Origin of the sequence: Actinosynnema sp. NPDC002837 (genome assembly GCF_040295345.1) — a bacterium.
Classification (GTDB): domain Bacteria; phylum Actinomycetota; class Actinomycetes; order Mycobacteriales; family Pseudonocardiaceae; genus Actinosynnema.
On sequence record NZ_JBEOVG010000060.1, the window covers coordinates 1 to 56,324 of the forward strand.

General features: G+C 73.2%; 46 protein-coding genes. 23 read left to right on the plus strand and 23 right to left on the minus strand.

From position 1 onward, the window contains the following. Positions 1-132 precede the first annotated feature (132 nt). The 3 genes from ABTZ99_RS30870 (at position 133) to ABTZ99_RS30880 (ending at position 2,340) form a co-directional block, all read left to right on the plus strand. Positions 133-279, plus strand: coding sequence for a PfkB family carbohydrate kinase (locus ABTZ99_RS30870; protein WP_499616228.1), 147 nt, complete (start codon positions 133-135; stop codon positions 277-279). A 76-nt stretch (positions 280-355) separates the two neighbouring features. After that, on the plus strand, positions 356-1,381 hold the full coding sequence (locus tag ABTZ99_RS30875) for a LacI family DNA-binding transcriptional regulator (protein ID WP_498781519.1): 1,026 nt from the start codon (positions 356-358) through the stop codon (positions 1,379-1,381). Beyond that, positions 1,378-2,340 carry a winged helix DNA-binding domain-containing protein gene (locus ABTZ99_RS30880; RefSeq protein ID WP_499616231.1) on the plus strand — a complete coding sequence of 321 codons (963 nt, stop codon included), beginning with the start codon at positions 1,378-1,380 and terminating at the stop codon, positions 2,338-2,340. Before ABTZ99_RS30875 ends, ABTZ99_RS30880 begins: the two co-directional genes overlap by 4 nt. Before the next feature lie 15 nt (positions 2,341-2,355). Here the strand turns inward: ABTZ99_RS30880 and ABTZ99_RS30885 are convergent, their stop codons facing one another. Further along, positions 2,356-3,414, minus strand: coding sequence for a hypothetical protein (locus ABTZ99_RS30885; RefSeq protein WP_499616234.1), 1,059 nt, complete (start codon positions 3,412-3,414; stop codon positions 2,356-2,358). Positions 3,415-3,574: 160 nt separating this feature from the next. Beyond that, complete coding sequence (locus ABTZ99_RS30890; protein ID WP_498781521.1) at positions 3,575-6,568, minus strand: carbohydrate binding domain-containing protein; 2,994 nt, start codon at positions 6,566-6,568, stop codon at positions 3,575-3,577. Positions 6,569-6,762: 194 nt separating this feature from the next. Between ABTZ99_RS30890 and ABTZ99_RS30895 the strand changes: the two genes are divergently transcribed. Beyond that, positions 6,763-9,063, plus strand: coding sequence for a helix-turn-helix transcriptional regulator (locus ABTZ99_RS30895; protein WP_498781522.1), 2,301 nt, complete (start codon positions 6,763-6,765; stop codon positions 9,061-9,063). A 59-nt stretch (positions 9,064-9,122) separates the two neighbouring features. On the opposite strand, the gene ABTZ99_RS30900 is transcribed toward ABTZ99_RS30895, so the two are convergent. Beyond that, entirely contained in the window at positions 9,123-9,908 is a 786-nt protein-coding gene (locus ABTZ99_RS30900; protein WP_499616237.1) for a MerR family transcriptional regulator, read from the minus strand. Between the two features lie 4 nt (positions 9,909-9,912). After that, the gene (locus tag ABTZ99_RS30905; RefSeq protein WP_499616241.1) at positions 9,913-11,067 is read right to left on the minus strand and encodes a serine hydrolase domain-containing protein; all 1,155 of its coding nucleotides are present in this window, start codon (positions 11,065-11,067) and stop codon (positions 9,913-9,915) included. Positions 11,068-11,302: 235 nt separating this feature from the next. On the opposite strand from ABTZ99_RS30905, the gene ABTZ99_RS30910 reads away from it, so the two are divergent. The 3 genes from ABTZ99_RS30910 to ABTZ99_RS30920 are packed head-to-tail and all read left to right on the plus strand — an operon-like array spanning position 11,303 to position 13,940. Continuing rightward, on the plus strand, positions 11,303-12,139 hold the full coding sequence (locus ABTZ99_RS30910) for a CPBP family intramembrane glutamic endopeptidase (RefSeq protein ID WP_499616243.1): 837 nt from the start codon (positions 11,303-11,305) through the stop codon (positions 12,137-12,139). Then, a complete protein-coding gene (locus ABTZ99_RS30915; RefSeq protein ID WP_498781528.1) occupies positions 12,136-13,284 on the plus strand; it encodes a sensor histidine kinase in 1,149 nt (382 codons plus the stop codon). Before ABTZ99_RS30910 ends, ABTZ99_RS30915 begins: the two co-directional genes overlap by 4 nt. After that, on the plus strand, positions 13,281-13,940 hold the full coding sequence (locus ABTZ99_RS30920; RefSeq protein ID WP_499616246.1) for a response regulator: 660 nt from the start codon (positions 13,281-13,283) through the stop codon (positions 13,938-13,940). The genes ABTZ99_RS30915 and ABTZ99_RS30920 overlap by 4 nt, the downstream gene beginning before the upstream one ends. 4 nt (positions 13,941-13,944) lie before the next feature. Here the strand turns inward: ABTZ99_RS30920 and ABTZ99_RS30925 are convergent, their stop codons facing one another. Continuing rightward, positions 13,945-15,186, minus strand: coding sequence for a cytochrome P450 (locus tag ABTZ99_RS30925; protein WP_499616248.1), 1,242 nt, complete (start codon positions 15,184-15,186; stop codon positions 13,945-13,947). 431 nt (positions 15,187-15,617) lie between these two features. Then, the gene (locus ABTZ99_RS30930) at positions 15,618-16,079 is read right to left on the minus strand and encodes a MarR family winged helix-turn-helix transcriptional regulator (RefSeq protein WP_498781533.1); all 462 of its coding nucleotides are present in this window, start codon (positions 16,077-16,079) and stop codon (positions 15,618-15,620) included. Between the two features lie 74 nt (positions 16,080-16,153). On the opposite strand from ABTZ99_RS30930, the gene ABTZ99_RS30935 reads away from it, so the two are divergent. From ABTZ99_RS30935 to surE, 5 genes are all read left to right on the plus strand, one after another. Next, positions 16,154-17,200, plus strand: a complete 1,047-nt coding sequence (locus tag ABTZ99_RS30935; protein WP_498781582.1) for an LLM class flavin-dependent oxidoreductase — start codon at positions 16,154-16,156, stop codon at positions 17,198-17,200. Positions 17,201-17,349: 149 nt separating this feature from the next. Further along, positions 17,350-21,153 (plus strand): Pls/PosA family non-ribosomal peptide synthetase, encoded by a 3,804-nt coding sequence (locus tag ABTZ99_RS30940; RefSeq protein WP_499616252.1) that lies wholly within the window; start codon positions 17,350-17,352, stop codon positions 21,151-21,153. After that, complete coding sequence (locus tag ABTZ99_RS30945) at positions 21,150-22,421, plus strand: M1 family metallopeptidase (protein ID WP_498781536.1); 1,272 nt, start codon at positions 21,150-21,152, stop codon at positions 22,419-22,421. Before ABTZ99_RS30940 ends, ABTZ99_RS30945 begins: the two co-directional genes overlap by 4 nt. 128 nt (positions 22,422-22,549) lie before the next feature. Next, entirely contained in the window at positions 22,550-23,470 is a 921-nt protein-coding gene (locus ABTZ99_RS30950) for a PfkB family carbohydrate kinase (RefSeq protein WP_498781537.1), read from the plus strand. Continuing rightward, on the plus strand, positions 23,467-24,213 hold the full coding sequence (gene surE, locus ABTZ99_RS30955; RefSeq protein WP_499616255.1) for a 5'/3'-nucleotidase SurE: 747 nt from the start codon (positions 23,467-23,469) through the stop codon (positions 24,211-24,213). The genes ABTZ99_RS30950 and surE overlap by 4 nt, the downstream gene beginning before the upstream one ends. Here the strand turns inward: surE and ABTZ99_RS30960 are convergent. The 9 genes from ABTZ99_RS30960 to ABTZ99_RS31000 all read right to left on the minus strand — a co-directional run bounded on the left by ABTZ99_RS30960 (position 24,210) and on the right by ABTZ99_RS31000 (position 34,032). After that, positions 24,210-24,350 (minus strand): hypothetical protein, encoded by a 141-nt coding sequence (locus ABTZ99_RS30960; RefSeq protein WP_498781541.1) that lies wholly within the window; start codon positions 24,348-24,350, stop codon positions 24,210-24,212. The two genes, surE and ABTZ99_RS30960, sit on opposite strands and share 4 nt — an antisense overlap. A gap of 123 nt (positions 24,351-24,473) precedes the next feature. After that, positions 24,474-26,717, minus strand: a complete 2,244-nt coding sequence (locus ABTZ99_RS30965) for a rhamnogalacturonan lyase family protein (protein WP_498781542.1) — start codon at positions 26,715-26,717, stop codon at positions 24,474-24,476. Positions 26,718-26,973: 256 nt separating this feature from the next. Further along, complete coding sequence (rhaI, locus tag ABTZ99_RS30970; RefSeq protein ID WP_499616258.1) at positions 26,974-28,158, minus strand: L-rhamnose isomerase; 1,185 nt, start codon at positions 28,156-28,158, stop codon at positions 26,974-26,976. An 18-nt stretch (positions 28,159-28,176) separates the two neighbouring features. Beyond that, positions 28,177-28,497 (minus strand): L-rhamnose mutarotase, encoded by a 321-nt coding sequence (locus ABTZ99_RS30975; RefSeq protein WP_498781544.1) that lies wholly within the window; start codon positions 28,495-28,497, stop codon positions 28,177-28,179. A gap of 76 nt (positions 28,498-28,573) precedes the next feature. Next, positions 28,574-30,412 carry a DUF6807 family protein gene (locus tag ABTZ99_RS30980; protein ID WP_499616261.1) on the minus strand — a complete coding sequence of 613 codons (1,839 nt, stop codon included), beginning with the start codon at positions 30,410-30,412 and terminating at the stop codon, positions 28,574-28,576. Further along, entirely contained in the window at positions 30,409-30,945 is a 537-nt protein-coding gene (locus tag ABTZ99_RS30985) for a hypothetical protein (protein WP_498781546.1), read from the minus strand. Before ABTZ99_RS30985 ends, ABTZ99_RS30980 begins: the two co-directional genes overlap by 4 nt. Beyond that, entirely contained in the window at positions 30,942-31,775 is an 834-nt protein-coding gene (locus tag ABTZ99_RS30990) for a carbohydrate ABC transporter permease (RefSeq protein WP_498781547.1), read from the minus strand. Before ABTZ99_RS30990 ends, ABTZ99_RS30985 begins: the two co-directional genes overlap by 4 nt. After that, the gene (locus ABTZ99_RS30995) at positions 31,772-32,743 is read right to left on the minus strand and encodes a carbohydrate ABC transporter permease (RefSeq protein ID WP_499616264.1); all 972 of its coding nucleotides are present in this window, start codon (positions 32,741-32,743) and stop codon (positions 31,772-31,774) included. Before ABTZ99_RS30995 ends, ABTZ99_RS30990 begins: the two co-directional genes overlap by 4 nt. A 2-nt stretch (positions 32,744-32,745) precedes the next feature. Further along, the gene (locus ABTZ99_RS31000) at positions 32,746-34,032 is read right to left on the minus strand and encodes an ABC transporter substrate-binding protein (protein ID WP_499616267.1); all 1,287 of its coding nucleotides are present in this window, start codon (positions 34,030-34,032) and stop codon (positions 32,746-32,748) included. A 180-nt stretch (positions 34,033-34,212) separates the two neighbouring features. Here ABTZ99_RS31000 and ABTZ99_RS31005 point away from each other — a divergent pair, with 180 nt between their 5' ends. Genes ABTZ99_RS31005 through ABTZ99_RS31015 form a run of 3 tightly spaced genes read left to right on the plus strand, consistent with a single transcriptional unit; the run spans position 34,213 to position 38,120 of the window. Further along, positions 34,213-36,489 carry a rhamnogalacturonan lyase gene (locus ABTZ99_RS31005; protein WP_499616270.1) on the plus strand — a complete coding sequence of 759 codons (2,277 nt, stop codon included), beginning with the start codon at positions 34,213-34,215 and terminating at the stop codon, positions 36,487-36,489. An 18-nt stretch (positions 36,490-36,507) separates the two neighbouring features. After that, positions 36,508-37,257 carry a carbon-nitrogen hydrolase family protein gene (locus tag ABTZ99_RS31010; RefSeq protein ID WP_498781553.1) on the plus strand — a complete coding sequence of 250 codons (750 nt, stop codon included), beginning with the start codon at positions 36,508-36,510 and terminating at the stop codon, positions 37,255-37,257. Then, positions 37,254-38,120, plus strand: coding sequence for a DUF4231 domain-containing protein (locus tag ABTZ99_RS31015; RefSeq protein WP_498781554.1), 867 nt, complete (start codon positions 37,254-37,256; stop codon positions 38,118-38,120). Before ABTZ99_RS31010 ends, ABTZ99_RS31015 begins: the two co-directional genes overlap by 4 nt. A 43-nt stretch (positions 38,121-38,163) precedes the next feature. On the opposite strand, the gene ABTZ99_RS31020 is transcribed toward ABTZ99_RS31015, so the two are convergent. The 5 genes from ABTZ99_RS31020 to ABTZ99_RS31040 all read right to left on the minus strand — a co-directional run bounded on the left by ABTZ99_RS31020 (position 38,164) and on the right by ABTZ99_RS31040 (position 42,860). After that, positions 38,164-39,915 carry a pectate lyase gene (locus ABTZ99_RS31020; protein WP_499616274.1) on the minus strand — a complete coding sequence of 584 codons (1,752 nt, stop codon included), beginning with the start codon at positions 39,913-39,915 and terminating at the stop codon, positions 38,164-38,166. 118 nt (positions 39,916-40,033) lie between these two features. Next, complete coding sequence (locus ABTZ99_RS31025; protein ID WP_498781557.1) at positions 40,034-40,744, minus strand: response regulator; 711 nt, start codon at positions 40,742-40,744, stop codon at positions 40,034-40,036. Then, the gene (locus ABTZ99_RS31030; protein ID WP_499616278.1) at positions 40,737-41,927 is read right to left on the minus strand and encodes a sensor histidine kinase; all 1,191 of its coding nucleotides are present in this window, start codon (positions 41,925-41,927) and stop codon (positions 40,737-40,739) included. Before ABTZ99_RS31030 ends, ABTZ99_RS31025 begins: the two co-directional genes overlap by 8 nt. Continuing rightward, positions 41,927-42,499 carry a hypothetical protein gene (locus ABTZ99_RS31035; protein WP_499616281.1) on the minus strand — a complete coding sequence of 191 codons (573 nt, stop codon included), beginning with the start codon at positions 42,497-42,499 and terminating at the stop codon, positions 41,927-41,929. The genes ABTZ99_RS31030 and ABTZ99_RS31035 overlap by 1 nt, the downstream gene beginning before the upstream one ends. Positions 42,500-42,623: 124 nt before the next feature. Then, positions 42,624-42,860 carry a hypothetical protein gene (locus ABTZ99_RS31040; RefSeq protein WP_499616284.1) on the minus strand — a complete coding sequence of 79 codons (237 nt, stop codon included), beginning with the start codon at positions 42,858-42,860 and terminating at the stop codon, positions 42,624-42,626. Between the two features lie 288 nt (positions 42,861-43,148). Here ABTZ99_RS31040 and ABTZ99_RS31045 point away from each other — a divergent pair, with 288 nt between their 5' ends. The 3 genes from ABTZ99_RS31045 to ligD are packed head-to-tail and all read left to right on the plus strand — an operon-like array spanning position 43,149 to position 45,846. After that, on the plus strand, positions 43,149-43,763 hold the full coding sequence (locus ABTZ99_RS31045) for a hypothetical protein (protein WP_498781563.1): 615 nt from the start codon (positions 43,149-43,151) through the stop codon (positions 43,761-43,763). Then, positions 43,763-44,875: an MFS transporter gene (locus ABTZ99_RS31050; RefSeq protein WP_499616287.1), complete on the plus strand. Its 1,113-nt coding sequence runs from the start codon at positions 43,763-43,765 to the stop codon at positions 44,873-44,875. The genes ABTZ99_RS31045 and ABTZ99_RS31050 overlap by 1 nt, the downstream gene beginning before the upstream one ends. A 29-nt stretch (positions 44,876-44,904) precedes the next feature. After that, complete coding sequence (gene ligD, locus ABTZ99_RS31055; protein ID WP_499616289.1) at positions 44,905-45,846, plus strand: non-homologous end-joining DNA ligase; 942 nt, start codon at positions 44,905-44,907, stop codon at positions 45,844-45,846. A gap of 27 nt (positions 45,847-45,873) precedes the next feature. On the opposite strand, the gene ABTZ99_RS31060 is transcribed toward ligD, so the two are convergent. After that, the gene (locus ABTZ99_RS31060) at positions 45,874-46,695 is read right to left on the minus strand and encodes a bifunctional DNA primase/polymerase (protein WP_499616290.1); all 822 of its coding nucleotides are present in this window, start codon (positions 46,693-46,695) and stop codon (positions 45,874-45,876) included. 326 nt (positions 46,696-47,021) lie between these two features. Here ABTZ99_RS31060 and ABTZ99_RS31065 point away from each other — a divergent pair, with 326 nt between their 5' ends. From ABTZ99_RS31065 to ABTZ99_RS31075, 3 genes are read left to right on the plus strand one after another with little or no spacing between them, the layout of a single operon-like run. Beyond that, positions 47,022-47,570, plus strand: a complete 549-nt coding sequence (locus tag ABTZ99_RS31065; RefSeq protein ID WP_499616292.1) for a hypothetical protein — start codon at positions 47,022-47,024, stop codon at positions 47,568-47,570. A 10-nt stretch (positions 47,571-47,580) separates the two neighbouring features. Continuing rightward, entirely contained in the window at positions 47,581-48,312 is a 732-nt protein-coding gene (locus ABTZ99_RS31070) for a class I SAM-dependent methyltransferase (RefSeq protein ID WP_499616294.1), read from the plus strand. A 40-nt stretch (positions 48,313-48,352) separates the two neighbouring features. Further along, positions 48,353-51,181 (plus strand): DEAD/DEAH box helicase, encoded by a 2,829-nt coding sequence (locus ABTZ99_RS31075; RefSeq protein ID WP_499616297.1) that lies wholly within the window; start codon positions 48,353-48,355, stop codon positions 51,179-51,181. Here the strand turns inward: ABTZ99_RS31075 and ABTZ99_RS31080 are convergent. Next, on the minus strand, positions 51,135-51,968 hold the full coding sequence (locus tag ABTZ99_RS31080; RefSeq protein ID WP_499616300.1) for an alpha/beta fold hydrolase: 834 nt from the start codon (positions 51,966-51,968) through the stop codon (positions 51,135-51,137). The genes ABTZ99_RS31075 and ABTZ99_RS31080 overlap by 47 nt on opposite strands. A gap of 34 nt (positions 51,969-52,002) precedes the next feature. On the opposite strand from ABTZ99_RS31080, the gene ABTZ99_RS31085 reads away from it, so the two are divergent. Next, on the plus strand, positions 52,003-53,646 hold the full coding sequence (locus tag ABTZ99_RS31085; protein WP_499616303.1) for a hypothetical protein: 1,644 nt from the start codon (positions 52,003-52,005) through the stop codon (positions 53,644-53,646). Here the strand turns inward: ABTZ99_RS31085 and ABTZ99_RS31090 are convergent. Then, positions 53,622-55,712 carry a tetratricopeptide repeat protein gene (locus tag ABTZ99_RS31090; RefSeq protein WP_499616306.1) on the minus strand — a complete coding sequence of 697 codons (2,091 nt, stop codon included), beginning with the start codon at positions 55,710-55,712 and terminating at the stop codon, positions 53,622-53,624. The genes ABTZ99_RS31085 and ABTZ99_RS31090 overlap by 25 nt on opposite strands. Before the next feature lie 181 nt (positions 55,713-55,893). On the opposite strand from ABTZ99_RS31090, the gene ABTZ99_RS31095 reads away from it, so the two are divergent. Further along, on the plus strand, positions 55,894-56,286 hold the full coding sequence (locus ABTZ99_RS31095; protein WP_498781577.1) for an ATP-binding protein: 393 nt from the start codon (positions 55,894-55,896) through the stop codon (positions 56,284-56,286). Positions 56,287-56,324: the final 38 nt, after the last annotated feature.

Consider the following 56,324-nt stretch of genomic DNA (forward strand, 5'->3'; position numbering starts at 1 on the left):
GAGCGCAGCGGCGGCACGAGCGGCGCGGCCTCGGCGTAGAGCCGGGTGCCCGCCACGAACTGCAGCGACGCGATCGGCAGCAGCACGAACACCGACGTCCACCACGTGCCCGCCGTGCCGGTCGAGGAGATCGTGGACACCAACGGCGCCGGTGACGCCTTCTTCTCCGGCTTCCTGGTCGCCCACCTCGCGGGGGCCGACGTCGCCGAGGCGATGGCCGCCGGAACCCGGCAGGCCGCCCTCTGCCTCGGTTCAGCGGGGTTGGCGCCCGAACTGTGACTGTCAAGGGCTTGCTGAAAGCCTTTGCAAGGACTTTCCTTCGGGTGCGCGTGTCGCCGCGACGGAAAGGACCCACATGGACGGCGTGACCGCCCGGTTGAGCGACATCGCCGCGCAGGCCGGGGTCAGCGAGGCGACCGTCAGCCGGGTCTTCAACGGCAAGTCCGGCGTGTCGTCGGCCACCCGCCAGGCGGTGGTGGCCGCGATGGACCTGCTCGGCTACGAACGACCACCCCGGTTGCGGCAGCGCAGCGCCGGGCTCATCGGGCTGATCACGCCCGAGCTGGGCAACCCGATCTTCCCCGCCCTCGCGCAGGTCGTGGAACAGGTGCTGACCAGCGCGGGCTACACGCCGCTGCTGTGCACGCAGACACCGGGCGGGTCGACCGAGGACCAGCTCACCGAGATGCTGGTGGACCGGGGCGTGGCCGGGATCGTGTTCGTCTCCGGCCTGCACGCCGACTCCACCGCCGACACGGGCCGCTACACCAAGCTGGCCGGCCGCGGCATCCCGTTCGTCATGATCAACGGCTACACGGAGAAGATCTCCGCGCCGTTCATGTCGACCGACGACCGCGCGGCCATGCGGCTGGCGGTGTCGCACCTGGTGGAGCTGGGGCACGAGCGCATCGGCCTGGCCGTCGGGCCGCGGCGGTTCGTGCCCGTGCTGCGCAAGATCGAGGGATTCGTGCAGCACATGCGCACCGCGCTCCCCTACACCGCCGAGCAGGCCGAGGCGCTGGTGCAGCACTCGCTGTTCACCGTCGAGGGCGGCCAGTCCGCAGCGACGGCGCTGCTGGACAAGGGGTGCACGGCGATCATCTGCGGCAGCGACCTGATGGCGTTCGGCGCGATCCGGGCCGCCCGGCAGCGCGGGCTGGGCGTGCCGCAGGACGTGTCCGTGGTGGGGTTCGACGACTCCCCGCTGATCGTGTTCGCCGACCCGCCGCTGACCACGTTGCGCCAGCCCGTCGAGGCGATGGGCCAGGCCGCGGTCAACGCGCTGCTGGAGGAGATCGGCGGCACGCCGGCGCCGCACGCCGAGTTCGTGTTCCTGCCGGAACTCGTGGTGCGCGGCTCGACGGGCGCGGGGCCGAAGTGACCGCCGGTCGGGCGAGGGCGCTGCGCATGCGGGCGCAACGCCTGACGACCCCCGCCCGTTCGCTGCCCGAGCTGCTGCACGACGTGCTCGCGGTGCAGGCGCAGGACACCACGGCGGCGGGTCTCGCCGTGCGGGCCCGCACCACCGGCGTCTCCCCCGCCGACCTGCGCGCCGCGCTGGAGGCCGGTGACGTGGTGCGGACGTGCGCGATGCGTGGCGCGGTGCACCTGCTGCGCCGGGAGGACGTCGGCTGGCTGGTGGGGTTGCTGGGCCCGGTGAACGTGGCCCGGTCGAGGCGTCGGCGGCTGGAACTCGGCCTGACCGACGAGGTGTGCGCGCGGGCGTCGGACGCCCTGCGGGAGGTGCTGACCGAACCGCTGACCAGGCCGCAGGTCGTGGCCCGGCTCGCGGACGTGGGCGTGGCGCTCGACCCGGCCACCCCCGCGCCCGCCTACCTGCTGGCCTACGCCGCCAACAAGGGCGTGGTCGTCGCGGGCGAGTCGACCTACCGGCTGCTCCCCCGCGTCGACGCCGAGCCGCGCGGCGTCGCCGAGCTGGTCCGCCGCTACCTGCGCGCCTACGGCCCCGCGACGGTCGAGGACTTCACCGCGTGGAGCGGCTTGCCGGAGGTCGAGGTGCGCGCCGCGTTCCCGTTCGACGAGCTGGTGGAAGGCAAGCACGGCTGGCAGCTGCCGACGACCGACGCCGCCGACCTCGACGGCACGGTCCGGCTCCTCGGCCCCTTCGACACGTTCCTGCTCGGCTACGCCGACCGCACCCTGCTGCTGGATCCCCTGCACGCACCCTTGGTGCAGACCGTGGGTCCGCACGTCGTCGTGGACGGTCAGGTGCGCGGCACGTGGCGGCGGCGTGACGGCCGGGTCGTGGTGGAGCAGTTCGGCCACGTCCCGGTGTCCGAGCTCGACGTCGAGGTGGAGTCGGTGCTGGCCTGGGTCTGAGGGCGGTGGGCACCGTCAGTAGCAGGTCAACACGGTCTCCAACACCGAACAAGCGCGGGCGTTCTTGTCACTGCTGGTCCGGAACGGGCGGCCGTTGTCGGTGATGGGCAGGACCCCGGTCTGGCCCTGCGAGGCCCAGTGCAAGCCGATCACCCAGTCGCAGTCGCAGCCCTCGGTGCTCGCCCTGACGACGAACGTCTCGGCGTCCGCGAGCGAAACGGTGTAGGGGAACTTGATCGGCTTGCGCTCCCAGTCGGGGGTGAAGGGGTGCATCTCGTCGAACCTGTCCGCCGTCGGTGCGACGGGGTCGCGGTCGAGGTCCACCGAGAGCCAGCGCACGGCTCCCGGGTCACCGCACGGCCGCGACAGCGCGGTACCACGGATCGGCTCCCGCCGGGCGACCACCCTCACCTCCAGGTCCAGCAGCACGACCTCGGCGTCCGTGCGGCCTTGGACGGTGATCACCACCTGGCCGGGGCTCGCCGCCGCGCCGCCCTCCGTCACCTCGTCCCACTCCGACCAGCCGCCCGACATCGTGACCTCGTCCGGAACCGGCAGCCTGATCTGCTCCGGCGCCTTCGGCGTGATCCAGGGACCGCCGCAGGTCGGCGTGAGCTTCCGCACCGCGTGTGTGAAGGGGAGAGGGCTGGACGGAGGCGCGGTCGCCTGGGCGCCTTCCGGCACCGCACCACCCGCCATGGAGCCGACCAGGTGATGCGCGACGAGACCGCCGGCCGCGGCCACCACCACGACAGCGGCGACCACGAGGACGAGCCCGACCGCCGGGGGATTGTGGTGCACGACCTGCCTCAGGGTGTGCGCGGTGACGTTGCCCGTTCCGTGCGCGGACACGCTCGAACCCCGCACCGCGTCGGGCTCCGGGCCGCGGGCGGACTCGGTGGCGATGAGCGTCACGACGCCGGAGGCGACGGTCAGGACCACGACCGCCGACCACGCGACGAGGCTGGTCTTCCAGTCGGTGGCGAGGTTGACCACGATGCCCAGGCCTGCCGTGACGCCCGACGTCGCGAACGCCTGCACCCGCTGGCGGCGTTCCACCCTCGTCGTCCGCATCGTCGGCCTTCCCCGCGCGTCGACACCGCCTTCAGTGCTCATGCCGTTGCCCTGGACATCGCAACACCAGGGGAGGCCGTGTCACACGGTCACCCGAAAGCGTGACAGCGGTGGGACCGGCGGGCGGGCGGTGGGAGAGGGCACGCCCGCCCGCCGGAGGTCACTTCAGGTACGGGCCGTCGGCGCCGACCTTGCCCGGCGCCGGGTTGCCCGGCAGGTCCAGCACGTAGACCCGCGCGTTGCCCTGGCCGCCGGGGTTCGCGGTGAGGCTGCCGCCGGTGACGGTCTTCGTGTCACCCGTGACGGCGTCGCGGTAGGTGCCGTCGGGCACGCCGGTGAACGTCGCCGAACCCGAGATCGCGACCAGCGCGAAGCTGTCCACCGAGCCGGAGGTGTAGCGGCGCTTGAACGCCATCCCGCCGGACACGCCCTCCGTCGAGTACTGGCCCTTCTGCAGCGCGGGCACCGCACGGCGGATCTGGTTGAGCCGCTGCACGTGCTTGACCAGCGGTTTCTGCAACGTGGTCGCGACCTGACCGGACGCGGACGACACGACGCCGTAGTCCGACGCCGTCACCTGGCCCGCGAGGTGGTCGCCGTAGTACGCCCGACCCGTCGTCGCCAGCGGGCACGTGGGGCCGCAGTCGATCGGCTTGCCCGCCTGGAACTCGATCTCCGAGCCGTAGTAGAGCGTCGGGATGCCCCGGAACGTCCACATCAGGCTCATGTTCTCCGCCCACGCGCCCGTCCCGCCCGCGTACCGCACGCTGGACTTGTTCGGCCCGAAGTCGTGCGAGTCCACGTACGTCACGTTGTAGGTGGCGTCGTTGGTGGAGTCGTCGGAGTCCTTCGCGTTCCAGAACGCGTTGTTCGCGTCGCCGAAGTTCATGTGCATGCGCATGTCGATGATGTTCATGCCCGAGAACTTCGAGTGGTCCGGCGCGTGGTAGGCGTTGCCGTCGAGGAACGCGTTGCGGCTCGTCGGCTGCCCGCCCGTGCCCATCCCCTGCTCGTAGGAGTACTGCTCCAGCGACGCGGTGGCGTCGTCGGCGCTGTACTCGCGGCGCTCCTTCCAGGTGAAGAACTGCGCCGAGTGGTTGACCGAGCCGCGGTTCCACTTGTCGTTGACGAACGCCGCGACCTCGCCGAAGACGAAGAAGTCCCGGCCCTTCTCGCCGAACTTCGCGGTGGCGTGCTGCTGGATGGCGGGCAGGAACCGGCGGTTCCACGTCACGCGGGGGATGTGCACGGCGGTGTCCACCCGGAAGCCGTCCACGCCCATGTCGATGAACCGGTTGTAGGCGTCGATCAGGTACTTCTGCACGATCGGGTTCTCGGTGTTGAAGTCGGCCAGGTCCTCGTGCAGCCAGCACGACCGGGAGTCCTCGCCCTCCCAGTTGCCGATCCAGCACCGGTGGTAGAGCTGGGCGGGGAACATGCCCGAGGTGGGGCTCGGCCACTGGCAGCTGTAGATCCGGTAGCCCTCGGGGCTGGAGTGCTGCGTCGGCTTGCCCCAGTCGACGCACGTGTTGCCGGCGGGCTCGGTGGTCGACCACAGGTCGCCGTTGTAGTACGACTTGCCGGTGTTCGGGTCGATGGTCAGGCCGTCGTACTCGAAGCCCTGCACCGGCTGGTCGTAGTACCAGGACCACTGGTTGTCGCGGACGCCGAAGACCTTCGCCTGGAACAGGCCCTTGGCGCCCCAGCGGGAGCTGTGGTTGTAGACGACGTCCTGGTAGATCTTCAGGCCCTTGGCGTGCGCGGAGTTGATCAGATCCTGGTACGTCGCGCCGGGCGTCTCCAGGCGCGGGTCGACGCGGTGGAAGTCCCAGCCGTGGTAGCCGTGGAAGTCGTAGTCCGAGCGGTTGAGCACGACCGGCGTGATCCAGACCGCGGAGAAGCCCAGGCCCTTGATGTAGTCGAGCTTGTCGACCAGGCCCTGGAAGTCGCCGCGGAACATCGGGTCGTTGTTCGCCGCGTTGCCGGAGCGCACGTGCTGGCTGCCGCCCCGGTTGTTGGCCGCGACGCCGTCGTTGAAGCGGGCGGTCATCACGAAGTAGATGGAGTCCTCGCGCGGGTCGCCGCCCAGCGGTGTGCCGCCCGGTGGCGCGGGCGGCGCGTCGCCCGTGGTCACCGCGACCGACGCGGTGGAGCCGGACTTGTTGCCCGCCGCGTCGTAGGCCTTGAGCGCGTAGGTGTAGGTCGTGTTCGCGGTGAGCGGGCCGTCGGCGAAGCCCACCGCGCCGCTGTTGCGCACGACGGTGCCCAGCGCGCCGCCCGTGCGGGTGATCTCGTAGCCCGCGACCGCGACGTTGTCGGTGGACGCCGTCCACGTCAGCGAGACGGTGAGCGCGGACGCGGTGGCCCGCAGGCCGGTGGGCACGCTCGGCGCGACGGTGTCCTGCGGGGCAGGGGGTCCGCAGGGATCGGTCGCGTCCGGCGTGACCACGCCGTCCTTCACGGTGCTGCGCCCGGTCCGCAGCGCGTAGTCGGCGCCGTTGTTGTTGTCCCACTGGCCGGAGCCGTTGTTGAACGCGGCCTTGAGGCCGGTGGCCTGGCCGAGGTCGACCGAGGCGCGCGCCCAGTCCGGGCACACCTGCTCCATCGGCACGCCCGGCACGGCCGTCCACGTGCCGCCGGTGGGCTGGTAGTGGATCCGGGTCGCGGTCCAGTTCCGGGCCTTGGTGGAGTAGTAGACCTCCGCGTGGTTCGTCGGACCGGGGTCCGGGCCGGGGTCGGTCCCGCACGGGTTCCCGACGCCCACCACGCCGCCGGCCACGGTCACGTCGCCCGTGCCCAGGCTGTAGTTCCGCCCGTTGTTGTTGTCCCAGGTGCCCGAGCCGTTGTTGAACACCGCGACCAGGCCGGTGGCCTCGCCCAGCGACACCGTCCGGCGCACCCAGCCCGCGCACGCCGCCGGTTCCATGCGCTCGCCCGGCACCGCGGTCCACGGGCCGTTGCGCGGTTGGTAGTGCACGTTGGCGACCGGCCACCCCGAAGGCAGGCGGTAGAAGACCGTAGTGCTGTTCACCGCCGCGGCGGCGGCCGGTGTCGTCGTCCCGGTCTGGGCGGAACTGCCCGGCGCGGTCCACGCCGCCCCGGTCAGGCCGAGGGCCACCAGTAAAGCGGTCAGTCGTCGCGATCTCGCTCGCATCACTGCTCCCGTCACGCTTCGTTGCGCAAGCTAGTGCAATTGTTTGCAGGCTAGACCTGGCCTCACACGGGTGTAAACGGCTTGACGAGCCTGAACGAGGAGCGATCTTTGCAAGGGTTTGCAAGGTGGTTCGCCCACGCGTCGCTTTGTCGATCTCACCGCACGCGCACGGCCCGATGTCGTACGGTGTCCGGATGACCGAGCGGGCAGCGGGAGGCGGTGTGGTGCCGCGGGCGCTGAGTTCGTTCGTCGGCCGCAAGGATCTGCTGGCCGAGCTGCGCCGGCGGATGGGTGTCGCGCCGCTCATCACGCTCACCGGCGTGGGCGGCGGCGGCAAGACCCGGCTGGCGCTGGAACTCGCCGCGCAGGTGCACCGCGCCTACGACGACGGCGTGCGGGTGGTCGAGCTGGCGTCCGCGCGCGGCGGCGACCCGGAGTTGTTGGCACAGGTCGTGTTGAGCGCCGTCGGCGTGCCCGACCAGGCGACCACGACGCCGTTGGAGACGCTCGTCGACTACCTGCGGCCGCGGCAGGTGCTGCTGGTCCTGGACAACTGCGAGCACCTCGTGGAACCGGTGGCGCGGCTGGTGCGCGCGGTGCTCGGCGCCGCGCCCGGCGTGCGGGTCCTGGCCACCAGCCGGGCCCGGCTGCGGGTACCCGGCGAGGTGCTGGTGATGGTGCCGCCGCTGGACGTCCCCGCCGAGGACGCCCCGCTGGACCTCGACTACGAGTCCGTGGCGCTGCTGGTGGACCGGGCCGAGGCGAGCGTGCCGGGCTGGCGTGTCACCCCGGAGAACTGGCCGCACGTGGTGCGCGTGCTGCGCCGCGTGTCGGGCATCCCGCTGGCCATCGAGCAGGCCGTGGTGCGGATGCGGTCCATGCCGGTGTCGTTGCTGGCCGACCGGCTCGACGACGTGATGCGCGTGCTCACCGCCAACGACACCACCGCGGTCGAGCACCACCAGACCATGGCCGCGCTCATCGACTGGAGCCACGCGCACTGCACGCCCGCCGAACGCCTGCTGTGGGCGCGGTTGTCGGTGTTCGAGGGCGGGTTCAGCCTGACCGCCGCGGAGGACGTGTGCGCGGGCGACGGGCTGGCCGCAGACCAGGTCGCCGACGCGCTGGCCGGCCTGCTGGACAAGTCGATCGCGCTGCCCTCCGCCGACCGCACCCGCTACCACCTGCTCGAACCGATCCGGCAGCACGGCGCGGCCGAGCTGCGGTCCGCCGGCGAGGTCGAGCACGTGCGGCAGCGGCACCAGGACTACTTCCGGCGCGAGGCCGCCCGGCTGGCCGCGTCGTTCGCCGGGCACAACGAGGCCGCCCTGCTCGCGGCGGTCGACGCGGACATGGCCAACCACCGCGTGGTGCTCAACGACCTGATCCGCAACCCCGACACCGCGCACGCCGGCCTGCTGATGAGCGTCGACCTGGCCCGCACCCGCTGGTACACCTACGCCGGTCGATTACCGGAAGAACGGCTGTGGCTGGGACGCGCGCTCGCCGCCACACCGCCGACCGCGGACCCGTTGCGGGCCAGCGCCATCGCCCTCGACGCGTGGATCGCGCTGTGCCTGGGCGTGGAGCGGGAACTCGTCGCGCGGCGGGTGGACGAGGCCGACGCCATGGCCCGCGAGGTGGGCGGGCCGGTGCCCGCGGTGACGTTCGTGCGCGGCGCGTACGCCGTGCTGGCGCTGGGCGCGGTCGACGGCGTCGAGCTGCTGCGGCAGGCGCACGAGGAGTTCGGCGCGCTCGGTCCCGCGTTCGCGGTGGACCACCACCTGGCGCACATCATGCTGACCGTGTCGCTGGTGCTGCTCGGTTCCCGTGAGCAGGCGGAGCCCGCGGCGGAGGAGTTCTACGCCGAGTGCGAGCGGCTCGGCGCGCTGTGGGGCATCAGCTGGGCGCACTGGTGCCGCGGTGTGGTGCAGACGCGGTGGGGCGACCCGGTCGGCGCGCTGGACGTGCTGATGGAAGGCCTGCGGGTGCAGCGGGAGATCCGCGACAAGTGGGGTCCGCTGTGGTCGATCGAGGCGTTGGGGTGGGCGCACTCCCGGGCCGGTGACGGCTCCGCCGCCGCCCGGATGCTGGGGCTGGCGCACGGGTTGCACCGGGTGACCGGTGTCCGGGTGGACGGCCTGGTGCCGTTCGCGTGGGTCACCGCGCAGGCCGTGGCCAGGGCCAAGGCGGTGCTCGGCGAGGACGAGTACGCGCGGGCGTACGCGGGACCGGCGGAGTCGGTGGAACAGGCGCTGGCGATCGTGCTCGACGAGGTGCCGACGCCGGAGCCGGACCGCCGTCCGGGCGGCCTGACCCCGGCCGAGTGGAACGTGGCCAAGCTGGTCGGCGACGGGCTGTCCAACCCGGAGGTGGCCACCAGGCTGGTGATCTCCCCCGCGACCGTCCACACGCACCTGACCCGGATCTACCGCAAGCTCGAGATCAGCAGCCGCCACCAGCTGATCTCGCTGCTGGCGAGCATGGCCGACTAGGCGGGGACGAGCCCGTCGTCGCGCCGCTCCGGCGGCGTCCGCGGGTCGGGCACGGGCGGTCAGCGGGAGTCCGACCGTGGGATGTGGACGCCCGCGGCGCGGAGCTTGGTCTCGAAGAGCGCGGCCAGCCGTGCCGCGGCCGGCGTCCGCTCCTGGCCGTGGTGGGCGATCAGCGCGTACCGGGTCGTGGCGTCGGTGCGGGCTTGCAGGCCGGTCACGGTCTTCAGCAGCGCGGGGTCGGCGAGGTAGTGGTCGGCTGCGGCGGTGGCGAGCGCGTCGAGGCGGGGATCGTCCGGGTGCCAGGCCGCGGCCTCGGCCGCGCGCCGGGCCAGGGCGACGAGGCGGGTGTCCTCGACGGCGTGCTCGAACTGGGTGAGGTAGTCGTCGAAGCCTTCCGGGACCAGCGCCCGGGCCAGCACCCAGCCCTCCCTGGTGGCCGCCACCTCCGCCGCCGGGAACCCGAGGTCGCGCATCCGCCCCAGCAGCGCGACCGCGCGGTCGGGCAGCAGCGCCCGGTCGCCGTCGGCGAGCCGGTGCAGCGTGTCGCGCCTCGCGGTCAACTCCTCGATCCGCTCGGTGAGCTGCCGCTCCACGTCGGCGAGCGAGGCGGTGAACCTCGCGGCGTCGGCGTCGAGCAGGGGCCCGACCGCGGCCAGCGGCACACCGGCGTCGGCCAGCGTCCGGGCCTGCACCAGTCGCAACAACTCGGCCGAGGTGTACCTGCGGTAGCCGGAGCCGTCGCGCGCCGGCTCCTCGACCAGGCCGAGCTTGTGGTAGTGCCGCACCGTCTTCACCGTGACGCCGACGAAGGCCGCCGCCTGCCCGATCGTGACCCCGTTCCGCATCCGCTCAGCCTGCCTTGTGGTCCGCCGCGGCCCGCACGCCGCCGAACACCTCGTCGACGAGCCGTCGCTGGGCGTCCCGGAACGCCGTGGCGATGGACAGGTCGGCGTCGTCGACGCAGTTGAGCGCGGCGGTCAGGGTCGTGCTGCCGTCCGGGGTGCCGTACATCAGCGCCGCGTGGCCGATGGCGGCGCCGTTGTGGCAGATGACGGTGCCGTCGCCGGTGCTCAGCACGAACACCCCCAGGCCGTAGTCCATGCCCGGGATGCCCGTCGGGTGCGGCGCGCACATCTCGGCCACCAGCGACGCCGGCAGGAGCCGCCCGCCCAGCAGAGCGGAGAAGAACGCGTGCAGGTCCCGGGTCGTCGAGATCATGTCGCCTCCGCTGGAGATCCAGGACGGGTTCTGGCGGGTGACGTCGACCGTCCTGCGCTCCCCCGCGTCCTCGTACCGGTAGTACGCGCGGGCGTGCGGCTCGGGGATCTCCGGCGAGGCGTCCGGCACCACGGTGCCCGACAGCCCCAGCGGGCCGAGGACGTGCCGGCGCATCTCCTCGGCGACCGGGCGGCCGGTGACGTTCTCGACCAGCAGCCGGGCCAGCACGTAGTTGGTGTTCGAGTAGCTCCAGGCCGTGCCCGGTTCGAACCGCGCGGGCTCGGCCAGCGCCAGGGCCGCCAGGTCACGCGGCCGGTAGGTCTTGAACCGGTTGGCCGGCCACTCGTGGCCGGTGGGGCCGTACGCGATGGGGATGCCCGACGTGATCGTCCCGTCGGGATCGACCTCGCCGGTGAAGTTGAACAGCCCGCTGGTGTGCCGCAACAACATCCGCACCGTGATCCGCCGGTCCAGCCCGAACCCCGGCAGGTAGTCCGCCGCCGGGGTGTCCAGCCCGACCACGCTCTCGGCCACCAACCGCAGCACCAGGGTCGCGATGAAGGTCTTGGTGTTGCTGCCGATCCGGACGTGCCCGTTCGTCGGCGGCGCCACGGCGCCGCCCAGCTCGGCCGACCCGGCACTGCCGACCCACTCCCCGTGCTCGTCGTTCACGCGCACCGACACCCCGACGAAACCGGAATCGACGATCTCCTCGAGCGCCTTCCGCAGTTCCGGGCGGTCGTGCCCGGCGGTGCTCTCGTCCTGGCCGGAAAGGGTGATGTGCATGGTCGTCCGCTCCTGTGGTCCCGCTGTTCCCGGTCGGCGTCGTGCCGCTGCGGCGAGCCTGCACCCTGACCCTGGGTCAACCTCCGCCATGATCCAGCTCACAGCGGCGCGCGCCTTGTCCCCCGTGCGAGCTACCCGCGGATGTCCACCGCACGGTGATGATCCGACGACGCCGGATCCGTAGCGTCCGTCCGGTCCTCGGCCGAGCGGTCGCGGACCGGACGGAGGAGTCTTCATGCGCTTGCTTCTGCAGTTCTTGGCCGTCGCCGCGGTCGCCCTGGTCGGCAGCCAGGCCGCTGCCGCCGCGGGGGGCAACCCCTGGCTCATGCTGACGATCGGCGTCGCGACCGCCGTGCTCGCCGTCGTCGTCTACGCCTGGGTGGTGCGGCGCACGGAGCGCCGCGTGCCCGTGGAGCTGGCCCGGAGCGGCGCGATCGGCGCGACCGGTCGAGGGCTGCTGATCGGGGTCGCGATGTGCGGGGCCGTCATCGCCACCATCGCGTGGTTCGGCGGCTACTCGGTCGACGGCCTGGGTTCGGTGACGGGCATGGTCGCGTTGTTCGGCTTCATGGCCGCCGCCGCGGTGACCGAGGAACTGCTCTTCCGCGGCGTGCTGTTCCGGATCGTCGAAGAGCGCACCGGCACGTGGATCGCGCTGCTGCTGACCGGGGTGGTGTTCGGCCTGGCCCACATCCCCAACCCGAACGCGACCCTCTGGGGCGCGACCGCGATCGCCGTCGAAGCGGGCTTCATGCTCGCCGCCGCCTACGCCGCCACCCGCACCCTGTGGCTGCCGATCGGGCTGCACTTCGGCTGGAACTTCGCCCTCGCGGGCATCTTCGCCGCCGAGGTCTCGGGCAACGACACGACGAAGGGTCTGCTGGACTCGACGCTCTCGGGCCCGACCCTGCTCACCGGCGGCGACTTCGGCCCCGAGGCGAGCGGGTACGCCGTGGCGTCCGGCGCGCTGCTGACGGTCGCGTTCCTGTGGCTGGCCCACCGTCGCGGCCACATCGTCCCGCGCCGCCGCCGCGCGGACCGCGACCTCGCGCCCGCTACGCTCGCCGGGTGATCGACGTCCGCGCGGCGGGTGACCGGTGGCGGCGGTGCGACGTCGTGGTGCGGGACCTCCCGTTCGCCCTGCTGATCGGCGCCATGGCGTTCCTGCCAGGGCTGAACGACTACGGGACGCAGCTCGGCGCCCTGCCGCACCGCCCGTTCGACGCCCTGACCGTCGTGGTGATCGCGCTCGAATCGCTCCCGCTGGCCGTGCGGCGGCGGTGGCCGGCCGTCAGCCTCGTCCTGGTGGTGCTCGGCTTCGCCGTCGACCAGCTCCGCGGTTACCACACCGTCGCGGGCACCGCGCTGCCCATCGCGCTGATCAGCGCGGGCGCCCACCTGGCCCACCACCGGTGGACCACCGCCGCGCTGCTGTCCGCGGCGTACGTGCCGCTGGCGGTCGCGATCGAGCGGCTCGCACCGGGCGAGGGGGTGGTCGGGCTCTCGACGTTCTACCTCACGCTGGCCATCGCGTGGGGCATCGGGTCGTGGCTGCGGTTGTCCCGCGCGGCCGAGGCCGAACGCCGCCGCCACGTCGCCGAGACCACCCGCGTCGCCGAACGCACGCGCATCGCCCGCGAGCTGCACGACGTCGTGACCCACCACGTGACGGCCATGGTCGTGCAGGCCGAGTCCGCGCGCTACCTGACCGCCGCACCCGAACGCCTCGACCAGGCGCTGACCGCCGTGACCGACACCGGCCGCCGCGCCATCGGCGACCTGCGGCACCTGCTCGACCTGCTGAACCCGGGCTACGAGGCGGACCCGGGCACGCAGCCCGTCGGCGAACTTCGCGCTCTCGTCGAGCAGACCCGGCTGGCGGGTCAGCCGGTCGAGTTCAGCCAGGAGGGCAGTCCGCCCGAGACCACCGGCAGCGCCGAGGTCGCGGCCTACCGGGTCGTGCAGGAGGCGCTGACGAACGCGCTCAAGCACGCGCACGGCAGCCGCACCGTGGTCCACGTCCTGCACGGCGAGGAGGAGATCACCGTGGAGGTGACGACCGAAGGTCCGGGCACCGCGTCACCGGGCGGGAGCGGGCGCGGGCTGACCGGGCTCCGCGACCGGGTCGGCGTGCTCGGCGGCCGGTTCGACGCGGGCAGGCGACCCGGTGGCGGCTTCGTCGTGCGGGCCGACATCCCCGCGGGCAGGCCGTCGTGACCGCCCCGATCCGGGTCCTGGTCTGCGACGACCAGGCGCTCATCCGCACCGGCTTCGCGACGATCATCGACGCCCAGCCCGACCTCGAAGTGGTCGGCGAGTGCGGTGACGGGCAGGCCGCGGTCGACCTCGCCGCCCACCTGCGCCCGGACGTGGTGGTGATGGACGTGCGGATGCCCGTCCTCGACGGCATCAAGGCCACCCGCCTGCTGGCCGGCGCGGGCGTCGCGGATCCCGTCAAGGTGCTCGTGGTGACGACGTTCAACCTGGACGAGTACGTGTACGAGGCGCTGCGCGCCGGCGCGGCCGGGTTCCTGCTGAAGGACGCGCCGCCCGCCCAGCTGCTGCACGGGATCCGCACCGTCGCCGCCGGCGCGGCACTGCTGGACCCGGAGGTGACGCGACAGCTCGTCGGCCGGTACGCCACGCGGATCCGGCCCGCCGAGGGCTCCCGCGACGACGTGCCGCTGGCGCCGCGCGAGCTGGAGGTGCTCCGCCTGATCGCCGACGGCCTGTCCAACAGCGAGATCGCCGCCACGCTGGTGATCAGCCACGAGACCGTCAAGACCTACGTGTCGCGCATCCTCACCAAGCTCGACCTGCGCGACCGCGTGCAGGCCGTGGTCTACGCCTACCGCCGGGGCCTGGTGACCTGAGCGGTCACGGCTCCAGCAGCGCGGGCACCGAGGCGAACGTGTTGGGCACGACCTTGTCGCCGCGCTCCAGCTCGGACGGGTCCACCGCCAGCCGGGCCCGCGGCGCCCGGGCCCGCAGAGCGGTCAGCGCGGCCCGTGCCTCGATCCGCGCCAGGTGGTGGCCGAGGCAGTAGTGCACGCCGTGCCCGAACGCCGCGTGCCCCAGCGCCGCGTTGCCGCCCACCGGCACGCGCGTCGGGTCGAACCGGTCCGCGGACGGGCCGTGCACCCGCGGGTCGCGACCGGCCGTGCCGAGGCCGATCATCACCACCGACCCCTCCGGGATCACACCGCCGGACAGCTCGATGTCGGCGGTGGCGCGGTAGTGCGGCGTGACGCGGACCGGCGGGTCCCAGCGGGCCGCCTCCTCGACCGCGGCGCCGACGGTGTCGTCGTTCACCGCGTCCCACGCGCCCGGCGTGGCCAGCAGCGCGACGGCGGCGTTGCCGATGAGGCCGGTCGTGGTCTCGTGCCCCGCCACCACGAGCAGGATCGCCGTGGTCAGCAGTTCCTCGGGCGTCAGCCGCTCGCCGTCGACCTGCGCCTGCACCAGGCCGCTGAGCAACGCGTCGTCGGGCTGGTCCCGCTTGTACTCGATCAGGCCGGCCAGGTAGCCGAACATGGCGTCGGAGGCGGGCACGACGAGCTCGGGCCGTTCGGTCATCATCGCCGCGGTCCAGTGGTGCAGCTGGTCGCGGTCCTCGACGGGCACGCCGAGCAAGTCGCAGATGACCGCGAGCGGCAGCGGGAACGCCAGGCCCTCGATCAGGTCCACGTCGTCCGGCAGGGCCGCGACCATCTCCCGCGCGGTCTGCTCCACGGCCGGTTGCAGGGCGTTGATGCGGCGGACCGTGAACGCCTGCGACACCAGCGCGCGCAGCCTGCGGTGGTGCGGCGGGTCGCTGTTGAGCATCGACGGGCCGATGATCCGCGACAGGTCGGTCGGCCTGCCCTTGCGCGCCAACTGGTCCTGCATCGCGGCGCGCAGCCCGGCGGCGTCCTTGGCCAGCCGGTCGTCGCCGAGCAGCGTCCGGGTCGCCTCCAGGCCCATGGTCGTGACCAGGACTTCCAGGCCGTTGGGCAGCTCCGCCGGGTGCACGGGGCCGCGGCGGGCCAGCGCGTCCTCGTGGGCGTGGTGTTGCCATCCGCGCAGTGGGCCGCCGACGAGGGCCTGTCGGTCCGGGGCGAACTCCGCGGTCAGCTGCACGTCGTCTCCTTGTGGTGCGATCGGGTTCTGCGGCGTCCACTTTCGTGTGAGCGCCACACGCCGCGCATCCACCGCTCTCCGTATTCCGGGTGACAGCGTACGGAGATCGGTGGACATGATCGGGCAATCGTGGATACGGAGGTGCATACGGAGGATTGCCGATGCGGACTCCCGCACGAGTGCGCGACGCTGAGGGGTGTTCGGCGACCCCGACAGCCGGACACCCGCCGGGCGGGTCAGCGGGTTGGCCGCCGTCCGGCATCCCGGGGGGCCGGGGAGGGGCCGCACCCGCGCGGCCTCTCTTCTTCTCACGCCGGGTTCCTCGGGCCTCCGCCCCCACTCGGCCGCCCACGCCCGGCCACCCAGCCCGACCATCAGCGCCCAGCCGCCCCCGCCCGACCGGCGACGTTCAGCCGCCCAGCGTTCAGCGTTCAGCCGTCAGCCGCGATCCGGTCCAGCACGCGGTGGAACACCCGGTCCAGCACCTCGGCCTCCTCCGCCGACAGCCCGTCGAACACGTACCTCCGGACGGTCTCCACGTGCCCCGGAGCGGCGGACTCGATCGCGGCACGGCCGGCGGGCGTGAGCCGCACCATCGAGCCGCGCGCGTCCTCGACGCACTCCTCCCGCGTCACCAGCCCGCGCTTCTCCATCCGCGCGACCTGGTGGGACAGCCTGCTGCGCTCCCAGCCGACCAGCGCGCCCAGCTCACGTGACCGCACGACGCCGTCCTCGGCCTCCGACAGCGGCACGAGCAGGGCGTAGTCGGCGTTGGACAGCCCCGAGTCGCGCACCAGCTGCCGCTCCAACGCGCTGTGCAACTCGCGGTCGACCGCCAGGTACGCCTGCCACACCCGCGCCTCCCGCTCGTCCAGCCACCGCGGTTCGCCCATGGACCTCACGCTAGCAACAACATGTTGACGTGTCACCAATGTCGGGCTAGATTGTTGACGTGTCCACAAAGGGAATGCAGCTCGGCGTCTACAGCTTCGGCGACCGGCACCGCGACCCGATCACCGGTGAGCAGGTCTCGGTCGCGGACAAGCTGGCGCAGACGTTGGAGCGGATCAAGCTGGCCGACGAGCTGGGGCTCGGCTTCTACGGGCTGGGCGAGCACCACCTGGCCGACTACTCGATCTCCAGCCCCGGCACGGTGCTCGCCGCCGCCGCGAGCGTCACGTCGCGGATCACGCTGAGCAGCGCCGTCACCGTCCTCAGCACCGAGGACCCGGTGCGGGTGTACCAGCAGTTCACGACGCTCGACCAGCTCAGCCGGGGCCGGGCGGAGCTGCTGGCCGGGCGCGGGTCGTTCACCGAGTCGTTCCCGCTGTTCGGCGCGAGCCTGGAGGACTACGACGAGCTGTTCGAGGAGAAGCTGGCGCTGCTGCTGAAGCTGGACCGGGAGGACCCGATCACCTGGTCGGGGAAGTTCCGGTCACCGCTCGTGGACGCGCACGTCTTCCCGAGGCCCTACGGGTCGCGGCTGCGGATCTCGGTGGGCACCGGCGGCAACCCCGAGTCGTCGATCCGGGCGGGGCTGCTGGGGCTGCCGGTGGTGTACGCGGTCATCGGCGGTGAGCCGGAGCGGTTCGCGCCGCTGGTCGACCTGTACCGGCGCGCGGGCGAGGCCGGCGAGCAGGAACCCGGACGGCTCGACGTCACCATGAGCGCGATCGGCCTCATCGCACGCCGCTCCCAGGACGCCAAGGAGGCGTTCCACCCGTACTGGCTCGAGACGATGAAGTACGGCTCGCGGGCGCGCGGCTGGCCCGTGCCGTCGCGCGCGGAGTACGACTCGTGGACGCGGGGCGCGCGGTCGATCTTCGCTGGCAGCCCGGCGGAGGTGGCCGAACGCCTCATCTCGGTGGGCAGGCTCGTGAACGCCGACCGCTACGCGATGCAGATGGACTGGTCCGGCGTGCCGCACAAGCTCGTGATGGACGCGATCGAACTGCTCGGCACCGAGGTGATGCCGTTGGTGCACAAGGAACTGGGAACGTCCACTGTGGAGTGATCGCGCCCGACCTGGTGCCGTTACACGATGTGACACCACCCACTCGTGGTCACGACGGCGCGACGCACCCGTGAATCCCCGGTAAAGTCGCAGGTCGGCGTTTTCTTGGAGGACTTCACAGTGCGACTTCGCCCCATCGGTGCCCGTCGGTGACCATCGCCCCCGACACCGCTTTCCCCACCTCGGTCGACGCGCCCGCGCTGTTCCGCGCCGGCGCACCCGCTCCCGAGCGCACGTTGGTCGACGTGCTGGCCGACACCGCGCGTCGGCACCCGCACTCCCCCGCGCTGGACGACGGCACGACCTCGTTGACCTACCGGGAACTCCTCGACGAGGTCGACGCGCGGAGCCGCGAGCTGGCGGCGGCCGGCATCGGCGCCGGCGACCGGGTCGGCGTCCGCGTCCCGTCCGGGACCGTCGACCTGTACGTGGCGGTGCTGGCGATCCTCACCGCCGGCGCCGCGTACGTGCCCGTCGACGCCGACGACCCGGACGAGCGCGCCGAACTCGTGTTCACCGAGGCCGACGTGTGCGCGGTCATCACCGGGGAGCTGGCGCTGCGCGGCACGCCCATGGGCCTCGTCGGCGCTCCCGGTCCGGACGACGACGCCTGGATCATCTTCACGTCCGGCTCCACGGGCAAGCCGAAGGGCGTCGCGGTCTCGCACCGGGCCGCCGCCGCGTTCGTGGACGCCGAGGCCCGCCTGTTCCTCACCGACGACCCGATCGGTCCGGACGACCGCGTGCTCGCGGGCCTGTCCGTCGCCTTCGACGCCTCCTGCGAGGAGATGTGGCTCGCCTGGCGGCACGGCGCGTGCCTGGTCCCCGCGCCGCGCGCCCTGGTCCGCACGGGGTTCGACCTGGGACCGTGGCTGGTCGAGCGCGAGGTCACGGTCGTGTCCACGGTGCCGACGCTGGCCGCGCTGTGGCCGGTGGACGCGCTGGAGGACGTCCGCCTGCTCATCTTCGGCGGCGAGGCGTGCCCGCCGGAGCTGGCCGAGCGGCTCGCCGTCGACGGCCGCGAGGTGTGGAACACCTACGGCCCGACCGAGGCGACCGTCGTGGCGTGCGCGGCGCGGCTGACCGGTGACGGCCCGGTGCGGATCGGGCTGCCGCTGGACGGCTGGGAACTGGCCGTGGTGGACGCCGGCGGCACGCCGGTCCCCATGGGCGGCTCCGGTGAGCTGGTCATCGGCGGCGTCGGCCTGGCCCGCTACCTCGACCCGGCCAAGGACGCCGAGAAGTTCGCGCCGATGCCGGGGCTGGCTCCTTTCGGGCCGGGCTGGGACCGCGCCTACCGCAGCGGCGACCTCGTCCGCGCCGAGCCCGAGGGCCTGCTGTTCCTCGGTCGGGCGGACGAGCAGGTCAAGCTGGGCGGGCGGCGGATCGAGCTCGGCGAGGTGGACGCGGCGCTCCAGGCGCTGCCGTCGGTCGCGGGCGCCGCCGCGGCCGTGCGCACCACCAAGGCGGGCAACCAGGTGCTGGTCGGCTACGTGGTCGCGGGCGAGGACTTCGCCCAGGCCGACGCGCTGGCCCGGTTGCGGACCGCGCTGCCCGCCGCGCTCGTGCCGCTGCTGGCCGCCGTCGACACCCTGCCCACCCGCACGTCCGGCAAGGTGGACCGGGCCGCGTTGCCGTGGCCGCTGCCGGAGCTGGAGGTGGCGGCGCCGGCCGGGGACCTCACGGACACCGAGCGGTGGCTGGCCGAGCAGTGGTCGGAGCTGCTGGGTTCCCGGATCGCCGGGCCCGAGGCGGACTTCTTCGCCCACGGCGGCGGCAGCCTCGCCGCGGCCCAGCTGGTCTCCACGATCCGGACCCGCTACCCGAGCGGTTCGGTCAACGACGTCTACCAGCACCCCACGTTGCGCGCGCTGGCCGCGCGGCTGGACGAGCTGAGCGGCCACCAGGGCGTCACGCGCGAGGTCGCGCCGACGCCGCGGCGGACCGGCGTGCTCCAGTCGCTGCTGCTGGTGCCGTTGATGAGCCTGGTCGGCCTGCGGTGGTCGGTGGCGCTGGCCGCGGTCGGCAACGTCGTCGGCTTCACCACGCCGGTGTCGTGGTGGTGGATCGCCGCGGGGTGGCTGGCGTTCGTCAGCCCGCCCGGCAAGGTCGCGATCGCGGCGGGTGGCGCGCGGCTGCTGCTGCGCGGCCTGCGTCCCGGCACGTACCCGCGCGGCGGCGGCGTGCACCTGCGCTTGTGGACCGCCGAACGGCTCGCCGAGTTCAGCGGCGCGACGAACCTCGCCGGGTCCTGGCTCACGCACTACGCCCGCGCGTTGGGCGTGCGGGTCGGCCCGGACGTGGACCTGCACTCCGCGCCGCCGGTGACCGGCATGCTCAAGCTCGGCAAGGGCTGCGCGATCGAGCCCGAGGTGGACCTGTCCGGGCACTGGGTGGACGGCGACCGGCTGCACGTCGGCCGCCTCCGGGTCGGCGCGGGCGCGGTGGTCGGCGCCCGCAGCACCCTGTTCCCCGGCGCGAGCGTCGGCAAGCGGGCGGAGGTCGCGCCCGGTTCGGGGGTGCTCGGCTCCGTGCCGACGGGGCAGCGCTGGGCCGGTGTCCCGGCGCAGCGCCACGGCAAGGCGGCCCGTCCCGGTCCGCGTCCGCCCCGGTCGTGGTGGTGGAAGCTGGTCTACGCGGTGACGACGTCGGCGTTGGGCCTGCTCCCGGTGGCGGCGGCGGTGCTCCCGGTCTTGCTGATCGCGCGTGAGCCGCTGACGCTCGGCTCGGCGCTGCTCGCGGTGCCGTTGGCGACGGTCGCGTGGCTGGGCTCGTACGCGCTGCTGGTGCTCGGGTCCGTGCGGCTGCTCGGCATCGGGCTGCGGGCCGGCGCGTACCCCGTGCACAGCCGGATCGCCTGGCAGGCGTGGACCACCGAACGGTTGATGAACACCGCCCGGGTCGTGCTGTTCCCCCTGTACGCGAGCCTGCTCACGCCGGTGTGGCTGCGGGCGCTCGGGATGAGGGTCGGCCGCCGGGTCGAGGCCTCGACCGTGCTCGCGCTGCCGAAGATGACCACGATCGGCGACGGCGCGTTCCTCGCCGACGACACCATGGTCGCCACCTACGAGCTGGGCGGCGGCTGGTTGCGCATCGCCGCCGCGCGGGTCGGCAAGCGGGCGTTCCTGGGCAACTCGGGCATGACCGCGCCGGGCCGTTCGGTGCCGAACCGGGGTCTGGTCGGCGTGCTGTCCTCGACGCCCAAGCGCGCCAAGGCGGGCAGCTCGTACCTGGGCATGCCGCCGATGAAGCTGCCGCGCGCGGCCGAGCAGGGCGACCAGAGCCGGACGTTCGACCCGCCGCGCCGGCTGGTCGTGGCACGGGCGTTGGTCGAGCTGTGCCGGATCGTGCCGGTGATGTGCCACGTGGCGCTGGTCGTCGGCGTGCTGTTCGCGCTGCGGGAGTTCGGACCGCTGTCGGCCGGGCCGGTGCTGCTCGTGGCGGGCGTGCTGGCGTGCGCGGTGTCGGCGGCGGCGAAGTGGCTGCTGGTGGGCCGGTTCCGGGCGCGGGAGCACCCGTTGTGGAGCGGGTTCGTGTGGCGCAACGAGCTGGCGGACACGTTCGTCGAGGTCCTGGCGGTGCCGTGGCTGGTCGGTCGGGCCGGCGGGTCGCCGGTGATGGCCGTGTGGCTGCGGTCGCTCGGCGCGCGGATCGGGCGCGGCACGTGGGTCGAGTCGTACTGGTTCCCGGAGTCGGACCTGGTGCGGCTGGGCGACGGCGCGACGGTGAACCGGGGGTGCGTGGTGCAGACCCACCTGTTCCATGATCGGATCCTCCGCATGGACCAGGTGGAGTTGGCGGACGGGGCGACCCTCGGCCCGCACGGGATCGTGCTGCCGGGCGCGACGGTCGGCGCGCACGCGGCGGTGGGCCCGGCGTCGTTGGTGATGCGCGGCGAGCACGTGCCCGAGGGCACGCGCTGGCTGGGCAACCCGATCTCCGCCTGGCGATGACGGGCCCGTACCTGCCCGACCACGGCGACGGCGGCTACCGGGTCGCGCACTACGACCTGGAACTGGACTACAAGCCGCACACCGGTCGGCTGGCCGGGCGGGCGACGCTGTCCGCCGTCGCGGCCGGCCCGTGCGCGCGGGTGGTGCTGGACTTCGGCACGCTGACCGTGAACCGGGTGCTGGTCGACGGCCGACCCGCCCGGCACGTGCACGGCGGCGGCAAGCTGCGCGTGCGACCCGCACGGCCGGTGGACGGACCGTTCACCGTCGAGGTGCGGTACTCGGGCGTGGCCCGCCCGGTCCGCTCGCGGCACTGGGGCGAGCTGGGCTGGGACCAGCTCACCGACGGCGCCTTGGTGGCGAGCCAGCCGATCGGCGCGCCGTCCTGGTTCCCGTGCAACGACCTGGTGCGGGACAAGGCGACCTACCGCGTCCACGTCACCGCGCCGTCGCCGTACACCGTGCTGGCGAACGGGGTGCTGGTCGACCGGCGCACGGGCGGCAGCAGCACGACGTGGGTCTACGAGCAGGCCGAGCCGATGGCGACGTACCTCGCCTCGGTGCAGATCGGCCTCTACGAGCGGCTGCCGTTGACCGAGGGCCAGGACGTGGCCGCACCCGCGCGGCTGCTGCGCGCGGCACGGCACGACTTCGCCCGCCAGCCGCGGATGATGACCGTGTTCGAGGAGCTGTTCGGCCCCTACCCGTTCCGGACCTACCAGGTCGTGGTGACCGACGACGAGCTGGAGGTGCCGGTCGAGGCGCAGGGCATGTCGGTGTTCGGCGCGAACCACGTGGACGGGCGGCGCGGGCACGAGCGGCTGGTCGCGCACGAGTTGGCGCACCAGTGGTTCGGCAACGGCGTGGGCCTGGCCGACTGGCGCGACATCTGGCTGAACGAGGGTTTCGCCTGCTACGCGGAGTGGCTGTGGTCCGAGCGGTCCGGCGGCCCCGCCGCCGACGTGCACGCCGCTCGCGCGCACGCCCGGCTGGCCCGGCTGCCGCAGGACCTCCGGATCGGCGACCCGGGCGTGGCGAACCTGTTCGACGACCGGGTCTACCAGCGGGGCGCGCTGACCGCGCACGGCCTGCGGACCCGGCTGGGCGACGCGGCGTTCTTCGGCGCGCTCCGCGAGTGGACCGCGACCCACCGGCACGGCACCGCGACGACGAGCGACTTCGTGGCACTGGCCCAACGCCACTCCCCCGAGCCGCTGACGGCGTACTTCCGCACCTGGCTCGCCGAGCCGCGGCTGCCCCCGATGTGACGCAGGCCGTGCGGCACCCGTCGCCCGGTGGCCTCATCCCTGGCACGACCGAAGCCACGACGGAGTCGGGACCTGCTGCTACTGCCGAACCGTGATTCGATCAACGGCAGAGCGGGTAGGTGTCCGTTATGCCCGGTCGAGTAGCGGTGTTCGCGCCCTCCCCAGAGTTGACCGTCACGGTGGAAGACCTGGACGGCACGCCCGACATCCACATCCACGCCGGAGGGCAGGGGGTGTGGATGTCGCGCATGATCGAGTCCCTCGGCGCCGAGGTGGTGCTGTGCTCGGCGTTGGGCGGCGAGACCGGGCACGTGCTGCGGCACCTGATCGACGTCGAGCTGAAGGCGCGCGACGTCGCCGCCCGCAACGGCGGTTACGTGCACGACCGGCGTGACGGCGGGCGCGACCAGCTGGTCCGGATGCCCGCCGACGCGCTGTCGCGCCACGAGCTCGACGACCTGTACGAGATGACCCTGATCGAGGCGCTGAACGCGGGCGTCGCCGTGCTCAGCGGTCCTGCCGAGGCCGACACCCCCGTGCCCGACTCCGTGTACGAACGGCTCGCCAAGGACCTCCGCGGCAACGGCTGCGACGTGGTCGTGGACCTCTCCGGCGAACGGCTGGCCGCCGCCCTCGCGGGCGGGCCGACCGTGGTCAAGGTCAGCCACGAGGAGCTGGTGTCGGACGGGCTCGCCGAGTCCGACTCGCTGCCCGACCTGGCCGAGGGCTGCCGCCGGGTCGCCGAGTCCGGCGCGAGCGCGGTCGTGGTGTCGCGGGCCGCCGAGGAGACGCTGGCGTGGCTCGACGGCACGCTCCACCTCGTGGAGACGCCCGACCTGAGCCCGGTCGACACGCGTGGCGGCGGCGACTCGATGACCGCCGGGCTGGCCGCGGGCCTCGCCCTGGGCCGGTCCGTGGAGGAGTCGCTGAAGCTGGGCGCGGCGGCGGGCGCGGTCAACGTGACCAGGCACGGGCTCGGCACCGGCAGCGGCGACGTGGTGCGCGCGCTGGTCGACCGGGTGCGGCTGCGGTTGTGGGAGGACGCATGAGGGTGCTCATCACCAACGACGACGGCATCGACTCGCCGGGGCTCGCCGCCCTGGCGCGCGGCGCGGTGGCGCACGGTTGGACGACCGTGGTCGCCGCGCCCGCGCGCGAGTCCAGCGGCACGAGCGCGGGCCTGACCGCCGCCGAGGACGACCGGCACGTCCAGGTCGAGCGGCGTGAGCTGCCCGGGCTGCCGGACGTGCCCGGCTACGCCGTCGCCGCACACCCCGCGTTCATCGCGCTGGTCGCGTCCCAGGGCGCGTTCGGCGACCCGCCCGACATCGTGCTCTCCGGCGTCAACCGCGGCGCGAACGTCGGCCGCGCGGTGCTGCACTCCGGCACCGTCGGCGCGGCGCTGACCGCCGCCATCAACGGCGCGCGCGCCATGGCGGTGTCCCTCGACGTGGGGCTGGACCCGGACCTCCCGCACCACTGGGAGACCGCCGTCGCGGTGGCGTCGACCCTGTTCGACCGGGTCGCGGCCCTGCCGGTCGGCGCCGTGCTCAACCTGAACGTGCCCAACCGGCCCGAGGTCGGCGAGCCCGAACGGGCGGCGCTGGCCGAGTTCGGCACGGTGCGCACCAGGATCAAGGACAGCGACGACGGCACGATCGGCCTGGCCGCGGTCCTGGTCGAGGACGGCCTGGAGCCCGGCACCGACGCGGCGCTGCTGGCCGAGGGACGGCCGACCGTCACCCCGCTGCGCTCGGTCGCGGAGGACCCGGACGTCGAGGTGTCGTTCTAGTCGTCCTCCACGCCGTCCGCCGCGGGCTGCTCGGACTGCTCGCCGTCCGACCGGCCCAGCGCGTCCTCCGCGCCGTTGACCAGGTCGGGACCGCCCCACTGACGTCCCTCGGACTGGCCCAGTCTGTGCTTGCCCATGGTGTGACCTCCCTCGATCCCCGGATTGATACCCCCTGACCGTGGAATCCACACCCGGAAATGCCGGTGGCCTACCCCGAGTGAGGTAGGCCACGGCAGTGGAGCGTGATCAGCGGGGAGTCGTCAGCCGGCGTAGTGCACGTCCGGCCACGGCGGGGTGACCATGCCGTTCCCGATGTGGAAGCTCGGGTGCGGCGGCTGGTTGTAGGCCGTGTTCTGCCACGCGATGGCGACGCGGTACATGGTGTCGTGCATCAGCGTGGGGATGCGGCGGTCCGTCTGGTTGGGCGTCGAGTAGATCCGCAGCGCCGAGTTGTCCGAGGTGCGCCAGACGACCTCCTCGCGCCAGTCGCCGAACAGGTCGGCGCTCAGCGCGGGCGTGGCCTTGGTGCCGTTGTTCGAGGCCACGCCGGAACCGGTGAGCAGGCGGGTGTCGCCGCCGGTGCCGTACTTGTCGATCCTGGTCTGGTCGAGCAGTTCGCGGGACGGGTCGCCGTCCCACCAGATCACGAAGTTCGCCGACGACGGCTTGCGGCCGACGTTCGTGCCGCTCGGGCTGCGCAGGCTGCCGTCGGCGTTGGACCACGACTCCGCGCCGGGGCTGCCCGGGTGGATGTCCGCGGACACGCCGCGGCCGTTGTCGCTGCCCGAGGCGGTGGTCCACCTCCGCTCGCCGGTGCGGGCGTCGGCGAACCACGAACCCGGCTTCGACGAGTCCTCGGAGACCTTGAAGTACTCCAGGCCCGGTCGGGACGGGTCGAGGTCGCCCACGTGCCCGGCGTCACCGTGGCCGAGGCCCGTGGTCCACAGGCCGCGCCCGGTGTCGTCGATGGTGGCCGCGCCGTAGACGATCTCGTCGCGGCCGTCGGCGTCCACGTCGGCGATGCTCAGCGAGTGGTTGCCCTGACCCGCGTACCCCGACTGGTTGTTGGAGTCGAACGTCCACCGCTTGGTCAGCGCGCCGTTGCGGAAGTCCCAGGCCGCGATCACCGCACGCGTGTAGTAGCCGCGCGCCATGATCAACGACGGTCGCGCGCCGTCCAGGTAGGCGGTGCCGGCCAGGAACCGGTCGACCCGGTTGCCGTACGTGTCGCCCCAGGAGCCGACGTTGCCGCGCGGCGGATCGTAGTTCACCGTCGACATCGCCGCGCCGGTCTGACCGTTGAACATGGTCAGGAACTCCGGCCCGCTCAGGATGTAGCCCGACGAGTTGCGGTAGTCGGCGCTCGCGCTGCCGATCACCGTGCCCCGGCCGTCCCGCGTGCCGTCCGCGGTCTTCATCGCGACCTCGGCCTTGCCGTCGCCGTCGTAGTCGTAGACCTGGAACTGGGTGTAGTGCGCGCCCGCCCGGATGTTGCGCCCGAGGTCGATGCGCCACAACCGCGTGCCCTGCAGGGTGTAGGCGTCGATGAAGACGTTGCCGGTGACGCCTGACTGCGAGTTGTCCTTCGCGTTGTCCGGGTCCCACTTCAGCACGAACTCGTAGTCACCGTCGCCGTCCAGGTCGCCCACGCTCGCGTCGTTGGCGACGTAGCCGGAGCCCGGCGACTGGATCGGCACGTCCCGGTAGCCGGCACCGAACCCGAGCGACGCCGGTGACGCGGCCTGCTCGGTCCCGTTCACCACCGCGCGGACGGTGTAGGAGGAGTCCGCCGCCGCGCCGCTGTCCAGGTAGTTGGTGGACGCGGTGATGGGCGAGGCGTTGACCTTCGTCGCACCCCGGTACACGTTGAACGCCACGTTCTGCGGGTCGCCCCCGAGCAGGCGCCAGCTGACCAGGTTGCCGCTGCCGGACCGCACGCTGATCACGCCGCGGTCCAGGCGCTCGACCTGCTTGCGGCCGGTCGGGTCCGACGGTCCCGGCCCGGGGGTCGTCGTGGTCGTGGTTGTGGTGGTGGTCGTCGTGGTGCTTGTCGTGGTCGACGTGGTGGTCGTGGTGGTGGGGTCGACACCGCCCGTGCACGTGGTGCCGTTGAGCGTGAACGTCGTCGGCACGCCGACCACGTCGCCGGTCATCGAGCCGTTGAAGCCGAACGACGCCGTGCCCCCGGTCGGGATCGACCGGTTCCAGTCCACGTTGGTCGCCGTCACGCTCGCGCCGGAGGCGGCGAACGTCGCGTTCCACCCCTGGCCGAAGCGCTCCGAGCCGGGGAACGACCAGGCCAGCGTCCACCCGTCGACCGGGTCGCCCAGGTTCTTGATCGTGACGTTCGCGGAGAACCCGCCCTGCCACTTGTTCTGCACCACGTAGTCGACCCCGCAGCCGGGGGCTGCCGAAGCCACGCCGGCGACCAGCAGGCCTCCGGTCAGTGCGCTGATCGCCGTGACGGCGGCGATCGCCCGCACTCTGAACGAGTTGGTGAGCACCGTTGCTCCTTCGTCGCTGTGTCTGGGAGCGCTCCCAGGTGTGATCCGGGCAACGCCCCTCGCCCGGCACATGACAACACCTCCACCGAGCCGCCGTCAAGTGATGAAACGATTCACTCCCACCCGTCCCAACTGGTCCGAACGGGCCGGCCCACCTGCCCAGAGCAGCTCTGAAAAGGTTCAACAACCGCCGCTCACCAGGCGCGACGAGCAGCACCACGTGCAGGGGGAAGGGCGTCAGCGACCGGACCCGCGTTCACGCACCCCAGCCCGCCTGCTCCCCGCCGACCCGCTCGGCCACGATCCGCTCGCCGTAGCCGGACCGGGCGTAGGCCGCCATCGGGTCCGGGTCCAGCCCCAGGTCCTCGCGCACCGACGCCACCAGCGGCCGGACGTCGGTGTTGTAGGCGTCCATCAGCACGGCGTTCGCGCCGAGCACGTCACCGGCCCGCTGCGCCGCGGCCAGCGCGTCCCGGTCGACCAGCAGCGCCTTGGCGGTGGCCTCCTGCACGTTCATCACCGACCGGATCTGGCCGGGGATCTTCGGCTCGATGTTGTGGCACTGGTCGAGCATGAACGCCACCCCGGACCCGACCGCGAGGGCACCGCCGCGCACCACCTCGAACATGATCCGGAACAGCTGGAACGGGTCCGCCGAGCCGACCATCAGGTCGTCGTCGGCGTAGAAGCGGGAGTTGAAGTCGAACCCGCCGAGCTTGCCCGCGCGCAGCAGCACCGCGACGATGAACTCGATGTTGGTGCCCGGCGCGTGGTGGCCGGTGTCGACCACGACCTGCGCCCGCTCGCCCAGTTCCAGGCAGTGCGCGTACGCCGTGCCCCAGTCCGGCACGTCGGTGGTGTAGAAGGCGGGCTCGAACAGCTTGTACTCCAACAGGATCCGCTGGTGCGGCCCGATCCGCCCGTACGTCTCCCGCAGCGCCTCGGCGAGCCGGTCCTGGCGGGCCCGGATGTCGTCCTGGCCGGGGTAGTTGGTGCCGTCGGCGAACCACAGCTTCAGGTCGCGCGACCCCGTGGCGTCCATGATGTCGACGCACCGCATCAGGTGGTCGAGCGCCTTGCGGCGGACGGCCGGGTCGGGCGAGCACACGCTGCCGAGCACGTACGCGTCGTCCTGGAAGACGTTGGCGTTGATCGTGCCGATCGACACGCCGTGGCCGCGGGCGAACCCGGCCAGCTCGTCGTAGTCGTCCACCGCGTCCCACGGGATGTGCAGCGCGACCGACGGCGCCACGCCGGTGAACCGGTGCACGGTGGCCGCGTCGGCGACCTTCTCGTGCGGCGTGCGCGGCACCCCGCGCTGGGCGAACACCTTGAACCGGGTGCCGGAGTTGCCGAACGCCCAGGACGGCAGCTCGATCCGCTGCCCGGCCAAGGCCTCCCGCGCGGCGCCCGTTCCGGGTGCTCCTGTGGTGGTGTCCACGTCGGACTCCTTACCTGATCAGTCGAGGTGGAAGACCTCGGTCAAGGGCCTCATGGCCTCGTCGGGGTGCCCGCCGTCCAGCGCGGTGAAGAACTCGGCCATCTCGGCCTGCCACCGGTCGTTCACCTCGCGGTCGCGCATGCCCCGCTGGGCGGCGTCCCAGTCCGGGGTCTCCAGGTAGCCGACGAGCAGACCGTCGTCGGCCAGGAAGAGGCTGTAGTTGCCCCAACCGGTCTCCCGCAACGCCTCCCGCATCTCCGGCCACACCTCGCGGTGCCGCTCCCGGTACTCCTCCATCCGCTCCGGGCGCACCCGGAGCAGGAAGCAGACACGTCGCACGCCGACCTCCGAGACTGAAACGTTTCACAAGTACGCTATTGTTGCGGCACAAGGCTTGTCAATGGTCTGGACGAATTCACGGTGGCCGCACGCCGTCGTAGAACGCCACCCGCACGGTGATCTCCCGTTCCTGCCCCGGTCCGAGCACCACCGGCCGGTCCCAGGCGAGCGCCGAGCCGATGCCCTGGTACTGGCCCACCCGCACGAACCACGGGTCGGTCGGACCGGACACCACGGCCGTCCACGCCGGTGCTCCCGGGTCCCGCTCGGGATCGCCGACCACGACCGCCAGCCACGGCGAGGTCCGGCCGTTGACCTCCTCCTCGCCCTCGCCGTCGGGGCCGTGGACCCGCACCGACCGCGGGTCGAGGTCGGGCAGCCGCCAGAACCAGCCGCCGTAGCCCGCGCCCTCCCGGCCCTTGCTGCCCGGGCTGTGCAGCACCACGTGGTCCGGCGCGGTCAGCACGCTGGTCCACTCCAGCTCCCAGCCGCCGGCGACGACCCGGCGGCGGACGCGACGGCGTTCGCGCAGCAGGACCGCGCCCGCCGAGTCGCACCAGGCCAGCTCGCCCGGCCCGGTCTCCTCGACCCGGCCGAGCTCGCCCGGCACGTACCCCTGGCCGGGCACGTAGTTGCGCCCGCCCCACAGGTTGACCCCGTTGACGTCGGGCAGCGCGAGGCCGATCCCCCGGTGCCACGGGTGGTCGTCCGGGTGCTCGCCGGTGACCACGACCCCGCCGAGCGTGCGCACCGGGTGCAGCGCCGGCCGCGGCACGACCAGGGGCAGCCGCACGCCGTCCCAGCCGTACCGGGCGACACCGCCCAGCGGCGACCACGGCACCTCCAGCTCGGCGAACGTGCGCAGGTGCTCGGCTGCCTTGGCCACCACGTGGTCCACGCCGTCGACGTCCACCCGCTTGCCGTTGCGGCGCAACCACGCGGGGTCGATCGGCACGGGGTCCGGCGCGGTCCGGACGGCCTCCAGCACGCGCATGAACGCGCCGGTCGCGGCCAGCGGCGCCTGCAGCGGCACGTCCGGGTCCGCCAGGTGGTCCAGCAGGTTGCGCAGCGGCGAGTCGTGCCGGTGGCGCTCCTCGATGCCGTCGATCACCAGCCGGTGCTCGGTGTAGTGCAGCTCGGCGCGGCGGCGGCTGCCGTGCACGACGAGCACCGGTTCCCGGACCACCTCGGCGCACAGCGTCACCGCGACCACGACGACCGTGCCGTTGTGGGTGCGCAGCCGCAGGCACGAGGTGTCGTCGGCTTCGATGTCACGGGCGCGCAGCAGCTCCAGCTCGATATCGTGCACGTCGTCCACGCCCGTGCTGCCGTCCAGCGCCAACGCGGTCGCGATGCCGTGCGCGAACGGGTTGGTCAGCGCGCCGTCCACCACCGGCACGCCGTCGAGCGCGCGTCGGCCCGCCCACGGCGCGCGGGTGTAGTAGGTGTCGTCGCGCGACCAGGTGCCGCGCACGCCGATGCCCCGGATCTCGCCCAGCGCGCCGGAGCGCATCAGCCCGGCCAGCCGGTGCACAGCGTGCGAGCCGAGGCTCTGGAACCCGACCTGGACCAGGCGGTCCCCGGACCGGTCGACCAGGTCCCGCCAGTCGGCCAGCGTGGGCGTGGGCGGCTTCTCCAGCACGAGGTGCGCACCGGCGGCCAGCACCTGCCGCGCCAACCGCACGTGCGTGTGCATGGGGGTGGACACGATGCCGATGTCCGCGTCACGCATCAGCTCCGCCAGGTCGGCGGCCACCGGCCGGTCGCCGACGAGCCGGCGCGCCTCGGCATCGAGCGGGTCCACCTCGCACACGCCGGTGAGCCGCACCCGTCCCTCGGCCTCCAGCGCGGCGATCTCGCGCAGGTACAGCCGCCCGTAGCCGGCCGCGCCGGCGAGCACCACCCGGGGCGTCACCGGCGCTCCACCGCGACCGCGGCGAACACCAGCAGGCCGGGCACGACGACGGCGAACGCGGGCGCCTGCGCGACCACCAGCCCGGTCACGGCCAGCGCGACCACCAGGTAGGCGTAGCCGCCCCAGTCACGCGACGGTTCGGCCATCAGCACGGCCCACCGGTCGCCCGGGTTCCACCGGGCCGCCGTCCGCAGCAGCACCAGCACCACCGCGGCCAGCGCCGACCCGATCACCGGACCCAGCACGTTCGCGCCCGGCAGCCCGCCCATCAACGCCAGCACGTCCAGCGCACCGACCACCAGCACCCCGAGCGGGACGGCGACCGCGAACGGGTCGCGCACCGCCCGCCCCAGCAGCACGGCGAACCGCCGCGCGGTCGGCGTGCGGCCGTCGTCCACCAGCTCGCGCAGCAGCACCGCGCCCGCCGCCGCGGCGGGCAGCGCGGTCACCACCGGCAGCGCCGCGACGGTCACCAGCACCCCGATCAGCAGCACCTCGGCCACCAGCGCCAACGGGCGCGCCCAGGCGCTCACCCCTTGAGCCCGGAGGTCGCCACGCCGTCCACCAGGAACCGCTGGAAGGCCAGGAAGAACAGGCCGATCGGCAGCAGCGCGAGCACCGACATGGCGAACATCGGGCCGAACGCGGACTGGGTGGCCTGGTCGATGAACAGCTGGAGCGCCAGCGGCAGGGTGAACTTCTCCGCGTCGTTGAGGTAGATCAGCTGCGAGAAGAAGTCGTTCCACGTCCAGATGAACGTGAAGATCGCCGTGGTGATCAGCGCCGGCCGCAGCAGCGGCAGGATCACGTGCCGGAACACGCCCACCGGGCCGCAGCCGTCCAGCGTCGCGGCCTCGTCCAGCTCGCGCGGCAGGCCGCGGATGAACTGCACCATCAGGAAGATGAAGAACGCGTCCGTGGCGAGGAACTTCGGCAGCACCAGCGGCCAGAACGTGTTCACCATGTCCATCTGCTGGAAGATGACGTACTGCGGGATGAGCACCACGTGCTGCGGCAGCATGATCGTGATCATCATGAACCCGAACATCGGGCCGCGACCGCGGAAGTGCAGCCGCCCGAACGCGTAGGCGGCGAGCGAGCAGGACAGCACGTTGCCGACCACCGCGCCGACCGAGATCACCAGCGAGTTCCAGAAGTAGTGCAGCACGCCGAACTCGCCGACGCCGTCGAACACCTCGGCGTAGTTGTCGCCGGTGGGCTCGCGCGGCAGCAGGGCGAGCGTGGAGATCACCTCCGTCGCCGGCTTGAACGACGTGGAGACCAGCCACACCACCGGGTAGAGCAGCACCAGCAGCACGGCCACCACGAGCCCGTGCCACCCGAGGCGTTTCGTGAGCGTCACCGGTTCTCCCCCGCGTAGAACACCCAGCGCCGGGCGCTGCGGAACACCAGGGCGGTCAGCACCGCGACCACCACGAGCAGCACCCAGGCCATCGCGGAGGCGTAACCCATCCGGAAGTCGGTGAACCCGCGCTGGTACAGGTACAGCGGGTAGAGCAGGGTGGAGTCGCTGGGACCGCCCCGCCCGCCGCTGACCACGAACGCGCCGGTGAACGCCTGGAACGCGTGGATGGTCTCCAGCACCAGGTTGAACAGGATCACCGGGGACAGCATGGGCAGCGTGACGCCGAGGAACCGGCGCGCCGGTCCCGCGCCGTCGATCGCCGCGGCCTCGTAGAGCTCCTTGGGCACCTGCTTGAGGCCCGCCAGGAAGATCACCATCGGCGCGCCGAACTGCCACGCGGCCAGCGCGACGAGCGTGAGCAGCGCGTACTGGGGCTGGTCGACCCAGCCACCGGTGTCGAGGCCGACCGAGGACAGGACCCCGTCGACGGTGCCGTCGGTGGAGAACAGCGCCCGCCAGGCCAGCGCCACGCTGACGCTCGCGCCGAGCAGCGACGGCGCGTAGAACGCCGAGCGGTACAGCCCGACGCCCCGGCGGGGCCGGTTGAGCAGCAGCGCCACCGCGAGGGCGAGGCCGAGCTTGAGCGGCACCGAGATCAGCACGTACTCGGTGGTCACCCACGCGGCGTGCCAGAACCGCTCGTCGCCGGTGAACATCGTGACGTAGTTGTCCAGGCCGATCCAGTTCGGCGCGGTGAACAGGTCGTAGTCGGTGAACGACAGGTACAGCGAGGCGACCATCGGGCCGATGGTCAGCAGCGCGGCGCCGACGATCCACGGCGACAGGAACAGGTAGGCCACGCCCTGGCCCCGCCGCCTGCCGCGCGCGGCGGACGTCGGCGGCGGGCCGTCCAGGACCGGGGGCTCGGTGGCGCCCGACGTGCCGGTGAGCACGGACTGGGTCATGCTCAGGACCCCAGCGACTGCTCGGCGTCCTGCACCACGCGCTTGGCGGCGTCCGCGGCGCTCACCCGGTTGAAGATCACGTCGTCGTAGGTGCGCTGGAAGTCCCGCTTGATGGCCGAGGAGCCGGTGGGCCAGGCGCCGAACGCCGGGCCGATCTTGTCCTGCTGGGCGGCCTCGTAGTCGCACACGGCCTTGCTGCCGCCCTCGGCCGACGAGCACACCTGCGCGCGGATCTCCTCGTTCGGCGGCACGCCGCGCGACGCGCCGAGCAGCTTGCCCGCCTCGGGGTCGTTGAGCAGGAAGTCGAGCAGCTTCACCGCCGCGGCCTTGTGCTTGGACCGCTGGGACACCGCGAACGACACCGGCGGCATGGCCGCCATGCCGCTCTCCGCCACGTCGCTGGGCAGCGGCGCGAGCGCGAGGTTCGGCCCGAACGCGCCGAAGTAGCCGGTGACGGCCGAGTCGTAGCCGATCTCGGAGGCGGCCTGCTTGGTCACGATGCCGGAGTTCTGCACCGAGCCGTCCATCTTCGTCGTCACCTCGGCCGGCGAGACGCCCTTGCCCGCCCGCATCGTGCCGATCACCTCCCAGTACTCGGCCAGCTCGTCGGCGGTGAAACCGAGCTTGCCGTCGGCGGTGTAGAGCGACTTGCCGTGCTGGTGCAGCCACACCTCGAACCAGTCGACGGCCCAGCCGAAGTCGGTGGTGCCCGCGACCTGCCCGGCCGCGCCGACCTTCGCCATCGCCTCGGCGAACTGCGCCCAGGTCCACTTCTCCCCCGGCGCGGTCGGCACCCGGACGCCCGCGGCCTCGAAGTGCGAGGGGTCGAAGATCAGCATCTGGGTGGTCGCGCCGCCCGCCACGGCGTACTGCCTGCCGTCGACCTTGCCGCCCTCCAGCAGGTTCGGCGGGATCTTGTCGAGCCGGAGCTCCTTGCCGGTGTACTCGGCGAGGTCGGCCAGCACGTTGCGGCCCGCGTACTCGCCGACCGTGGCCCGGTCCAGCTGCAGCAGGTCCGGTCCCGCGCCGCCCGCGACCTGGGTGGACAGCTTCTGGAAGTACGCGTCGTAGCCGCTGTACTCGGTCTCGACCTTGATGTCCGGGTTGCGCCGCTGGAACTCGTCGACCGCCGCCCTGGTGACCTTGGCGCGGTCCTCGTTGCCCCACCAGACGAACCGCAGCGTCACCGGGCCGTCGGCCGACTCGGCGCCGCAGCCCGACAGCGCGGTGGTCAGCGACAACAGCCCGACCAGCAGGCCCCCCGCGCCGCGGCGAGACATTCGTCCCATCACCCTCACCCTTCGATTGAATCGGTTCAACCAAGCTAGGTGAGCCCCATCATGGCGTCAAGACTGATTTTTCAGCGCTGCAACGCCCGCGAACCCAGGTCTTGCCTTTCTCGTTGAAACGGTTCATCGTGTGGCGGCGTCACGCACCCCGCGCAACGTCGCGCCCTTGGGAGGCCGCAGATGACCCCCGTCAGAGCCCTGCCCGCCGTGCTGGCGGCCCTAGCGCTAGTCCTGAGCACGTCCGCCGTCCACTCCCCCGCCTCGGCCACGCCCGACGGCCCGCGGCTCGAACGCCTCGACCGCGGCCTGGTCGCCGCGCGCACCGCCGGCGGGGTGTTCCTGAGCTGGCGGCTGCTGCGCCACGAGGTCACCGGCCACACCGCCACCGGCCTGGCCGGTCCGGCGTTCGCGGTCTACCGCGACGGCCGCCGCATCGCCACCGTCACCGACAGCACCAACTACCTCGACGCCGAGGGCGGCGGCTCGGAGTACCGGGTGGCGCCGGTGGTCCGCGGTCGGCAGGGCGAGGCGAGCGACCCCGTGTCGCCGTGGGCGGGCGGGTCCTACGACCTGCCGCTGCGCAAGCCCGCCGACGGCGTGACCCCGGCCGGTGAGGCCTACACGTACTCGGCCAACGACGTCAGCGTCGGCGACGTGGACGGCGACGGCGGCTACGAGTACGTGGTGAAGTGGGACCCGTCGAACAGCAAGGACGTCTCGCAGGTCGGCTACACCGGGCCGACCTACGTCGACACCTACCGGTTCGACGGCACGTTGCTGCACCGCGTGGACCTGGGCGTGAACATCCGCTCCGGCGCGCACTACACGCAGTTCCTGGTCTACGACTTCGACGGCGACGGCCGTTCGGAGATGATGATGAAGACCGCGCCGGGAACGAAGGTGACGACGTACGACCGGCGCGGCAACGCGGTCTCGGAGCGGTACGTGACGATGCCGCGCGAGGACGTGCGCGCGGGCTACTCGCACAGCGACGACTACCGGCTCAGCGCCGCGGGCTACTACGAGCACGTGGTGGAGATGTTCAAGGGCTGGCACGCGCATCCCGAGGTGGTGGCCGGGCGCTGGCCCGCCACCCTGGAGGAGGCGTTCGGCATCCCGGTCCGGCACGCCTACCCGTTGTCCGACGCGGACGCGCGGTCGCTGGCCGACCACTTCGTCGACGTGTACGCGCCGGGCCGCAGCACCCGCAACAACCTCCGGGCGTTCGCCGGGTTCGTCGTCGACGGCCCGGAGTACCTGACCGTGTTCGACGGCAAGTCCGGCCGCGAGCTGGAGACCGTGCGCTACGAACCGGGTCGGCACGACGACGGGCTCATGTGGGGCGACTACGCGTACTCCCGCATCGAGCCGGGCAACCGGGTGGACCGGTTCCTCGCCGGGGTGGCCTACCTGGACGGCAAGCGCCCGTCGGCGGTGTTCGCGCGTGGCTACTACACGCGCACGACGCTGGTGGCGTACCGGTGGAACGGCCGCAAGCTGGTCAAGGACTGGTTCATCGACAGCGGCTGGGTGCCGATGACCAACCCGTTCAACTTCCCGGCGCACGGCAAGGACGGCACGTCGCCGGAGCACGGCGGCCTCACCACGCAGGGCGCGCACTCGTTGAGCGCGGCGGACGTGGACGGCGACGGCAAGCAGGAGATCGTCTACGGGGCGTCCACCATCGACCACGACGGCAAGGTGCTCTACCACTCCGCGGACGTGATGCCGCCGGGCAGCGCGAACCCCGGCGCGGTGGCGCGGCTCGGGCACGGCGACGCGCTGCACGTGACCGACGTCGACCCGGCCCGGCCGGGGATGGAGATCTACATGGTGCACGAGGGCGGGACCTCGGCGCCTTACGGCTACGCGCTGCGCGACGCGGCCACGGGCGAGGTGATCTACGGCGGCTACACCGGCCGGGACACCGGGCGCGGCATGGTCGGTGACGTGCTGCCGGACGAGCCGGGGCTGGAGACGTGGGCGTCGTTGCCGGGCGGCACGGACGCGGCGGGGCTGTGGTCGGCCGACGGGCGTCCGCTGTCGACCGCGATCCCCGGCACGAACGCGAGCATCCGCTGGGCGGCGGACCTGACCACGCAGGTCGTGGACGGCGCGCTGGACGTCACGCCGACGATCAAGGACTGGCGGCGTGGCACCCTGCTGACCGCCGAGGGCACGCGGACCAACAACCACACCAAGGGCAACCCGTCCCTGGTCGCGGACGTGCTGGGCGACTGGCGCGAGGAGCTGGTGGTGCGCACGGCGGACAGCTCGGCGCTGCGGGTCTACGTGAGCACGGAGGTCACCGGCCACAAGCTCTACACGCTGATGCACGACCCGCAGTACCGGGTCGACGTGGCCAGGCAGCAGACCGCCTACAACCAGCCCGCCTACACCGGCTTCTACCTGGCCTCCGACGTCGATTGGGCGAAGGTGCCGCGGCCGGGTCGGTGAGGTCGTTAGGGTCGTCTGGTGATCACGATCGCCGTCGCCCAGCCGCGTTGCGCCCCTTACGACGTGACCGCCAACGTGGCGGCCCACGCGGAGGCGGTGCGCGCGGCTGGGGCGCGGGTGGTGGTGTTCCCGGAGCTGTCGTTGACGGGCTACCACCTCGACGCGCCGGTGGTGCCGTTCGACCTGGTGGAGCCGTTGGTGCGGGCGTGCGCCGAGACGGGGACCGTGGCGTTCGCGGGCGCGCCGGTCGGCGGGTCGTTCGGCGGGGCGGGCGGCACGTGGGCCGGCGGGCCCGTCGGCGGGCCGAACATCGGCGTGCTGGAGGTGTCCGCCGCCGGGGTGCGGGTGGCGTACCGGAAGATGTGGCTGGGCGGTCGGGAGTCGGTGCGCTTCCGCCCCGGTGACGCGCCCGCGGTCGTCGAGGTGGACGGGGTGCGGCTCGGGTTGGCGGTGTGCAAGGACACCGGCGTGCGGCGGCACGCGGCGGACACGGTGGCGTTGGGCGTGGACGTGTACGTGGCCGGTGTGCTGGAGCACGCCTGGGATTCACGGGTGGTGCAAGAGCGGGCGCGGCGGATCGCGGTCGGGCACGACGTGTGGGTGGCGATCGCGAGCTTCGCGGGCTCGACGGGTGAAGGGTACGAGTCGGCGGCGGGTCGTTCCGGGGTGTGGGAGCCGTCCGGTGGGATGATCGCCGCCGCCGGCACCGGGGTGGACGCCGTGGTGCGGGCGGTGATCCCGGGCCGCGTCACGGATGGAGGGCCATGACCGATGCCGACCTACCCGGCTTCTTCCACGACGCCGAGCGCACGTCGCGGCGCGGGCAGCGGCTGACGCTGACGTGGAGCCGGACCCGCCTGGTCAGCGCGGTCGTGGCGGCCGTCGGCGGCGCGTTGGAGTGGGAGCGCCAGACCGCCGTCCACCCGTGGGGGCTGTTGGCGCTGGTGGCGTTCTCGGTGGCGTTGGTGGTGGAGATCCTGCTGTGGACGCAGCAGCCGGAGCGCGATTGGTACGCCGGGCGCGCGGTCGCCGAGTCGATCAAGACGCTGTCCTGGCGGTACGCCGTGGCCGGTGCGCCGTTCTCGGCCGACGTGGCGCGGCCGAGGGCGTTGTTCCAGGAACGGGTGGGCGAGGTGGTCGCGCAGAGCGAGCAGCGGCTGCCGCTGGACAGCGACGACCCGTCGGCCACGTCCGCGATGACGGCGTTGCGGGAGGCGCCGTTCGAGCGGCGGCGGACGGCGTACGTGAAGAACCGGCTCCAGGAGCAGAAGAAGTGGTACACGGCCAAGGCGCAGGCCGACCGCCGGCGGGCGATGCAGTGGCGGATCGCGCTGATCGTCGGCGAGGTGCTCGCCATCGTGCTCGCGGGTGGGCGCGCGTTCGGCGTGTGGGACGTCGACGCCTCCGGCATCCTCGCCGCGGCCGTCGCCAGTGGCGCGGCGTGGCTCGCGACGCGGCGGCACTCGTCGCAGGCGACCGGGTACTCGCTGGCGGCGCGCGAGCTGGTGCTGGTGCGGGCGAAGTTGCTGGACGCGGACGAGGCGTCGTGGGCCGAGGCGGTGGCGGAGGCCGAGGAGGCGATCAGCCGGGAGCACCAGCTGTGGTTGGCGTCGCGTCCGGTGGAGAGTTGAGCACGCCGGGAGGTCACCACCGACGCGGACGCCGGTGCTCCGGTCAGCGGGCGAGCCAGGACAGGAGCTTCCCGGAGTTCGCCACGTACGCCGCGGTGCTGATGACCAGCGGGCGCTCGGTGGGCGTGTACGGGGGTTCGAGTGGCGGGGTGCGCGGGTCGTAGGGCGAGGTGTCGTGGACGTCGCCCACGTGCTTGCTCGTGTACGCGGTGCCGTCGTACGGGTGGGCGGGCGCCGGGCCCCGGTAGGGGTTGGTCACGGCGTCGGCCGGGGTGAGCCAGTGGTCCTTGGCGCCCAGGTCGGTGACCAGGGCCTGCACCTGGGCGTCCGTGACGGCGGGAAGTGGTTGGGGCGCATCGAGGAACAGGTCGGTCAGGGCCAGGTCGCGCAGGGAGAAGTAGCGCGGCGGCGGGATGGGCCGGCCGCTGAGCGGGGACCTGGACCTGAGGTCGGCGACCTGCGCCGGGGTGAGCGACCTGAGCTCGTCGTAGGTGGCGCGCAGGGCTTCGGTGTCGACGACCCGGCCGGCGGAGTAGTGGCTGAGCGTCGAACGGTGGTCGTAGTCGTAGTAGTAGGCGCCGTTGCGGACGTTCGAGCCGAAGCGGTGGACGAAGCGGGCGCGGTTCGTGGCCGGTTCGACGAACGTCGGGTGCGTGCGGCCGGCCAGCAGCGGGTTCTCGCCGACCTGCCGGTCGGTGAGGCGGCAGCTGTCCAGCCAGGCGAGGGCTTCCGGCACGCGCGCCAGGTAGCTCTGGTCGCCGGTCAGGCGGAAGTAGTGGAACAGCTGGGTGACGTTGGTCTGCGTGGTGTGGGTGGCCAGCGCCCTCGGCTCGTAGGACCGGGCGCCCGCGGGTGCGCCGGCGGGCCGGCCGGCCGTGGCGCGGGACAGGTGCTGCAGGCCCCAGCCCGCCTGGGGACCCGGCTGCTGGAGGCGGTGCAGGCAGCGCATGGCGCGGTGGACCGGCTCCAGCAGGTCGCGCCTGCCCAACGTGGACGCGCACAGGAGGAGGAACTTGACGTTCTCGCCCAGCACGTCGTCGTTGAACGTGACGTGGCCGGTGTAGTCGCCGTCCTCCATGCCGTGGCCGACGTCGTCGGCCAGCCACGGCGGGCGCGTGTCGGGCCACGGTGTGGTCTCGGGCGCGCCGGGGTGGTGCGGGAAGCGTTGGGGCCAGCCGCCGTCCGCGACACCGCCCCGGAACTGCGCCTTGAGCACGAACCGGATCGCGCGCTCGACCGCCGTGCGGAACCGGTGGTCACGGCGTTCCAGGTACAGCCGCAGCAGCAGTTGGGCGGCGGACGCCGTGCCGCCGTCGTCGAACGTCGCGTTGCCGTGGTGGTGCTGGAACTCCTCCAGCCGCCAGCCGTTCGCGCCGATCGTCGCGTACCAGCGGCGCAGTGACGCTGGGCCGGCGAAGTCGTGGACGTAGTTCCAGCCGCCGACCGGGAGCTGCGCCCGGGCAAGTGCCAGCCCGGTCCGTTCGGCGGCGCGCAGGAACGTCTCGTCGCCGGTGGCGTGGTAGGCGTCGAGCATGCCGTGGCCGACGGACGGCGTGCCGGGTGGCTGGACCCAGCACATGGTGCGGTTGGCCTCCATCTCGCCCCACGTGCGGGACAGGTCGGGCAGGTAGCTCCAGACGTAGCCGCCGCGGTAGGAGAGGCGTTCGTCCAGGAACGTGGCGGCCCGGCGCAGGGCGTCGGCCACGTCGGGGCGCGCGGGAGCGGGGCTGCCCGCCGGCGCGGAGATCGCGGGAGCCGTCACGAGCAGGCCGAACCGACGTCGACTGAAGGCCATCGACCAGCAGTACCGAGGCGGGGGTCGGCCGGTCAACGGTGGATCACAGGTGTGAAATCGAGCAGCCCTCACGTTGCCCACAGTGGGCGTTCGGTCGGCGGGCGCGGTGGGGCGGAGGTCAGCGGGCGCGGTGCGGCGGGCGGTCGTCGGGGTGGACGAGCCCGCACTTGTAGGCCGTGGCGACCGCCTGCGACCGGTCGCGCAGGTCCAGCTTGGTCAGCACCCTGGAGACGTGGGTCTTGACCGTCGCCTCGCTGATCACGAGGTGGGCGGCGATCTCGGCGTTGGGCAGCCCGTGCGCCGCGAGGATCAGCACCTCGGTTTCCCGGAGGGTCAGTCGCGCCAGCTCGGCGGGCACGGGCAGCGCGCAGTCCGGCCGGGACGCGAACTCCGCGAGCAGCCGGCGTGCCACCACGGGGTCGAGCCACGCGTGCCCGGCGGCGACGTGGCGCACGGCTTCACACAGCGCGCTCGGCGCGGTGTTCTTGAGCAGGAACCCGGAGGCCCCCGCCCGCAGCGCGTCGTGCACGGCCGTGTCGTCGTTGAACGTCGTGAGCATGAGCACGGCGGTGGTGAAGGCCTGATCGACCACGAACTCCTCGGAGACCAGGTGCCGGGTCGCGTACACGCCGTCGCTGCCGGGCATGCGGACGTCCATCACCACGACGTCGGGTCGCGCGGTGCGGGCCAGTTCCACCGCGTCGAACCCGTTGCCGGCCTGGCCGACGACGACCAGGTCCTCCTCGGCGTCGATGAGCATGGCCAGTCCGGCGCGCACGAGCGGCTCGTCGTCGGCGACGAGCACCCGGATCGGCTCGTGGTCACCCACCGAGGCCTCCGGCGGTCGCGGGTGAGCCGACGGCAAGCCGGCCTCCGGTGGGTAGCGTGGCGCGCACCGCGAAGGTCCCGTCGGCTTCGACGCCCGCGGTGAGGCAGCCACCGATCGCCCGCGCCCGTTCCCGCATCCCGAGCACCCCGTGCCCGGTCGCCAGGGCCCGGGAGGGTCGCCCCGCCACGTGGTTGACGACGGCCAGCTCGACGGTCGTGGGCCGCCACTCGACCGTCACGTGGACGGTGGTGCACGGTCGGGCGTAGCGGATGGCGTTGGTCAGCGCCTCCTGCACGATCCGGTAACCGCACAGGTCCACCCCCGGTTCCAGCGGGTACTTCTCACCCGTCCGGGTCAGTTCGACCCGCAGGTCGTCGGTCTGCGTGCTCGCCACCAGGTCGTCGAGCCGGCCCAAGCCCCCCAGCGACGACGGTCCGCCGGGTGCGCTCCCGAGTTCGGGACGCATGAGGCCCAACATGCGCCGCAGCTCGACTATCGCCTGCTGACCCAACGCGTCCACGTGCCCGAGCGCCTGCCGCGCGCGCTCGGGGTCGGCCCGGATGAACCGCGCCGCTCCCCCGGCCTGCAACAGCATCAGGGTGACCGCGTGCGCGACCACGTCGTGCAGGTCGCGCGCGATCCGCGACCGCTCGTCGGCCACCGCGTCCGCCGCGGCGCGCTCCGCCTCGATCCGGCGCTGCCGCAGGCTCCACCCCACCCACCGGCCGATGCCGAACGCGGCGCCGTTGAACACGACGAGCGCCGAGGTCACACCGATCAGCGCGTCCACCCGGTTCGTGGGCGGTTGTCGGCTGACCGTGTGGACCACGTTGACGGCCGCCGGGACCGCCGCGGCGAACAGGCAGGCGAGCGCACTCCTCGACTCGCACCGCTGCGCGACCGTGTAGAGGGCCACCCAGACGCCGAGGTTGGGGATGTAGGCGTGGAAGATCAGTGCGGCGGTCACGCTGTGCAGCGCCATGACGCCGAACACCGGGATCGGGTGGCGTCGACGCACCGCCAGCGCGAGGTAGCCGACCGCGGCGTACAGGGGTGCGGCCCAGGTGCCGAACTCGGCGTCGCGGCCGGGGCTCCAGGACATGAGCAGGTCGAGCCCGCACACGAGCAGCGCGACCACCCCGTCCACCAGGACGACCCGGCCGGGCAGGCGGAGCGCGGCCATCACGACCAACTCCCGACGCAGTCGTCACAGCACTTGAACACGCAGCACCACGAGCCGGTCAGCTCACGCGGCGAAGAGAGGCGCTCGTGGACCGAGCCCGCCCGGCGTGCCCGTTCCCAGGAGGCCACCGCACCGAGGACCGGCAGCACCTCCCGGTCGAGCAGGTCTCCCGGCACGGCGCCCACCGCGACCAGCGCCCGCCAGATGTCGACCTCGCCGGTCTCCCCGGCGAGGACGGCCTCGAACTCGTCGCGCTCGAACTCGCCGGCGTGCGGTCGGTGGCGCGAGCGGTGCGCCAACCGCAGGATGGCGGCGGCTCCGCCCGGTGCCCCGTCGAGCCCGACGACGTCCGCTCGCCGCACCCGGATTCGCTCCACCACGCCCGGTCCGGCGCGCCGGGCCGAGGCGACGAGCACCTCGAAGTCGACCTCCGGGTCGCGCAACCAGTCGAGCGGCGCGGGTGCGACGACGAGGTCGTTGGTGACCAGGACCGCCCATGACAGGTGCCGGTCGACCGCGTCGCCGGCGGCGATCCGCTGGATCGACACCACTCCGGGACAGGACCAGTCCACGGCTTACCCCTTCCCTGTACCTGATGTGGGCCATGTGGCGGTATGCATTACCCGGTTCAGTCCACATCGGTCATTCACCGTAGTTGTCCCATCTCGGAGGGTGAACGTTACGACCGGATTCCCGTCACCTCGCCACCGAGATGGCCGACGCGGGGCCGGCGGGCACGGGCCTCAGCTCGGCGGTGACCGCCATCCCCACGGACAACAGCACCAACACGCCGCCGATCGCGAGGCACGGCTTCCTCGACGCCTTGTCGACCCGGGGCATCGATCCGCCCGAAAAGGTGAATCCCCCGCCCACGAGTCCGACCATGAGCAGGACCACGCCCGCACTGCCGATGATTGTCGCTACCGCGATCACGGCGCTCCCTCCCCGAACGACCGATGTGACGACACCAAGGTTGGCCGTCCGGGCGGTCGCGGTCATCGCCTCGGGTATGCGCTTTTCGCCTACCGCTACCGGGTCAGTCCCGCCGCGCGCGTACCCCGCCGGGCCCATGCTCCCGGCACGTCGTGCGGACGGCCCCGCGCGTGCGCGATCTTCTCCGTCACCCAACCGATGTTTCCGCATCAATGCGGCCTCATCGTGGGTCCATCGCACCGACGCCCGCACAACGACGTGTGCGGCCTCACCGGAAGGTGCACCCCGATGATCCACTCCGTACCCGCCGAGCACGCGGACGAGGCAGGCGCCCGGGCCGAGACCATGGCCAGGTTCCTGCGCGACGTACCCGTCCCCTTCACCCGCGTGCTGTCCCTGTGGGTGGGCTACCGCCTGCGCCGCGACCCCCGGCAACCCGACACCCGGCACCACCTCACCCCCCGACAGGCCCACCTGCTCGGCTTACCGCCGCACGCGGTGGTGACCAGGCGCGAGGGCTACCTCGTGCCCCACCTCGGCGACCACGGCCCGCGCCTCGCCGCGATCACCGCGCTGGTGCACCAGCGCGGCCTCGAGCTGGACGAGCCCGCCCGCGACGAGCTCGCCCGCGGCTACACCCCGCTCGGCGTGCTGGTCACCGGCGCCCACCGGGCCACCCACTACGCCACCACCACCCGTGCGCCCGACGACCCCGACTTCGCCGACCCGTTGCCCGACGACCCCGACGACGTGCCCGCCCTGTGGTGCCAGGCCACCCTGCTCAGCGCGGGCAGACCCGTGGCCCTCGTGCGGGAGACCGTCTACCGGGTGGCGTTCACCGGCCGCCGCCCACCCGACCTGACCACCCACCTGACCCCGGCGCCGCCCCGACTGGTGTCCTGATGCGCGCCCGGACCGCCGCGCTCGCCGCGACGACCGTGGCGGCGGGTTCCAGCGGGTACGTGGTCGCGGCGGTGTTGACCGAGGTGGCCGCCGACCACGGCGTCACCACGGCCGCGGCGGGCGGGACGATCACCGCGTTCGCCCTCGCCTACGCGGTCGGTTCACCCGTGCTGGCGATGCTCACCGCGCGGTTCGAACGGCGTGGCCTGCTGGTGACCGCGCTGCTGGTCGCCGCGCTGGGCAACGTCGGGGCGGCGCTGGCGCCGACGTTGGACCTGCTGCTGGCGGCCCGCGTGCTCACCGCGTGCGGCGCGGCGCTGGCCACCCCGGCGGCCACGGCGGTCGCCGCCCAGCTCAACCCCGGCCACAGGGCCAAGGCGATGGCGGTGGTGACGGCGGGCCTGACCGCGGCCACGCTGCTGGGCGTGCCCGCCGGGCGGTTCGTCGCCGACCGGCACGGCTACCGGGCGGCGTTCGTGCTGGTGGCGGTGTTGTGCGTGGTCGCGGCGCTGGTGGTGCGGTCGGCCGTGCCGCCGGTGCGCCCGGGACCGGCGGTCGGGTTCCGCCAACGGCTCGCGCCGCTGGCCGACCCGCCCGTGCAACGGCTGCTGGCCGTGTCGCTGCTGGCCTGCCTGGCCACGTTCAGCGTCTACGGCTACCTGGGCCCGATCACCGGCCACCCGCCCGACAGCGGTCACCTGCTCGCCTACGGCGTCGGGGGTGTGCTGGGCAACGCGATCGGCGGGGTCGCGGCGGACCGCCACGGGCCGCGCACGCCGTTGCTGGTGGCGCTGGGCGGCTGCGCGGCGGTGCTCGTGGTGCTGCCGACGATGCTGACCGGGCTGACGGCGTTCGTCGTGATGGCCGCGTGGGGCGCGTTGTTCTGGGCGTTCAACCCGCCCCTGTTCGCGGCCCTGGTGGCGGTCGACCCGGACCGGGCGAACCTCCTGCTCGCCCTGAACGCGTCCGCCATCTACACGGGCATCGCGGGCTCCGGTGTGCTCGGCGGGGCGGTGGCCGCGCCGGTCGTGCCCCTCGTCGGCGCCGCCGTCGCCGTCGCGGCCGCCGTGATCGCCGCCACGAACGTCGGAAGGAGGCTGGTGACGCGCTGATCGACGCGATCCGGGTTAGGTTGGCCCGCATGGCCGGAAAGGTGCCTTCGGTGGAGCTGGAGGTCGGGGACCGCGTCGTGCGGATCTCGAACCCGGATCGCGTCTACTTCCCCGCGCGAGGGGAGACCAAGCTCGACCTCGCCCACTACTACCTGTCGGTCGGCGACGGCATCGTGCGCGCGCTGCGCGAGCGGCCGTGCATGATGCACCGCTTCCCGTCCGGGGTGGCCGGCGAGAAGGTGCACCAGAAGCGGCTGCCCGGCGGCGCGCCGCCGTGGGTGCGGACCGTGCGCGTGCACTTCCCGCGGTACAACCGGCACGCCGACGAGCTGTGCGTGACCGACGTGGCCGACGTGGTGTGGGCCGTGCAGATGTCGACGGTGGAGTTCCACCCGTGGAACTCGCGCAGCGCCGACACGGAGAAGCCGGACGAGTGGCGCATCGACCTCGACCCGATGCCGGACTGCCCGTTCGACCGGGTGCGGCGGGTCGCGCACGTGGCGCAGGAGGTGCTGGCCGATTTGGGCGCGGTGGGCTGGCCGAAGACCTCGGGCGGGTCCGGGCTGCACATCTACGTGCGGATCAAGCCGGAGTGGGGTTTCGCCGACGTGCGGCGGGCGGCGCTGGCGTTCGCCCGCGAGGTGGAGCGGCGCGCGCCCGACGACGTGACCACGGCCTGGTGGCGGCGCGACCGCGACCCGCGCAGCCTGTTCGTCGACTACAACCAGAACGCCCGCGACCACACGATCGCCAGCGCGTACTCCGTGCGCGGCGTGCCGGAGGCGACCGTGTCCACGCCCGTGCGGTGGGACGAGATCGACTCGCTGGACCCGCGTGACTTCACCATCGCCACGGTGCCCGCCCGGTTCGCCGAGCTGGGCGACCTGCACGCCGGGATCGACGACGCGGTGTTCTCGCTGGAGCCGTTGCTGGAGTGGGCCGACCGCGACGGGCTCGACGTGCCGGAGTGACCCCCGCGCCGGCCCGGTGGTCGGGCGTCACCGCAGCACGCGAGGCCGCCAGCGACCCAGCGCGATGCCGTTCTCCACGTGGTGCAGCGCTTCGCGCTCGGTCCAACCCTCGATGCCGTTGTGCCTCGCGGCGGCGGCCAGCAGCACCGCCATCGCGGTGGTCTCGTCCAACCAGCCCGCGCCGACCAGCTCGCCGAGCCGGCACGCCGCGGTGAACACGATGTGCGCACGTGCGCCGGGGCGGGCTTCGCGCACGCGTTCGGCCTCGCCTTCCACCACCGCGGCGCGGTAGGCGTCGACGCGGCGCGGCGAGGACCGCTGGGTCGGGATCGGCAGGTCCTCGCGCGGCGGCGGGGTCAGCACCGCGACCAGCCACTCGGGCGCGGGCGCGACCGGCGCGTCGCGCAGCACCCGGTACCGGTGGTGGCCGAGCAGGGAACCGGCGGCGACCACGTACCCGCCGACGCCCCGCGTGTCGACGTGCGGCGCGATCCGGCCGGCGGTGTTGCCCAGCGGCACGTCCGGCGCCTGGAAGTAGCGGTGCTCTCCCCCGCTGGGCGTCGCCACCGTGTAGGTGTCGCGCGGGTCCTCGTCGCCGTGCTGCCAGGCGCGGCGGGCGAACGCCTCGCGGCCGTGCGGCACGTCGAGGTCCACCACCAGCAACCCGGCCGGGCCGCACGAGATGCCGACGTTGTAGGCCCGGCGCGACCACCAGTGCCGGATCCGGTCACGGTCCAGGGTCGCCTCGTCGTCCCAGCCGCGCAGCGCGGGCGTCTTCCCGTGCGGGCGCAGCGGCATCACGGGCCAGCCTCGCGCGGCGGCGGCCAGCGCCGCCCGGTACCTGGTCATGCTCGTCCCCCCTTGTGTCGGGCAACGGGGGAAGCGCCGCCGATCTCCAGTCTGCCGGGGTCGACGCGCCCGGTACAGGGCCACCAGGACGCCGTGCACGGCTTCGTCACCTCCCGCGTCCTCGGCCTGGTCCCCCACTTGTCGCAAGGTCGCACCGCTACTTCCGCGATGACCTGCGCGGCGCGGTCGACGGCCGGGTGGCGGCCCGCGGCACGCCGGCAAGAAGGCGATAAGACGACGGACAACCCCCGCGTGCAGGACGGCGTTCATCCCATCGGGTAGTGATAATGACCTCCCGGTCCCATAACATGGTTCTAGGGGGCGCTATGAATCGCAATGAGGTCATGGAAGACGGTGACCTCGTCGAAAGATTTGCGCGCCGACTCCGGTTGTTCGATTCCAATGCCGATGGCATCGTGCGCCGCCGCGACGTGGCGGCGGTCGCCGAACGGCTGATCCGGGCATTCCGCGTCGACACCCAGTCGATCGGCGCCGAACGGATCCGCAGCGCGTACGAGATGCTGTCGCTGGCCTTGCTCGCGGACTTCGGCGACCTGGCGCGGGACGAGGTCGCGGTGCCCGGGTTCACTCAGGCGCTGGCCGCCGACCACGCCCGGATGGCCGGCCTCGGCCGCCGGATCGCCCGCACCGACGCCTGCGCGGTGCGCGAGTGCCTCGCGCCGATCGGCGCGGCCGTGAAGGCGGAGCAGGTCGCCGAGGTGATCGTGGTGCTCGGCGCGCACCCGGGCCACCAGCCGGTGATCCAGCAGGCGCTGGAACGCGACGGCGAGCTGATCCGGTTGGCGGCCGCGATCCGCCCGTTCTCCGACCACTTCACCGGTTGTGGCTACCCCGGGCTCTACGGTCGGCCATAAGGTCGCGGACATGGCGGAATCGGACGACCAGTACGACGCGCTCGGCGAGCTCTACGAGCGCACCAAGCACATCCCGACCGGGTTGGCCGAACGCGCCACGCTCCTGGCCGCGCTGCCCGACCTGCGCGGGAAATCGGTGCTCGACGTCGCCTGCGGCACCGGCTTCTACCCGCGCGAGTTCCGCCGCCTCGGCGCGGACCCGGTGGTCGGCGTCGACTCGGCGAACGAGATGCTCGCCCACGCGCGAGAGGCGGAGCGCCGCGCGCCGCTCGGCATCACCTACCACCGGCACGACGCCGACGCGTTGCCGGTGCTGGGCATCTTCCACGTGGTGACCGCGATCTGGCTGCTCGGGTACGCCGAGGACGAGGCCGCGCTCGACCGGATGATCGGCAACCTGCGCGCGAACCTCGCACCCGGCGGCACGCTCGCCGTGCTGGTGCCCAACCCCGACCCGGACTGGGACGTGCTCGCCGACTACGCCCGCTACGGCTACGAGGTGGTCCGCACCGGGCCGTCCGGCGCGCGGCAGCCGGTGGTGGTGCGCGTGCTCGGCGAGCCGCCGTTCGACTTCGACTCGTTCTACTGGCTCGGCGGCGTGGTCGAGGCCGCGCTGACCCGCGCCGGGCTGCACGACGTCACCCGGCACCCCACCGTGATCCCCGAGGACGGGCAGGGTGAGGAGTTCTGGGGTCCGCTGCGCCGCAGCCCGAGCTTCGCGGTCTTCACCGCTCGCGCCTGATCCCGGTCCCGCTGTCGGACCCGGATGGCAGGATTTCCCCGTGACCGTTCCCGCAGTGCTGCGCACGCTGGCCCGGCTCAGCGCGTCCGAGCAGCCGCAGCGGGTGCAGCTCGACCTGACCAAGACGGCCGGGCTGGTGTGGATGGGCGCCGACGAGTCCGCGTGGCGCACCCTCGCCGAAGGTGGGCAGCTGCCGAGGTGGACGCCGGTGCCGTGGACCGCGCGGCCCGACCAGCACGCGACCGTCGACCGGCTGGCGTCGTTCGACGCGCTGCACCAGGAAGACCGGCTGCTGCGGCTGGGGTGGGCGTTCCTGTGCGGACCGACGACGATCAACGGCCAGCGCAGGCGCGTGTGCCTGCCGTTGGTGTCGCGGCCGGTCCGGCTGCACCCGGCGGGGTGGCGCGCCTACGTGTTCCAGGTCGCCGGTGACCTCGGGATGTTCCCGTTGCTGGACGACTGGTCCAAGGCGGCGGAGCTGGAGACGCGGCTGGCGAAGGGCACCGAGTGGATCAAGGCGACGTTGGCCGCGAGCGGGTTCGACGACGTCCCGGTGCTCGGGCCGAAGCACGACCCGCGCGGGCTGATCGGCGGTGACCGGTTGGTCGTCGTGGCCGGGGCCGGGCTGCACGCCGGCGAGCCGGTCGTCAGCACCGAGCGTGGCGCCGCGCTCTACACGTGGGCGCGCCGCAGCGGCGTGGAGCAGACCGCGCTGGCGGGGCTGTACTCGTCGGCCGAGGACGTCGCGGTCGACCACGACGACGTGGTGCACGGCGCGTTGCCGTTGAGCCCGAGCCAGCGGGCGGCGGTGGTGGCGGCCCGCACCGCGCCGGTGACCGTGATCGGCGGGCCGCCCGGCAGCGGCAAGACCCACACGCTGGCCGCGATCGCGCTGGACGCGGTGGCGTCGGGCCGTTCGGTGCTGCTGGCCAGCCGGACCCGCAACGCCGCCGACGTGCTCGGCGAGGCGCTGCGGCGCGCGGGCGGGCCGGTGCCGGTGCTGTTCGGCGACTCCGAGCTGCGGCAGGAGATGGCGCGCGACCTGAGCGCCGGGCTGGCCGCCACCACCGTGAAGGGCGAGCTGGACCAGCTCGACCGGAGCAGGCAGAGCGCCGTCGCGGCGGTCGCGCGGATCGAGCGCGCGGTGCGCGAGGCGTTGCGGGACGAGGAGCTGGTCGAGGCGGCGGTGCGGTTCGAGGCGTTGATGCCGGGGCATCGGACCGTGACGCCGCGCGCGTTCGACGAGGGTGTGGACTTCGAGCGGCTGCACGGGCTGCTGCGCCCGCGGCACGGGCTGTTCGGCGGGTGGCGGACGCGGTGGGCGCTCCGGTCGGCGCGGCGGCTGACGGGCGCGGCGGACGACGTGGACCTGGCGGACCTGGAAGCGGCGGTGCGGGCCGCGGACCAGTCCGCCGCGCAGGTCCGGGTCGCCGCGAACGGCGGCACGTCGCTCGACGCGCTGCGCGGGCTGCTGGCCGAGGAGGACGCGCGCGGGCACACCGCGATCGCCGCGTGGCTGGCCACCCTGGCGGTGAGCCGCCGTGGCGCGGGGCCGCGGCGCGCGGTGGCGGCGTTGGCGACGGCGTTGCGGTCGGGCCGGGCGGCGCGGCGGCGGGCGTTGGCGGACGTCTCGACCTCGGACCTGGTGCAGGCCCTGCCGCTGTGGGTGGGCACGTTGGCCGACGTGGAGGACATCCTGCCCGCCGTGCCCGGCGCGTTCGACCTGGTCGTGATCGACGAGGCGAGCCACGTGGACCAGCCGCTCGCGGCGCCCGCGCTGCTGCGCGGCAGACGGGTGGTGATCGGCGGCGACCCGCGTCAGCTGCGGCACGTGTCGTTCGTCGGCGAGCAGGCCGTGCGCGAGGCGTTGACCGCGGAGGGCACGGAGTCGTTGGCGGACCGGCTGGACGTGCCGAAGGTCAGCCTGTTCGACGCGGGCGCGGCGGCGGCCGGCGTGCACTGGCTGACCGAGCACCACCGCTGCGCGCCGCACCTGATCGGGTTCGCCGCGACCCGGTTCTACGAGGGCCGGATCGCGCTGCTCACCACGCACCCTTCGATCGCGGACGTGGACTGCATCGACGTCGAGCACGTGGCGGGCGTCCGCGACGACAAGGGCGTGAACGAGGTCGAGGTGGACGCGGTGCTCGCGCACCTGCGTCGCCGCATCGCCGCCGGCGTCCGCTCGATCGGCGTCGTGACGCCGTTCCGGGCGCAGGCGGACGCGCTGGAACAGGCCCTGCTCGACCGGCTCAGCCTGGAGGAGATCACCACGGGTGGGGTGCGGGTCGGCACCGTGCACGGCGTGCAGGGCTCGGAGTTCGACGAGGTCGTGATCAGCCTGGCGTTGACCGACGCCGACCGGCCGGCGGCCTGGCGGTTCGCCAACGACCGCAACCTGCTGGCCGTGCTCACCACGCGGGCGCGACGGCTGGTGCACGTCATCACGTCGGCCGCCGAGCCGGTCGGGCTCCTCGGCGAGTACCTGCGGCACGCCGAGGTCCCGCCGACCGAGACCGAGGGCGTCGCGCCGTCCGACGAGTGGACCGCGCGGTTGGCGGCGGAGCTGACCGGGCTCGGCCTGGCGGCGCGCACCGGCTACCCGGTCGGCCAGTGGCGGGTCGACCTCGTGGTGGGCGAACGCGGGTCGGCCGTGGCCCTGGACACCCGGCCGCACCCGGACGGCGCCGCGGCGCACCTCGCCCGCTGGCGTGCCCTGCGCGGCGCGGGCTGGCGGGTGCACGACGCGTTCCCCAGCCGCTTCGGCGGCGACCCGGCGCGGGCCGCGGTGGAGTTGGCGCAGGAACTCGCGCCGGCGTCGACTACGCCTGCTCGCGCAGCCAGTCCAACGCCGACGGAGCGGACGTGACGATCGAGACGTGGCCGTCCTCCGGCGAGAGCCGCAGTTCGGCCGCGGGGCACCGGCGGGCCAGCCACTCGGCGTGCGAGCTGGGCACGACGCGGTCACGCAGACCGTGCAGCAGGAGCACCGGCGCGGTCACGTCGGCGGGGTCGAACCCCCACGGGTTGACGTAGGCCAGGTCGTCGTCGATCCACGCGTCCGGCCGTCCCGCCCGCACGGCCGGGCCCACGACCTCGTCGAACCACGACCACTCGCCGGCGAGGGCGGCGAAGTCCGCCTCGGTGAACTCGGGGTCGTACCCGACGCCCGACGCCTCGAACCGCTCCTTCACCGCACGTCCGGCCTCCGCCGCGCGCAAGGACGCCACGCCCGAGGCCGCCATGCCCGCGAACCAGTCGAGCCCGTCCGCGCGGAAGGGCGCGAGCCCGGCCAGGCTGACCACGCCGAGCACCCGGTGCGGAAGCAGCGCGGCACACGCCAGGGCGTGCGGCCCGCCGCCGGAGTACCCCACCACGGCGAACCGGTCGAGGCCCAACGCGTCGGCGACGGCGGCGGTGCAGGTCGCGGCTGAGGCGATGTCCCGACCGGGGTTCGGCGTCGACCCGCCGTAGCCGGGGCGGTCGTAGGACACCCAGCGGAGGCCGAGCCGTTCGGCGGCGGGGAAGAGCGGCGCGGGAGGCGCGCCGATGTTCGGCGTGCCGTGGTGCCAGATGACGGCGAGATCGCCCGCGCCGGTGTCGTACGCGTGCAGCGTGCGGCCGTCGTCCAGGGCGATGTCGATCTCCGTCAGCACGGGCGGAGCCTAACAGCGGATAAGATCGCGCCTCGTGTTCGACGAGCGGTGGACGGTGGTCCCGGATCGGCCGGTCACCACCAGGTGGGCCACCCGTCGGGCGGAGAAGCTCGTGCTGGGCGTCGTGCACAACGTGACCTCGGCGACGCGCCTGTTCGACGTGCTGCCGCTGATCGCCACCGACCCGAGGGTCCAGGTGCTGTTCGCCTGCACGGGGTCGTCCGCGTTCACGCCCGGCACGGCCGAGCACCTGGCCGACCTCGGCGTGCTGACGATCGACTGGGCGCAGGCCGAGCGGACGCGGTTCGACCTGGCCATCGCGTCCAGCTACGGCGGCCCGCTGGAACGGCTGCGCGCACCGCTCGCGGTGTTGCCGCACGGCATGGGCTACAACAAGTACTTGGAAGTCGGGGATCGGAAACCGGTTTTCGGGTTGTCTCCCGAATGGCTGACCCACCGCGGTCGGCTGATCCCGTCGAGCGTGATCCTCTCGCACATCGAACAGCTGGACCGGCTGCGGTCGAGCTGCCCGCAGGCCGTTCCGGCGGCGGTCGTCGCGGGCGATCCGTGCTTCGACCGGATGCTGGCCAGCACGCCGCTGCGCGAGACGTACCGGGCGGCGCTGGGCGTCGGGCGCGGTCAACGCCTGGTGGTCGTGTCCTCGACGTGGGGCCCGGGCAGCCTGTACGACCAGGCGTCGGACGTGGTGCGCCGGCTGCGGCTGGAGCTCCCGCTGGACGAGTACCGGATCGCGCTGGCGCTGCACCCGAACACCTGGTTCGGCCACTCGCCGTGGCAGATCCGGATGTGGCTGGACGAGTGCGAACGGGCCGGGGTCGTGGTGCTGCCGCCGGAAGAGGGGTGGCGTGCCGCTCTCGTCGCGGCGGACGTGGTGGTCGGCGACCACGGCTCCGTCACGTTCTACGGCGCGGCCCTGGGTGTGCCGGTTCTGCTGGCAGCCGCTGCTCACAACGCCGTGGACCCCGCGTCGGCCGTGGGTCGCTTCATCGACAAAGCCGACCGGCTCACCCTCGACCGACCGCTGCGCGTCCAACTCGACTCGGCCGGGGTGAGCGACGACCTCGCGGCGATCGCCGCCCTGGTCAGCTCGGCGCCGGGGCGGGCCGCGACGTTGCTGCGCACCGAGTTCTACCGCCGGCTGCGCCTCGCCGAACCGCTCGACGAGCCGGGAGTCCGCACGATTCCCGTCGCACGGGTGGACGCACCACCGGTGGTGCACCAGTGGGTCGCGGTCGAGCTGGACGCGCCCGACCGGGCCCGGGTGGTCCGCTTCCCCGTCGACCTGCGTCGTGCTTCGCCGCCGCACAGCCACCTGGTGGTCGGTGTCGACACCCCGGACGCCGCGGTGCTGGAGAGCGCGGAGATCGTGATCCAGGACGATGCCGGCGACGCGGAGCGGTGGATCGCGGCGATGTTCGACGCGTTGCCGGGTCTCGGGTCGGCGTCCATGCCCGACCACTCCGGGCGGTGGCTCGTCGGCACGCGCGACGGCGCGCTCCTGGGCTTCACCGGTCCCGCACCGGCCGGACGGGTGTGGGCGTCGGTCGTGCACGCCTGGCACCTCGCGGCCACCGCGGTCCCCGCACGCGTCACCGTGGTGCTGGGCGGTGAGGAGCACACCGCCGAGGTGCGTCAGCTCAAGGCGGCCAGCCGCTGAGCGGTGGCGGCCATGGCGGTGACGAACCCGTGCTCGGCGTACAACGCCATCGCCTGCTCGTAGTACGCCTTCGCGGCCTCACCGCGCTCCAGGTCACCGAGCGCGTCGAGCACCTGGGCCTGGTCGAACGACCAGTTCTGCTCGACCGTGATCGCCCTGGCCCGCTCCAGGAGTTCTCGCGCCCGCCCGGTCGACCCCGACTCGCCGAGCTTGCGCCCCTGCCACAGCATGATCTTGGCGACGTTGCGCGGCTCCGGCGCGGCCAACCCGCGGAACCCCGCCAACGCCTGGTCCAGCAGCTCGACGGCCGCCTCCGGCGGCTCGGCCTTGGCCAGGTGGAACCGCGCGAGCGCGAGCCGACGCGGGTCGCCGACCGACTCGGCCAGCTCCAGGTTCCGCCGCAGCACCGCCCGCGCCTCGTCCGACTCACCGCGAGCCAGTCGGGCCAACCCGGCGCACTCCAGCGCGGTCGCCTCGGCCTCGACGTCTCCGACCCGCCGGGCGAGGTCGATCGCCGACGAACACCGGGTGATCGCCGCGTCGGTGTCGCCGAGGTGCAGGTAGGCGAACCCCAGCTGGGTCAGCAACACCGCCCGCGCCACGTCGGCGGCCGAGTGCTCCGCCGCGCGCACGCCGAGTTCGTTCGTGGCCAGCAGGTCGTCGTAGTACTTGCCCGGCTCGTACAACGCCCACAGCACCAGGCTCAGCACCACGACCGCGTCGAGCGCGCCGTCCTCGTAGCACGCGGTCGTCACGGCGCGCAGGTTCGCCCGCTCGCGTTCCAGCCACCCGCGCGGGTCGGCCTCGGCGGTGTGGCCCGCCGACGGCCGGACGTCGGGGAACAGCTTGCGCCGCCACACCCGCTGCCCCATCACGGCGGCTTCGGCGGTGACCGCGCCGGTGACGTACCAGTCGGCCAACCGCCGCCGGACGGCGTCGCGCTCGGCCCGGTCGAGGACCTCGCCGACCCGCGCCGCGTGCCCGCGCAGGAGGTTGTGCACCACCAGCCGACCGGCGACCGGGTCCTCCGCCACCCTCAGCGACACCAGCTCGTGCGCCGCGCGGCGGGCCTTCACCTCGCCGACGCCCATACCCGCCGCCAAGGCCGCGACCGACACGTCACCGGTGCCCGGATGCGCGCCCAGCACCCGGTACGCGGTCCGGGCGAGCGGGCTCAGGCGGGCGTAGGTGGCGTCGAACAGCGAGCCGAGCGTCGGCTCGTCGCCGACCGCCACCGAGGTGAGGCCGGCTTCCGGGTCGGCCAGCTCCTCGAGCAGGTCGGCGACCGACGACGTCGGCCGCTCCGCGAGCATCCCGCCGATCAGGCACAGCGCCACGGGCAGGCCCGAGCACAGCTCCAGCACCTCGTGCAGCGCGTCCGCGTCGTCGCGCACCCGGTCGCCGGCGAACTGGCGCAGCAGCTCCACCGCCATGTCCGGTTCGAGCGGATCGATGTCGATCAACGTGGCCCGTTGCCGGGCCAGCACCCCGAACGCGCCGTGACCGGTGACGAGCACGACCGAGCCGCCGGGGCCGGGCAGCAGGGAACGGACCTGGGCGGGCGAGACGACGTCGTCGAGGAACACCGCCAGCGACAGCCCGTGCGTGACCGAGCGGAACATCGCCGCCCGCGACGCCAGGTCCGCGGGCAGGTTCTCGCGGCGCACGCCGAGCGACACCAGGAACTCGCCCAGCACCTCGCGCGGCGCGACCTGCTGATCGCTCCACGCGCCGAGCGTCGCGTACAGCTGGCCGTCGGGAAACCGGTCGCGGACGTCGTGCAGCCAGGCGGTGGCCACGGTCGACTTGCCGCTGCCCCGCGGCCCGAGCACGACCTTGACCACCGGCTCGTCCAACGGCGGCCGGTCGGCGATGCCCCGCTCCAGCTCGGCCAGCACGCGCACCTGGTTGACCAGGTCGACGGGCGGCGGCAGCTGGTGCGGAACGTTCGTGGGCGGCCAGGGGACGCCGTGGAAGTGCACCCCGCCGTTGATCTCGCCGGCCTGCACCACCGCGTGGGCCGACCCGCCGAACTCGTTGCGCGCCGCCCGCTCCTCGCCGACCACCCGTGGACCTCCCGCGTCGGGGGCAAGATCGTCGGGCCAGCCTACCGGGCAGGACCGGTTCGCCACGGAGCGTCAACACGGGTGGTCGTCGGAACGTGATGGAGATCGTGGTTTGACCCGGCCGGCGAACGGTTACCTCGTGCGTGCGCCTTGAGCAGACAGGGTGCCGGAGGAGCGTGCGATGAACATGGTGGACCTGCCTGACGACGGGCTCGACCTGGAGCTGGGCGGCGTCCAAACACCCGACGGCATCGCCGGTTGGGTGCGACAGGTCGCTTATGAGGTGAACGGGCACCGCGTCGCCGAGCTCGCGTCGATCGCCACCGAACTGGTGGGCAACGCGCGGCGGCACGCCGAGGGCCCCTGGCGGGTGCGGTTGCTGCGGGTCGACGAACGGCAGGTCGTGCGGGTCGAGGTGGAGGACCGCAGTCCCAGCCTGCTGCCGGTGCTGGGCAGACCGGACGACCCGACCGCGGGCGCCGGGCTGCTGCTGGTCAACCGGCTGTCCGTGCGCTGGGGGTTCGACCACCACGAGGACCGCAAGGTGGTGTGGGCGGAGGTGCCCACCGGGTGACGGCGCGGTGGTGCGGGGTCCGCGGCGCGTGCGGACCC

What these genes read in the sequence shown, in the direction of transcription:
- ABTZ99_RS30885 (WP_499616234.1), bottom strand. Translation starts at nt 3,414, where the DNA reads ATGCGGACGACGAGGGTGGAACGCCGCCAGCGGGTGCAGGCGTTCGCG.
- ABTZ99_RS31005 (WP_499616270.1), top strand. Translation starts at nt 34,213, where the DNA reads ATGACCCCCGTCAGAGCCCTGCCCGCCGTGCTGGCGGCCCTAGCGCTA.
- ABTZ99_RS31045 (WP_498781563.1), top strand. Translation starts at nt 43,149, where the DNA reads ATGATCCACTCCGTACCCGCCGAGCACGCGGACGAGGCAGGCGCCCGG.
- ABTZ99_RS30930 (WP_498781533.1), bottom strand. Translation starts at nt 16,079, where the DNA reads ATGGGCGAACCGCGGTGGCTGGACGAGCGGGAGGCGCGGGTGTGGCAG.
- ABTZ99_RS31070 (WP_499616294.1), top strand. Translation starts at nt 47,581, where the DNA reads ATGGCGGAATCGGACGACCAGTACGACGCGCTCGGCGAGCTCTACGAG.
- surE (WP_499616255.1), top strand. Translation starts at nt 23,467, where the DNA reads ATGAGGGTGCTCATCACCAACGACGACGGCATCGACTCGCCGGGGCTC.
- ABTZ99_RS31095 (WP_498781577.1), top strand. Translation starts at nt 55,894, where the DNA reads ATGAACATGGTGGACCTGCCTGACGACGGGCTCGACCTGGAGCTGGGC.
- ABTZ99_RS30895 (WP_498781522.1), top strand. Translation starts at nt 6,763, where the DNA reads ATGACCGAGCGGGCAGCGGGAGGCGGTGTGGTGCCGCGGGCGCTGAGT.
- ABTZ99_RS30900 (WP_499616237.1), bottom strand. Translation starts at nt 9,908, where the DNA reads ATGCGGAACGGGGTCACGATCGGGCAGGCGGCGGCCTTCGTCGGCGTC.
- ABTZ99_RS31000 (WP_499616267.1), bottom strand. Translation starts at nt 34,032, where the DNA reads ATGGGACGAATGTCTCGCCGCGGCGCGGGGGGCCTGCTGGTCGGGCTG.
- ABTZ99_RS30910 (WP_499616243.1), top strand. Translation starts at nt 11,303, where the DNA reads ATGCGCTTGCTTCTGCAGTTCTTGGCCGTCGCCGCGGTCGCCCTGGTC.
- ABTZ99_RS31050 (WP_499616287.1), top strand. Translation starts at nt 43,763, where the DNA reads ATGCGCGCCCGGACCGCCGCGCTCGCCGCGACGACCGTGGCGGCGGGT.
- ABTZ99_RS31030 (WP_499616278.1), bottom strand. Translation starts at nt 41,927, where the DNA reads ATGGCCGCGCTCCGCCTGCCCGGCCGGGTCGTCCTGGTGGACGGGGTG.
- ABTZ99_RS30995 (WP_499616264.1), bottom strand. Translation starts at nt 32,743, where the DNA reads ATGACCCAGTCCGTGCTCACCGGCACGTCGGGCGCCACCGAGCCCCCG.
- ligD (WP_499616289.1), top strand. Translation starts at nt 44,905, where the DNA reads ATGGCCGGAAAGGTGCCTTCGGTGGAGCTGGAGGTCGGGGACCGCGTC.
- ABTZ99_RS30875 (WP_498781519.1), top strand. Translation starts at nt 356, where the DNA reads ATGGACGGCGTGACCGCCCGGTTGAGCGACATCGCCGCGCAGGCCGGG.
- ABTZ99_RS30950 (WP_498781537.1), top strand. Translation starts at nt 22,550, where the DNA reads ATGCCCGGTCGAGTAGCGGTGTTCGCGCCCTCCCCAGAGTTGACCGTC.
- ABTZ99_RS31065 (WP_499616292.1), top strand. Translation starts at nt 47,022, where the DNA reads ATGAATCGCAATGAGGTCATGGAAGACGGTGACCTCGTCGAAAGATTT.
- ABTZ99_RS31060 (WP_499616290.1), bottom strand. Translation starts at nt 46,695, where the DNA reads ATGACCAGGTACCGGGCGGCGCTGGCCGCCGCCGCGCGAGGCTGGCCC.
- ABTZ99_RS30960 (WP_498781541.1), bottom strand. Translation starts at nt 24,350, where the DNA reads ATGGGCAAGCACAGACTGGGCCAGTCCGAGGGACGTCAGTGGGGCGGT.
- ABTZ99_RS31015 (WP_498781554.1), top strand. Translation starts at nt 37,254, where the DNA reads ATGACCGATGCCGACCTACCCGGCTTCTTCCACGACGCCGAGCGCACG.
- ABTZ99_RS30890 (WP_498781521.1), bottom strand. Translation starts at nt 6,568, where the DNA reads ATGCGAGCGAGATCGCGACGACTGACCGCTTTACTGGTGGCCCTCGGC.
- ABTZ99_RS30945 (WP_498781536.1), top strand. Translation starts at nt 21,150, where the DNA reads ATGACGGGCCCGTACCTGCCCGACCACGGCGACGGCGGCTACCGGGTC.
- ABTZ99_RS30905 (WP_499616241.1), bottom strand. Translation starts at nt 11,067, where the DNA reads ATGCACATCACCCTTTCCGGCCAGGACGAGAGCACCGCCGGGCACGAC.
- ABTZ99_RS31020 (WP_499616274.1), bottom strand. Translation starts at nt 39,915, where the DNA reads ATGGCCTTCAGTCGACGTCGGTTCGGCCTGCTCGTGACGGCTCCCGCG.
- ABTZ99_RS30935 (WP_498781582.1), top strand. Translation starts at nt 16,154, where the DNA reads ATGCAGCTCGGCGTCTACAGCTTCGGCGACCGGCACCGCGACCCGATC.